Origin of the sequence: Streptomyces sp. OZ13, assembly GCF_052068155.1 — a bacterium.
GTDB lineage: Bacteria > Actinomycetota > Actinomycetes > Streptomycetales > Streptomycetaceae > Streptomyces.
In genome coordinates this window covers 1-57,671 of the sequence record NZ_JBQHCZ010000005.1, presented here as the reverse complement: position 1 = coordinate 57,671, position 57,671 = coordinate 1, and the positions used below count along the sequence as shown (strand labels likewise).

The following is a 57,671-nucleotide window of genomic DNA, read 5'->3' as shown; positions in this document are numbered from 1 at the left end:
CGGGGCGCCCTCGTCGGAGAGCGCCAGCAGAGTGACGAACTGCACTCCGGACGCCTTCATCGCCGCGACCCGCTTCAGCATCTCGTCGCGGATGCCGCCCTCGTAGAGGTCGCTGATCAGGACGACGACGGTGTCGGCGGGGCGGGTGATCTGCGACTGGCAGTACGCCAGCGCCCTGTTGATGTCCGTGCCGCCGCCGAGCTGCGTGCCGAAGAGGACGTCCACGGGGTCGTCGAGCTGGTCGGTCAGATCGACGACGGCGGTGTCGAAGACGACGAGCCGGGTGGCGATGGAGCGCATCGAGGCCAGCACCGCGCCGAAGACCGACGCGTAGACCACGGACGCGGCCATCGAGCCCGACTGGTCGATGCAGAGCACGACCTCCTTCTTCACCGCCTGGGACGCCCGGCCGTAGCCGATGAGCCGCTCGGGGACCACCGTGTTGAACTCGGGCAGATAGTTCTTGAGGTTCGCCCGGATGGTGCGGTCCCAGTCGATGTCCCGGTGGCGCGGCCGGTTGATCCGCGCCGAGCGGTCGAGCGCACCGGTCAGGGTGGACCGGGTGCGGGTGGCGAGCTTCTTCTCCAGTTCCTCGACGACCTTGCGCACGACCGCCCTGGCCGTCTCCTTCGTCGTCTCGGGCATCGCCTTGTTGAGCGAGAGCAGGGTGCCGACGAGGTGTACGTCGGCCTCGACCGCCTCCAGCATCTCGGGCTCCAGCAGCAGCGCCGACAGTCCGAGCCGGTCTATCGCGTCACGCTGCATGACCTGCACGACGGAGCTCGGGAAGTACGTACGGATGTCGCCCAGCCAGCGGGCTACGGACGGGGCGGAAGACCCCAGGCCCGCCGAACGGCTCTGGCTGCGGCCTCCATTGGCACTTCCGGCGGACCTGCCGTAGAGAGAGGTGAGCGCGCCGTCCATCGCCGCGTCGGTGCCCGTGAGGGTGCGGCCCGTGCCGTCGGCACCCGGCTCTCCGCCGAGCACCAGCCGCCAGCGCCGCAGCCGCTCGTCGTTCACGCTCGCAGTCATCCGGCCACTCCCGCCAGGTCGTTCAGCTCGTTGTCGTCGATGCCGAGGAGGAGCCCCAGCACGGGAAGCACCGCGTCCGCGCGGGCGGTGTCGAGGCCGGGTCCGAAGCCGGGGATCCCGGCGTCCGTCCGTGCCTGTGCGGCCGCCGTCCCCTGCCCGCGCCGGACGAGTTCGCCCAGCGTGCGGCGGACGCCCGGCTCGTAGGCCGAGAAGGTGCGGCGCAGCAGCGGCAGCACATCGGTGAACGCTTCCGCGGACACGCCGGTCAGCCACGAGTCGACCAGCACCAGCAGGCGTTCGTCGTGGACGAGCAGCAGCCCTCCGCCGGACGCGCCGCCGACGAAGCCCTCGATCCAGGCGGCCGCCGCGGCCGGCTCCGTGCCCGGGGAGAGCGCGAGTGCCATCAGGCGTGCGGCCTCCTCCTCTGCGAGATGCCCCTCGTCCAGCAGCAGTCGGGCCGCCCGGCCGCGTACGACCCCGGGGACGGAGTCCCGGCCGGACAGCTTGCGCAGCACGGACCGCCAGCGCTCTCCGATGCCTTCGGCGTCCGGCAGCAGGCCGACGGCCGCGTGCACACCGTCGAGATGGCCCCGCATCTCCTCCGCACCGTCGGCGTCGAGCCCGGTGCAGGCGGGCGGCAGGCCGACGCAGATCCGCTCGGCGAGTCCGGCGGCGACCTCGCCGAGGGCCGCCGTGTCCGTGGCGCGCACGTCGCCGTACCGCAGGGAACGGGCCAGCGCGGGCAGCGCCTGCGCGAGATGGCTCACGTCGGCGTCGAGGGCGGCCCGGTCGGCCAGGGCCTTCATCACCACGGGGAGCGCGTCGGGCAGTTCGGCCAGGAGGCACTGCTCGGCGAGCGCGGTCACCTCTGCGAGTGCCGTCGCGGCGACGGCCTGCGCCTCGGCCTTGGCCGTGGCGGCGGAGAGCACCGTGGTGCCCCAGACGCCGGCCTCGGCGACCTTCACGGACAGCTCGGGCTCCCAGCGCAGCCGCCAGCTCTCCCGGAACGTGCCGGTGCTTCCCCGGCCTGCGGCCGGCTCGCCCCAGCCGACCGCGAGCAGCCGCAACCGGTGCAGCAGCCGGCTCTTGGCGGCGTCGGTGTCCTTGCGCAGGTCCAGGTCCAGTTCGCGCTCGAGTGCCTCCGGCTTGAGCCGCAGACTGCGCTGCTGCCGGGTCAGGTCGCGCTGGAGCGGTACGGCGGGCGCCGTGTCGGGCACCTCGCCGAGGACGTCCCCCACGATGAGCCGGTCCCTGACGAGGTCGAGCGGCACGTCGGAGCCGTCGCACATCACGGCCCGGACGGCGTCGACGGTCTCGGTCAGTCCGGCGAGCGGGCGGCCCCGCATCACGGCCAGCGTCTCGGCGAGCCGCACGGCCTCGATGACATGGGCGGACGACACCGCCCTGTCCTCGTCCCGGAACAGCCGGGCCACCTTCGTCATCCACCGCTCCACGGGCCGGTCGGGAGCGCCGAAGAGGTGGCCGTACCAGCCGGGCGAGTCGATGCCCGCACCGTAGCCGGAGCGGCGGGCCAGCCGGCGGTGGGTCCAGGGCACCCACGTCATGTCCGTCCTGACCTTGGGCAGCCCCTTGAGGAGAGCCTTGTCCGCGGCGACCGTCGTCGCGGTCATGAGCGCCGGCACGTGCCAGGCGCCGCAGACGACGGCGACGCCGTCGTCCCCGAACTCCTTCTTCGCGGCGCGGAGCTGGAGCCTCATGAAGGCCTCACGGACGAGGTCACGGTCGTGACCACCGTGGCCGTACGTCTCCCGCAGGGCCGCCATGGCCTCCGCCAGGGCGGCGAACGGCGCGAACGGGTCGGTCCCGCCGGCGGCGCCGTCCGCCGAGCCGCGCTCCGGTGCCGGACGGGCACCCCTGAGCTCGACGACGTCCTCCCACCAGCGCTCCGGGTCGTCGTACCCGGCGGCTCCGGCGAGGACGGCGATCGGGTCGACCCGCACGTCCGGCGTGTCCCGCGAGACGTCCTCGGGCCCTGGCCCGGCTTCCCCGGTCATCGCGAGCGAATGCGCCGCGGGCAGGTCGATGAAGCGCACCGCAGCGCCGTTGTCCAGCGCCCACCGGATGGCCACCCACTCGGGGGAGAACTCGGCCAGCGGCCAGAACGCCGCCCTGCCCGGATCCTCCGCGGCGTGCGCGAGCAGGGCGACGGGCGGACGCATCTGCTCGTCGGCGGCCAACGGGAGCAGTGCGTCGCCCTCCGGCGGCCCTTCGATCAGCACGGCCGCGGGGGCGGCCGCCTCCAGCGCGGCCCGCACCGCCCGGGCCGAGCCCGGCCCGTGGTGGCGGACCCCAAGCAGGAGCGGGGTCATGCGCTCACCTCGCGGCAGGCGCGGTAGAAGTCCTTCCAGCCGTCCCGCTCGCGCACCACCGTCTCCAGATACTCCTGCCAGACGACCCGGTCGGCTGCCGGGTCCCGCACGACCGCGCCGAGGATGCCCGCCGCCACGTCCCCCGGCCGCAGCACGCCGTCACCGAAGTGCGCCGCCAGGGCGAGACCGCCGGTGACCACGGAGATCGCCTCGGCCGTAGACAGCGTCCCCGACGGGGACTTGATCTTCGTGCGGCCGTCGGTGGAGACCCCGTCGCGCAGCTCACGGAAGACCGTGACCACCCGGCGGATCTCCTCCAGCCCCTCGGGAGCGGCCGGCAGGTCGAGCGAACGGCCGATCTGGTCGACGCGCCGCGACACGATGTCGACCTCCGCCTCCGGCGTCAGGGGCAGCGGCAGGACGACGGTGTTGAAGCGCCGGCGCAGAGCGCTGGACAGGTCGTTGACCCCGCGGTCGCGGTCGTTGGCGGTGGCGATGAGGTTGAAGCCGCGGACGGCCTGCACCTCCTGGCCCAGCTCCGGGACGGGCAGCGTCTTCTCGGAAAGAATCGTGATCAGCGTGTCCTGCACATCGGCCGGGATGCGGGTGAGCTCCTCGACGCGAGCGGTCATGCCCTCGGACATGGCGCGCATGACGGGGCTGGGGACCAGCGCGTCCCGGCTGGGGCCGTGTGCCAGCAGCTGGGCGTAGTTCCAGCCGTAGCGGATGGCTTCCTCCGGCGTGCCGGCGGTGCCCTGGACAAGAAGGGTGGAGTCGCCGCTGACGGCCGCGGCGAGATGCTCCGACACCCAGGTCTTCGCGGTGCCCGGCACGCCGAGGAGCAGCAGGGCGCGGTCGGTCGCGAGCGTGGTGACGGCCACCTCGACGATCCGGCGGGGTCCCACGTACTTCGGTGTGATCACCGTGCCGTCGGGAAGGGTGCCGCCGAGCAGGTAGGTGGCGACGGCCCAGGGCGACAGCCGCCAGTTCACCGGCCGCGGCCGGTCGTCGGCCGCGGCCAGCGCCTTCAGCTCGTCGGCGAAAGCGTCCTCCGCGTGCGGCCGCAGGGCTTCGTTCCCCGCCTTGGCAACGGTTTCTGACACGGTCATGGATCCCCCTCCAGATCGTTCGACCCGATGTGGGACCCACCGTGCACCATGCCACTGACAATCGGCCCGGCCTCGGCGTGACCGCAGGTCAGAGGCCGAAAGCCGGTGTGGACAGAGGGAGTCAGCCGCCGACCGGGGACTCCGCGATGCAGCCTCCCGCGGTGGCCAGGCCCTCGCCCGTCTCCTCCTTCAGCACCTTGCCCTTGTGCGTGATTCTGCACGTGACCTCGGTGCCGGTGAGGTCGGCGGCGACCGGCATCACCGCGGCGGGCATGATGCCGCGCAGCGTGACCGTCTTCGTCCACGGCAGGGTGGGCTTGTCCACCGTCTCGATCTTCGGGTTCATCGCCTCGCCGCCACCGCCGTGGTACTGGATCGAGTCGACGTTCTTGCCGGTGACCTCGTACGTCACCTCGTACTTCTCGTCGACCGCCTTGTCCACCTGTTCGACCGCTTCGGAGCAGGCGGTGAGACCGAAGGCCAGACCGGCCGCGATGCCGGTGGCTGTGACGGCGCGGACCGCCGTACGGATGGAGCGCTTCATGCTGGATCCCCCCGGATCTTCCGAATTCGACACTGCGTCAAAAGTAGCAAAGCCGGCGCGGGCCAACACCCCCTCGACAGGGGCGGATTCGCAGGTCAGAGCGATTGTCAGTGGTCCCCCGTAGCGTCGTTCCCATGCTGCTTTCAAACGGGGGAACGGCCCCTGCCTCCATGGATCAAGGGGTGGCACGCTGGGCCGCGGAGCAGGTGCTGTCGCTGGCTCCTGATGACGCATCACGCAAGGCGGGAAGCAAGCTCGGGGCGGCCGGTCCCTGGTCGGGCGCGGGCTGCGACCCGTCCGGTGCCGTGTGGGGCCTGTGCAAGGGCAGCGGCAGCAAGCCGTACCAGACGGTCGTGGACACCACCGGCCCGGCATACAAGTGCAGTTGCCCGAGCCGGAAGTTCCCGTGCAAGCACGCGCTGGGGCTGCTGCTGCTCTGGGCGTGCGACGAGCAGACCGTCGCGCACTCCGAGGTGCCGGAGTGGGCGGACGAATGGCTGTCGGGACGCAGGAACCGCGCGGCGGCCAAGGAACAGCCGGGCACCGGCTCCGGCGCGAAGAGCGCCGACCCGGAGGCGGCCAGGCGGCGGGCGGAGCGCAGGGCGGAGCGGATCACCGCGGGCGCCACGGAACTGGAACAGCGGCTCGCCGACCTGCTGCGCGGCGGTCTCGCGGCCACGGAGCGGTCCGGATACGGGCTCTGGGAGGAGACCGCCGCACGCATGGTCGACGCCCAGGCCCCGGGCCTCGCAGCGCGTGTCAGGGAGCTCGGCGCGATCCCGGGCTCCGGGCCCGGCTGGCCGGTGCGGCTGCTGGAGGAATGCTCCCTGATCCATCTGCTGGACTCCGCCTGGCTGGGTCGCGAGCGGCTGCCCGAGGCGCTGGCCGCCACCGTCCGTGGCAGGGTCGGCCTGCCGTCGGCCGCGGAAGGCCCCGCGGTCCGGGACCAGTGGCTGGTCCTCGCCCAGTACGACTCGGCCGACGGCAAGCTCACCACCCGGCGCGTCTGGCTGCACGGGCGGGAGTCGGAGCGCACGGCGCTGCTACTGTCCTTCGGCGCGGCGGGCAGACCTCCGCAACTCGCCCTGCCGGTAGGGCTGATGATCGACGCCGAGGTCACTCCGCACGGCGCCGGCCGGCCGAGGGCGGAACTGGGCACGCAGTTCGGCCCACCCGTCGCCATCGACACACCGCCGCCGGGCGGGCCGTGCGCCTCGGCGGCCGACGCGTACGGGCAGGCCCTGCGCGACGACCCGTGGCTGGATTCCTGGCCGGTCACGCTCACCGGCGTCATCCCCGTGCCCGACGGGACGGGATGGCAGCTCGTCGACGCCGACGGCGGCGCGGCGCTGCCCGTCGCCGCCGCGGCGCTCACCCGCCCGGGCCTGTGGAAGCTCGTGGCCCTCGCCGGCGGCCGGCCGGTCACCGTGTTCGGCGAGTTCGGCCACCGCGGCTTCATGCCGTTGACGGCTTGGCCGGAGGACATGTCCGAGACGGTCCCGCTGATCTGAACGTAGGGAGACCTCATGACCACCACCGCCAGTGCGTCGCCGTGGGAAGAGCTCGTCACCTCGGCACTGCTCGGCACCGACCGCCGGACACCGCCGACCGGTACGACACCCGCCGGCAAGGACGCGCCCGCCGCCCTGCTCGACGCGGCCGCCCTGCACACCGTGCGGCGCCGCGCAGGGCTGAGTCCCGCGCCGCCGAAGGCGGGCGGCACGTTGCCGGAGCCGGCGCCGCACGACGGGCGCCGTGCCCTGCCGCCGGCCGCGCGGCGACGGCTCGTCCAGCTGCTGGCCGACCGTTCCGGTTCCTCGGGCTCAGGGGGCAGGCGCGGCACCGCCCCGGACCTGACCGAGCTGCTCCCCCAATGGCTCGCCGCCGCCAACGAGCACGGCTACCAGGCACCGGCGTCCGTGCTGCCCGCGCTGCTCGACGCGGCCCGTGCCCGCACGGACCTGCGCCCCCATGCGCTGACGTTCGCCGGGCCGCGCGGACTGTGGCTCGCCCGGCTGAACCCGGAGTGGAAGTTCGCGCTGCGAGGCGGGTCCGCGGGCTCCACGCTGCCGGACATGGACGACGGGGAGGCCGTGCGGAAGCTGTGGGAGGAAGGCCTGTTCGCCGAACGCGTCGCGCTGCTCGCGGGTCTGCGCGTCCACGACGCCGGCTCCGCACTGGAGTTGCTCGCCTCGACATGGGCCACCGAGCGGGCGGAGGACCGGCTCATGTTCCTCGACTCCCTGCGGTCGGGACTGTCCGACGCGGACGAGCCTTTCCTGGAACAGGCGTTGTCCGACCGCAGCCGCAACGTCCGCTCCACGGCCGCCGAACTCCTCTCCGCCCTGCCGCATTCCGCGCTCGCCGGCCGCATGGCGGCGCGTGCCGCGTCGTGCGTCTCCATGGACCGCAGCGGCGGCGCCGAAGCGATGATCGTCGTGGAGGCGCCCCATGAATGCGACGCGGACATGCAGCGTGACGGCATCGTCCCGGCCCCGCCGTCAGGCCGCGGCGAACGGTCCTGGTGGCTCGGCCAGCTGGTGGAGGCCGCCCCTCTCTCTGTCTGGCCGGACCGGCTGGGCGGGCGCTCGGTGCGCGAGATCGTCGCACTGCCGGTGTCCGACGGCTGGGCGGACGAACTGCACGCGGCCTGGTGCCGGGCAGCGGTACGGCAGCACGACGCCGACTGGTCGCGCGCCCTGCTCGGCACGCCCGCCGCACCACCGTCGACCGGCCCGGGGACGACCTCGCCGGCCGAGCGGTCGAAGCTCCTCGCCGCCCTGTCCGACGACGAACGGGCCGCATGGGTGGCCGAGTTCATAGCGGCGCACGGCCTGTCGGAAGCGTTCCAGCTGCTCGGTGTGTGCACGGTGCCATGGGCGGCACCGCTCGGCCGGGCGGTCGTCGACGCGCTCGACATCGCGCGGGACGCGGGCAGCTACCCGTGGAGCTTCAGCGGTGTGATGGGCCTGGCGGAACGCTGCCTGTCGCCGGAAGAGGCGGACCGGCTGGAGGTTCTCACGGCCGTACCGGACGAAAAGGAGGACGCGTCACCGGGCGCGGGCGGCTACTGGTCGGAAGCGTTCCAGCGCCTGGTCTCGACGCTGCGCCTGCGGGCGGCGATGCACGAGGAACTCGCCGGAGCCTGACCGCCCGGGCCGCCCCGGCGCGCAGGCCTGTGCGGCAGGCGTCCGGCCGGCCCGGGTGTCCGGCCCCCGCCGGAACGCGGGGCCGGCGCGGGCTCGGGCGGTGCGGGCGCGGTGCGGGTTCGGGGTGCAGGCGTGGGTGCGCGGCGCGGGCGTACCGGCGCGCCCCGGCAGGTGCGCACCCCCGGCCCGGCCGCGCCGACCACGTCACGCCGCTCAGTGGCCCGGCGGCGCAGCGCGCAAACCCGACCGCGCCGCCGACTACGCCTCCGCGGTCGCCCGGACGTTCGCGTTGACCCAGTCCACGATCGACGCCGTCGTCGCGCCGGGCGTGAAGATCTCCGCGACGCCCTGCTCCTTCAGCGGTGCGATGTCCGCCTCCGGGATGATCCCGCCGCCGAAGACCTTGATGTCTTCCGCCTCGCGCTCCTTGAGAAGCTCGATGACCTTGGCGAAGAGCGTGTTGTGCGCTCCGGAGAGGATCGACAGACCGATCGCGTCGGCGTCCTCCTGGATAGCCGTGTCGACGATCTGCTCCGGTGTCTGGTGGAGCCCGGTGTAGATGACCTCCATACCGGCGTCGCGCAGCGCCCGCGCGATCACTTTGGCCCCGCGGTCGTGGCCGTCGAGACCCGGCTTGGCCACCACCACGCGGATCGGACCAGTCACACCCATCACTGCCTCCTGGGTCCCCGCGGCCCGTGAGGGCGCGCGAAGAGTGAACGAACGTTATCTCCAGCATCCCGCAACCGGCCGTTTCGCGGTGCGCGGGGAGGGGGAAATCACACGTAGGACATTTTTCGCCGAGCGTTCGTACCGGCTTCAGGCAGCGCGCCACCCACGCGCGGCCCCGCGGGCACGGTCGCACGGGGAGCCGCCGAAGGTCCACAACGGGTCGTCGCACCACCGTGCCGACAGCCGCACGGCACGGTGGTGCGACACCGGCGGCGCGGGCAGACGACCGCGCCGGTCCGAGCGCGCTTCCCATGAGGGCACGCGGGGCAGAGCCGCCCCCGTCGTGCCGTACGGGAGGAGGTCGTCATGAGGGTCCTGCCTCCCTTTCCCATGACGCTGCCGGTGAAGTGGTCCGCCGCGTTGTTGCGCGCGACCGTTCTGGAGCTGGCGATCCTGGCCGGGCACCTGCTGCTCTATCCGACCGGCCTCACCCCGGAGCGCCGCCCCCGCCCGCGTCCCCACGCGGGAACCGACGACGGCGCCCGTGCGGGCGCCGGGGCCGCGCGCCGCCTGCCCGGCACACCGGACGCCGTCCCCACCGTCCTGCTCCACGGCTTCGTCGACAACCGTTCGGTGTTCGTGCTGCTCCGCCGCGCCCTCGCCCGGCAGGGCTCGCGCCATGTCGAGTGCCTCAACTACTCGCCGCTCACCTGCGACATCCGTGCCGCCGCCGATCTGCTCGGCCGCCATGTCGAGGAGATCTGCGCCCGCACCGGCCACCCCGAGATCGACATCGTCGGGCACAGCCTGGGCGGTCTGATCGCCCGCTACTACGTCCAGCGCCTGGGCGGCGACAACCGCGTCCGCACGCTCGTCACGCTCGGCACCCCGCACTCGGGCACGGCCGTCGCCCCGCTCGCGAGCGCCCACCCGATCGTGCGGCAGATGCGGCCGGATTCGCCGGTGATCGAGGAGCTGCGCATGCCCGCGCCCGGCTGCCGCACCCGGTTCGTCAGCTTCTGGAGCGATCTGGACCGGATCATGTCGCCGGTGGAGACGGCCCGCCTCGACCATCCGGACCTTCTCGTGCAGAACGTGCGAGTGAGCGGAATCGGCCATCTCGCACTGCCTGTTCACCCCGCCGTCGCCGACGGCATCCGCGAGGCTCTCGAGTCGGGCGTGTCGGAAGCGGGCTCTTCTCCGGGCGCCGCGTCCGTCGCTTGAGGTGCCCTTCGAGACCGATTCATCGAACACTTCTCGAACGTAGGGCCAAAGCTCTGCCCTTGGGCCGCCGAAACGCGACTGAATGCCCGTTTCCTGATTGCGTAGATGCCTCCGAAGATTGTCGCCGTCGCGTACCGCCGGGTACAGTCGCGCCACTGCTTCCCCCTGGGACCCCCTGTGCAAACAGGTGGCTCCGGAAACAGGTCCTGCTGTCGAGGCGAGAGAGAAGTTGGTGAACGACCAGCACACCAACGCCGGGTACGGCGGGTACGCCACCGGCAGCTTCGACTCCGACCCGCTCTTCGGCGCCATGCCGGGAAGTTACGAGGCGGGCCACAGCGGCCAGTACGACTCGTCCCAGTGGAACGCCGGCGGCGACGGAAGCACCGGGCACGACGCCTACGCGACGGCCCAGCAGGCCCAACAGCCCTCGTACGACGCGCAGTACGAGCAGCAGCAGTACGCGCAGTACGACACCACCGGCCAGTGGGACGCGAGCGCCTGGAACGAGGCGGGCGGCGCCGGCCAGTACGAGACGGCCGCCGCGGCCTTCGCCGTGGACGCGACCGCCCAGTGGGCGCCCGGCACCTTCGACAGCGGCGCCTACGACGCCACGGCCTGGAACTCCGCAACGGCCACGCCCGAAGGACTCGTTCCGCAACAGTTCGCGCCGGAGCAGCAGTTCACCCCGCAGGCCGGCTACGAGACGTACGAGACCTACGGCGCGTACCCGACGGGCGACGCCTACGAGCCGCTCCCGGCGCACGAGACCGGCGAGGCGTACGAGACCGGCCCGGGGTACGAAGCACCTGGGTACGAAGCAGGCGAAACGTACGGCTACACCTTCGAGGCACCGCAGGACGCCGATCCCGAGGCCGCGGCGGCGGACGCCGAAACCGGATACGAGGCCGAGTACGGCACTGAGGCCGACGCCGACCCGGACGCTCCGCAGAGCGACGACGTTCCGGATCACGACGCGATGACCCGGACCATGACCGCCGTGCCCGCCACACCCGTCTCGCCCCGCCCGGTCCGTCGCTCCGGCGGCAGCCGCGGCCGCCGCCGCACCCCCGCCAAGCGCTCGGCGCTCCTCACCGTCGCCGTTCCCTCCGCCTGTGTCATGGGCGTCGCCGGCATCGCCGCCGCGTCCGTCAGCGGCCTCGGCGGCGAGAGCGGGACGACGGACGACAAGACCAACGTGGCAGCCGCCGACCCCGCCTCCGTGCAGCCGGTCGCCGCCAACAACGCCATGGACACGCAGCTCGCCGCGCTCAGCGCCGACGCCCGTGACTTCGGGGACCGGGCCTCCCGCACCCAGGAACGCATCGACCTCAAGGCGCGCCAGGCGGCGGAGAAGAAGAAGCGCGAGGAAGAGGCAGCCCGCCGCGAGGCGCTCCGCCCCAAGTTCGTGCTGCCGGTGAAGCAGGACGGACTCAGCGCGTACTACGGCCAGTCCGGCGTCAACTGGATGTCTCTGCACAGCGGCATCGACTTCCCCGTCCAGTACGGCACCGAGGTCATGGCCGCGACGGACGGCACCGTCCGCACCCAGTGGAACAGCGCCTACGGCAACATGGCCATCGTGACCGCGGCCGACGGCACGGAGACCTGGTACTGCCACCTGAGCAGCACCAAGATCCGCAGCGGCTACGTCAAGGCCGGTGACGTCATCGCCTACTCGGGCAATTCGGGCAACTCCACCGGACCGCACCTCCACTTCGAGGTCCGGCCCGGCGGCGGCGCGGCCATAGACCCGCTGCCCTGGCTGCGCAGCCACGGCCTCGATCCCGCATAGACCCGGCCTGCCCGTCGAAGCCGCGTCAAGCCTGCCCGCACGGACGGGCGTCGGCGTGCCCCTGTGCGCACGGTCGTGGAGACAGATGTCCGCACACGCCTGACGTCCGCGTCTTGGCATGTCCGGCGTGCCGGCCCCAGCAGGGGCCGAACACCGTCGTCAGAGCTTCTCGACCGGGGCGTACCTGAGCAGCAGCCTCTTCGGCTTCTCGTCCCCGAAGTCGATCGTCGCCTGCGCCTCGGACCCCGAACCCTTGACCTCGACCACGGTCCCCAGGCCGAACTGGTCGTGCGTGACCCGGTCGCCCACGGCCAGCGAGATCACCGGCTTGTCGCTCGTCCGCCGCGTGGCGAAGCCGGAGGCGCCGCCGCGCGAACGGGAGGACGACAGCGAAGAGGCGATGCCGGACGTCGGTCCGGCGGGGGCCGCCATCGGACCCGTCCGCTTCCAGGTCAGGTGCTGACCGGGGATCTCCTCGAGGAACCGCGACGGCGGGTTGTACGACGGCTGTCCCCAGGCGCTGCGCATCGAGGACCGGGTCAGATAGAGCCGCTCACGGGCGCGAGTGATGCCCACATAGGCCAGGCGCCGCTCCTCCTCGAGCTCCTTCGTCTGCCCGAGGGCCCGCATGTGCGGGAAGACGCCGTCCTCCATGCCGGTGAGGAACACGACAGGGAACTCGAGGCCCTTGGCGGTGTGCAGGGTCATCAGCGTGATGACCCCGGTGCCCTCTTCGTCCTCGTCGGGGATCTGGTCGGAGTCGGCGACGAGCGCCACCTGCTCGAGGAATTCGGCGAGTGTGCCGGTGCCCTCCTCGTCGCCCCGGGCCTGCTCGAACTCGAGCGCCACGGCGGCGAGTTCCTGGAGGTTCTCGATACGCGTCTCGTCCTGGGGGTCCGTGGACGCCTGGAGCTCCGCGAGATAACCGGTCCGCTCCAGCACGGCCTCCAGCACGACGGCCGGGCCCGCGCCCGAGTCGACGATCGTGCGCAGCTCCTCCATCAGCACGTTGAACCGCTTGACCGCGTTGGCCGAGCGGGCCGCCATGCCGTACGCCTCGTCGACACGGCGCAGCGCCTGCGGGAAGGTGATCTTCTCGCGCAGCGCGAGGGCGTCGATCATCGCCTCCGCGCGCTCGCCGATGCCGCGCTTGGGCACGTTCAGGATGCGGCGCAGCGGGACGTTGTCCTCGGGGTTGGCGAGGACCCGCAGGTAGGCCAGCACATCGCGGACCTCCTTGCGTTCGTAGAAGCGCACACCGCCGACGACCTTGTAGGGCAGGCCGACGCGGATGAAGATCTCCTCGAAGACACGCGACTGGGCGTTCGTGCGGTAGAAGACGGCGACGTCGCCGGCCTTCGCCTCGCCCGTGTCCGTGAGCCGGTCGATCTCGTCGGCGACGAACTGTGCCTCGTCGTGCTCGGTGTCCGCGACGTAACCGGTGATCTGGGCGCCGGCGCCGGCGTTCGTCCACAGGTTCTTGGGGCGGCGGGACTCGTTGCGCTCGATGACGGCGTTGGCGGCGGAGAGGATCGTCTGGGTGGAGCGGTAGTTCTGCTCCAGCAGGATCGTCGTCGCGTCCGGGTAGTCCTCCTCGAACTGGAGGATGTTGCGGATGGTCGCGCCGCGGAAGGCGTAGATCGACTGGTCGGCGTCACCGACCACGCACAGCTCCGCCGGCTCCAGGTCCTCGTACCCCTTGCCCACCAGCTCGCGCACGAGCGTGTACTGAGCGTGGTTGGTGTCCTGGTACTCGTCGACGAGGACGTGCCGGAACCGCCGCTGGTAGTGCTCCGCGACGTCCGGGAACGCCTGGAGCAGATGGACGGTGGTCATGATGATGTCGTCGAAGTCCAGGGCATTGGCCTCGCGCAGCCGGGCCTGGTACATCCGGTACGCCTCGGCGAGCGTCTTCTCGAATCCGTCGACGGCCTGGTCGGCGAAGGTCTCCTCGTCGATCAGCTCGTTCTTCAGGTTCGAGATCTTGGCGCTGAAGGACTTCGGCGGGAACTTCTTCGGGTCGAGGTCGAGATCACGGCAGACCAGCGACATCAGGCGCTTCGAGTCCGCCGCGTCGTAGATCGAGAACGACGAGGTGAAGCCCAGCTTCTTGGACTCGCGGCGCAGGATGCGGACGCAGGCGCTGTGGAAGGTCATGACCCACATCGCGTTGGCGCGCGGGCCCACCAGCTGCTCGACGCGTTCCTTCATCTCGCCGGCGGCCTTGTTGGTGAAGGTGATCGCCAGTATCTGGCCGGGGTGGACCCGGCGCGTGCCCAGCAGGTGGGCGATGCGATGGGTGAGCACCCTGGTCTTGCCGGAGCCGGCGCCGGCGACGATGAGCAGCGGTGACCCTGTGTGCACGACGGCGGCGCGCTGCTGCTCGTTCAGCCCGTCGAGCAGGGCGGCGGGGTCCACGACAGGGCGCGGCGCGCCGTCGCGGTAGTACCCGTCGCGGGCCGGAGGCACGTCGAAGGCGCCCTGGAAGAGGTCGTCCGGAAGCTGCTCCGGAGCCGGGTCCTCGGGCGGCGGCGGGGGCCCGTCCGCGTCGGGCCGGAGGTCCGCCAGGAAGCTGTCGTCAAAGAGGCTGCTCATCGCTTAACGAGTCTAGGCGGCCGGACCGACAACCGTGGCCGCACCGGGACACCGGGGGCGCCACGGTATGTGACAGGTCGGATCCGCGGGGCGACCGTCGGCCGGGCCGGCGACCCGCCCCCGAAAAAGGTCACGAAAATGTATCGGACATATCGAACATCAACCTTCACAGCAGACGCACGAGTTGGCTAGCGTGCTCGACCAGGCGGCCCGCATCCCTCCCGGCGAACCACGCCGAACGGGCGGCCTGCGCCGAATCCGGGCTTCTCCCGAGGGAGTTCGGAACCGGGGACCCACCAAGCACCACCGGGGTGAATCGGACCGTGCCCCGCTCGGTCCGTAGGGCGTCTTCCGTTCGCCCGAACCCGACAGCTAACCCGGTAGGCGGTCCACGGAAGAAGGAGATGCCGGCCTTGGCGTCGCATCGCAAGCCCCGCAGCCGTACCGCAAAACCGTCCACCGCCGTCGGATTCACCACGGCCGCCCTCGCCGGTGTGACGCTGCTCTCCACACAGAGCGCCACCGCCGCGCCGTCCGACCCGAAGCCCAGCATCGAAGAGGTGCAGAAGAAGGTCGACGACCTGTACCGGCAGGCCGGCAGCGCGACGCAGGAGTTCAACAAGGCGAAGGAAGCCACGGCGGAGAAGCGCCAGGAGGTCGACCGGCTGCTCGACGAGGCGGCCGATCGCACGGAGAAGCTGAACGAGTCCCGCCGCGCCCTCGGCAACTACGCGGCAGCGCAGTACCGCACCGGTTCCGTCACCCCCACCGCCGCGCTGATGTTCGCGGACAGCCCCCAGGCGTACTTCGACCAGACCCAGCTGATGGACCGGATGACGGACCAGCAGCGCAGGGCCGTCAGCGAGTACGAGACCGAACGGGCCGCGGCCGCGAAGCAGCGCGCGGAGGCCACCAAGCGCCTCGAGTCCCTCACGGACTCCCAGGAGGCCCTGCGCACCAGCAAGCAGACGGTGCAGACGAAGCTCGCGGAGGCACGCGCCCTGCTCTCCGAACTGACGGCGGAGGAGAAGGCACGCCTCGCCGCGATCGAGCGGGAGAAGGAGGAGGAGGCGCGTCGCAAGGCCGAGGCCAAGGCGAAGGCGGAGGCGGCGGCCCGGGCGGAGGCCGAGCGGCAGCAGCAGGAGCGCGAGACCACCCCGGAAACAGGCACCACCGACCCGGGGACCGGCACCGGCACCGACGACGGCACGTACGCGGCCAAGGCCGACAAGGTCCTCGCGTTCGCCCGTGCCCAGATCGGCAAGCCCTACGTCTGGGGCGCGACGGGCCCGAGCTCGTACGACTGCTCCGGCCTCACCGCGGCCGCGTGGAAGGCGGCGGAGGTGGACCTGCCGCGCACCACCTGGGACCAGGTGAAGGTCGGCACCCGTGTCGAGACGGCCGACCTGCTCCCCGGCGACCTGGTCTTCTTCTACGACGACATCAGCCACGTCGGCATCTACATCGGCGACGGCAAGATGATCCACGCGCCCAAGCCGGGCACGAACGTCCGCGAGGAGTCCATCTACTACATGCCGATCTACGGCAGCGTCCGCCCCGCCTGAGGCCCGGCGGGACCGGCACGAGGCCGGACGCACCAGTGCCCGGGCGGCCGAGCCGTCCGGGCACCGTCATGTCCGCGCGCGGGTCAGGTCCAGAGCGTGGCGATGAAGATGTTGGCGACGGTCAAGCCGCCCACCGCGCCGAAGAGCGCCTTGTCGACCTGCTCCTCGTCCCTCTTGACGTACACGAGGCCGAGGATCACGACCAGCACCGCCAGCTTGATGCCGATCTTGAGGTTGTTGACCGTCTGGTCGTCCGCCTGGTTCAGACCCACCAGGGCCACACCGGTGACCAGCATGGTCAGCGCACCGTGCAGCATCGCGGGACCGAAGCGGGCGGTGCCCTCGCCCATCGCCTTCATCTGGGTCAGGAACCCGCCCAGCAGCGAGGCGATGCCGATGATGTGCAGTGCGACGAAGACATTGATGAGTACGTCCATGGCCCGGAGCCTAGCCCGGCCCATACCACCGTCGGCCGGGCAGGTGGCCCTGTCCGCGGCATCGGTCGGGGGACCGACCGATGCGCGTCCGCGACGACGTCCGGACGTTCATCAATGGCTGCCGGACGCCCATTTTCGGAGATTTACGGTCGTTGTGTCCCGCCCCCGTCGACACGGGGCCTAGCGTCCTCCCTCAGGTGGCCGACTCCCCGCGAGCCGTCGTACAGCCGGACGGCACTCGGCCGCCACCGCCGGAAGGTCCTGCGGCGGACCGCTTCCCCGTGCGGCCGCCGCAGGACGCAGGTGCGGCGGCAGGGACGACGGAAGGACGTGGAAGCCCTCGTGGCAGCACACCGGGAACACCGAAAGCCCCGTGGACGCCGGCTCGACGGACCCGCCGCCCGTACCGCGGTCACGCTCGCTCTGGCGGGCGCGGCGGCCACGACCGCGTTCGACGGCACGGGACACGCGGAACCGGTCCTCACCCCCGCGCAGATCCAGGCCGAGGTGGACAAGCTGTACCAGGAGGCGGAGGTCGCCACCGAGAAGCACAACGGCGCCAGGGAACGGGTGGAGAGCGCCCGCAGATCGCTGGACTCGCTGCGCGACGAGGCCGCACGCCGGACCGAGAGTCTCAACACCTCCCGCAACGCCCTCGGTTCCCTCGCCACCGCCCAGTACCGCGACGGCGGCATGGACCCCGGTCTGCGGCTCGCGCTGACCTCCGACCCGGAGGAGTACCTCCGGCGCGCCGCCGTCGCGGAACGGACCGGAGCGCTCCAGGCCGCCGCGGTCTCCGACGTGCGGCGGCAGTTGCGGGATCTCGCACAGCTCAAGGCCCAGGCCGGTGACCGTATCGCCCAACTCGAGGCGCATCGCAAGGAACTGGCCGGCCACAAGGCCGCCGTGCGAAGCAGACTCGCCGCCGCGGAACGCCTGCTGGCCCGGCTGACCGCCGAGCAGCGGGCCCGCTACAACGGCGGCACCGAGTCGGACGGACCGGCGCGGGCGGACCGCGCCGGCACTCCGCGCGGCACCCTGAAGGCCCCGAACAGCCGCGCGGCGCAGGCCGTCGCCTACGCGTACGGAGCGATCGGCAAGCCCTACGTGTGGGGGGCGACGGGCCCCGGGTCCTACGACTGCTCCGGGCTGACCCAGGCCGCCTGGCGTTCCGCCGGGGTCTCACTGCCGCGCACCACGTACACCCAGATCAACGCCGGGGCGCGGGTGCCCCGTTCCCAACTGGCACCGGGTGACCTGGTCTTCTTCTACTCCGGCGTCTCGCACGTCGGCCTCTACATCGGCGGCGGGCAGATGATCCACGCCCCGCGCCCCGGAGCTCCGGTGCGGGTGGCGCCGATCGACCAGATGCCGTTCGCGGGAGCGACCCGCCCCGCGTGACCCGGCGAGCACGGCGGCCCGCCCCTTGAAACCGGCTGTCGCCCCTTAATCCGGTTGCCCGTTCCCCGGGCCGGTGCCACCATCCCGGGGTCCGTTCCAGCCTCGACCAGCAGGAGCCGTACGTGGACCTCGACGTCCAGAACTATGTGCGCACGCTCGCACTCCGCTCACCCGGCCACTTACGTGTGGGCCCCTTCACGGTGCGCTACAACGCCGACTGGCCCATCCCGCCCGTCAATTACGCCGTGCCCGATCATGCCGCCAGTCCGACGGCGGACGACATCCGGGCCCTGATCGAGGTGTTCCGCGAGAAGGAGCGGCTGCCGCGTCTGGAGTTCCTGCCGTCCTGCGCGCCGGACGTCGAACCGGCCCTGCTGGCGGCCGGTTTCACGGTCGAGCGCCGCGCACCGCTGCTCGCCTGTTCTCCCGACGCGCTCGTGACACCGCCGGTGCCGGGGATCACCTTCACCGTCGTGTCGGACGAGGCCGGTTACCGGGCCGCGGCCGGGGTGCAGCATGCCGGATACGGCTTCGAGGGCGAGGCGACGGAGGGCGAGATCGGCGCACTGCGGAACGTGGTGGAGGGCGGCGGCGTCGCGGCTCTGGCCACGGACGACACCGACGGCACCCCGGTCGCGGCCGGCAGCTGCTCGGTCCCGGTCGACGGTCTCTGCGAGCTGACCGGACTCGCGGTCGCCGCGACCCACCGCCGGAGGGGCATCGGCGCGGCGTTCTCCGCGTTCCTGACCGCGAAGGCCTTCGACGCCGGCTGCCGGACCGTGTGGCTGGAGCCCGGCGACGCGGACGTCGAACGGGTCTACGCCGCCGTCGGCTACGTCAGGGTCGGCAACAAGACCGACATGTCCCTGACCTGACGCGGCGGCCGGCGCGTCACACCAGGCGCCGCGCCGTCGCCCACCGGGTGAGCTCGTGCCGGTTGGACAGCTGAAGCTTGCGCAGCACCGCGGACACGTGCGACTCGACCGTCTTCACCGAGATGAAGAGCTGCTTGGCGATCTCCTTGTACGCGTATCCGCGCGCGATGAGCCGAAGCACCTCCCGCTCCCGCTGGGTCAGCCGGTCCAGGTCCTCGTCGACCGGCGGCGCGTCCGTCGAGGCGAAGGCGTCCAGCACGAAGCCGGCCAGCCGCGGCGAGAACACCGCGTCGCCGTCCTGCACCCGGAAGATCGAGTCGACCAGGTCGCTGCCGGTGATCGTCTTGGTGACGTAGCCACGGGCGCCGCCGCGGATGACGCCGATCACGTCCTCCGCCGCGTCGGACACCGAAAGCGCAAGGAACCGCACCGGGTTCTCCGCCGCCGCCATCAGCGAGGCGCAACGCCGCAGCACCTCCACCCCGCCGCCGCCGGGCAGGTGCACGTCGAGAAGGACGACCTCGGGGCGGGTCGCCGTGATCACGGTGACCGCCTGGTCGACGTCGGCGGCCTCCCCCACGACCTCGACGCCCGTGCGCTCGGTCTGCCCGATCTCGGCCTGCACTCCCGTGCGGAACATCCGGTGGTCGTCGACGAGTACGACCCGCACCCGACGTTCTGTGGTCTCTCCGGCCGCCTCGGTCATCCGTCCGCCCTCTCCATCTCGAGCTCCACTTCCGTGCCCCCTCCGGGCACGGAGCGCAGTCGTGCCGTCCCGCCGTTGCGCTGCATGCGCCCGATGATCGACTCCCTGACACCCATCCGGTCCTCCGGTACGGCGTCCAGGTCGAATCCCGGCCCCCGGTCCCGTACGGACACGAAGACCGTACGGCCCTCGACCTCCGCGTACACCTGCACCGCCCCTCCCGCGCCACCGTACTTGGCGGCGTTGACCATCGCTTCGCGGGCGGCCTGCATCTGTGCGCCCAGTTTGTCGTCGAGCGGGCAGTCGCCGACGACGACGACCTCGAGCGGGACCCCGTGCTTGTCCTCGACCTCGGCGGCCGCCTTCTTGACCGCCTCCGCGAGGGTGTCGGGCTCCTCGTCCTCGTCCTTACCGGTGCCCTCCGGCTTGTAGAGCCAGTTTCGCAGCTCGCGTTCCTGGGCGCGGGCGAGCCGGCGCACCTCGCCGGCGTCGTCGGCGTTCCGCTGGATCAGGGTCAGGGTGTGCAGGACGGAGTCGTGGACGTGGGCGGCCACCTCCGCCCGTTCCTGGGCCCGGATGCGCATGGTCCGCTCCTCGGAGAGGTCTTGCGTCATCCGCACCAGCCACGGGCCGGCGAGCAGGGCGACCCCGGCGATGACGGCGACCGCGGCGGTCAGCACATTGCCGAGCTGGGCGGCAGAGCCGCGGACCACCATGAAGACGGTCAGGCCCATGCCGACGAGGGCGACGCCGGCCAGCGCCCTGGCCAGTTGGAGCAGCCGCCGCCGACGGCCCACGTCGGTCCAGCGGGCGCGGCGGGCGTTGTCCGCCTGCCGCCAGACCAGGACCACGCCCGCGCCGATGAGCAGCGTCGGCCAGACGTAGCGGTTGCTGCCGCGCATGTCGACGTTGCCGACGAAGACCGCGGCCCCGAAGAGCAGGGCGACCATCGCGAACAGCTGGCCCTTGTCCGGCTTGCGCAGCCGGCGGCGTCCGTCCGGCGTGGTCTCGAACACCGAGCGCGGTTCCGCCGCCCGGCCGCCGACCCCGAGGGGGACGACGATCCAGAAAACCGCGTAGAGCACGGCGCCCAGGCCGTCGGCCAGGAACAGCCCGAGGAAGACCAGGCGCACCCAGATGACGGGCAGCCCCAGGTGACCGGCCAGACCGCGGGCCACACCGCCGAGCATCCGCCCGTCGGCACTGCGGTACAGCTTGCGCAGAGCCGGCTCCTCGGGCAGCGGGGCGCGCGAGGGGCCGGTGGTTCCGGGCGTGGCGACTGGCATGCACCGATCGTCACACGGCGGAAGGGGACGCGGTATCAGGGTCGTCCCCCAACCGTCCCTGATCCCCAGGATCCCCGGGTGCGCCCCTCGGCCCGAAGGAGGCTCGGAGTGCTGACGGGGACGCCCGGACGCCGTCCCGAGGGGGCTCAGGGACGGAAATCAGGGAACGGCCAGGGTCGGCGCGGCTCCCGCCCCACCCCTCGGCCCGTCACCATGGACCCATGACAGAGCAGCCGACCGTCCCGCCCCCCGAGGCACCCCAGCTGCGCCGCTCCCCGCACCACAAGGTGGTTGCCGGTGTGTGCGGCGGACTGGGCCGCTACTGCGACGTGGACCCGGTGATCTTCCGGATCGCGGTCGGCGTGCTCTCGGTGACCGGCGGAATCGGGCTGATCTTCTACGGCTTCGCCTGGCTGCTGCTCCCCTCGGAGGACGACGAGGAGAACGAGTTCCGCCGGCTGCTGTCGGGCCGGGTCGACGGCGCGTCGCTGACGGCCGTGCTCCTCGCCCTGATCGGCTGCGGGATCTTCCTCTCCATGCTGGGCAACGACAGCGCCCTCTCCTTCGCCGCGCTGCTGTCGCTGGCGGTCACCGGGGCGGCCGTGTGGTCCCAGCGCCGCCGGCTCGCCACGACCGAAGGCGCGCCGATGGACACGGCGACGGCGCACACGGTCGCGGAGGCCCCGCCGGAGACCAAGGCCCCGCCGGTGCCGGAGAGCCCTTCGTGGTGGCGCGACCCGATCGTGAAGGACGGCACGACCGGCCCGGTACCGACCGGCTATCTGTGGGGCCCCGACGCGGCGGTGGCGGACGCCTCGGTGCCGCACGGCCGGGGCGGAAGCGGGTGGGTGCCGCCGCAGAACCGCGGTCCGCGGGGAATCGGCGGCGCGGTTTTCCTCCTGGCACTCGTCGCGGGCGGGCTGGGGACGGGACTGAGCTGGGAGGGGCAGCCCTTGGGCACCGCCCTGCAGATCGGTCTGGTGGCCGCGCTGTCGGTGTTCGGGCTCGGCCTGCTGGTCAGCGCCCTGATTGGCCGCACAGGCTTCGGCACGATCCTGTTGACGCTGGTCACGGCCGGGATGCTCGCCGGCGCCTCGGCGCTGCCGAAGGACATCGGCACGAGCTGGGGCGAGCAGCACTGGCGGCCGGCGACGGTCACCGCCGTCGAGCCGCTCTACGAGCTGGGCACCGGGGTCGGCACCCTCGACCTGTCCGCGCTTTCCGTCCCCGCGGGCGAGGCGGTGTCGACACGGGCCGAGATCGGGGCGGGGCAGCTCAAGGTCGTGCTGCCGAGGGACGCGACGGTGAAGCTGGACGCCGAGGTGGGCGTCGGCGACCTCCGGCTCCCCGGGGACACCCCGAACGACATCGACGTCGGCCCGAGCCAGGACCGCCGGCACACGCTGCCACCGCCCGCCGGGGTCGAGCCGGCGGGCACGCTGGAGCTGAAGCTGGAAGTGGGCATCGGACAGGTGGAGGTGACCCGTGCAGCGTCATGAGTCCGGTGAGGGGGCCGTGCGCCACGGGGCGGACGGGTCCGGTCGCGCGTTCCGGCACGGCTTCCGCCCAGCGAGGTTCGTCGCGGGGCTGTGCGTCCTGACAGTGGCGCTGCTCTACGGCGGGGACGCGGGCGGCGCCTGGCACACGCCCTGGTGGGTGGCGTTCCCCGTGGTCTTCGGCGGCTTCTTCGTGGCGGGCGTGGTGGCCGCCGTGCACTACGGGGTGCGGCGCCGGGCCGCGATCAGCGCGTCGAGGGAGAACAGGGAGGCGCCCGCGAGCACCAACGGCAGCCAGGCCATCAGGTAGGCGAGGTCGTTGCCGTAGTAGTACGGGTCCGTCTGCCAGCTCACCGTCAGCCACAGGCTCAGCGAGATCAGCGCCCCGCCGAGGGCGGCGAGCCGGGCCAGCAGCCCGATCAGGGTGCCGATGCCGACGGCCAGTTCACCGAGGGCCATGGCGTAGCCGAAGCCCTCCGGGTTCTTCAGCGCCAGATCGACGAGCGCCGGCACGGCGGACGAGTCGCGCACGGCGTTCATCATCTCGCCGATGGAACCGGTGCCGGTCGCCGACATGAACGCGCTGTCGGTGAGCTTGTCGAGGCCCGCGTAGATGAACGTGACGCCGAGGAAGACACGCAGCGGCAGCAGGGCGTACCGGCCGGCCCGCTCCCTGAAGCCGCGTGGTCGGTCGTCGTCGGGCGCCCCATGGTCCGCCGTCGCCCGATGAGTGTGTGTCATCGCTGGTCCCCGCCTTCAGTCGACCCGTCGCCCGTCCATACGTACGGCGCGGTCGCGCCGCTCACCAGACTAGTCACAGACCTTGTGACGCACGGGTCCCGAGACACACGGGTGAGGGGCAAGGGGCGACGTCAGTACGTCACTTCGATGAGGCAGCGGTTGCTCTCCACGCCGGCGGCCGTCACCACCTGCACATCGACCTGCCCGGGCTCGACCTCCGCCGGCACCGGCACGGTGAGCACCGTGTCCGTCGGGTTGGCGAACCCGCCGGGCACCGGGATCAGCGGGACGTGCACGTGCACGGCCCCGATGCGGACGACCATGCGCGCCAGCCGGTCGGGGGCGCCCGCGCCCGGCGGGACGAAGCCCGAGCCGCGGAGCTCGATGTCGTCTCCGGTGCGGATCGGTCCGTCCAGGTCACCGGCCTCCCGTGCCCGCACCACCGACATCACCACGGGCCTGCCGCCCTCCGCGTACTTGGCCGCCAGGTACGTCACCGCGGAGACGGCCATCAACAGGACGGCGCCCCACGGCAGCTCGGGCAGCCGCCCGGGGCCGCGCCCGAGCTGCACCAGCGTGTACGTCATGGCGGCGGCGCTCAGCAGCACGTACTGCACATCGGCGAAGGCGGCCCGGCCGTCGTCGTCGCAGACGAGGTCGCGGGGGTGGGGCCGGTCGGCCGGCACCTTCTGCAGCCGCTGGCCCTGGACGCGCACGGCGACGACCCGGCGCACCAGGACGGCGACCGCGCAGACCAGGGCGAGGACGGTCAGCAGGCCGGCGCCCCGGCCGAGGGCCAGGCCGCCGGCGAGGCGGTCGTGGTCCGCGGGTGCGGAGGACCACGCCTGTTGCAGCGCGAGGACCAGCAGCGCGTAGCAGACCACCAGCACCCAGGCGATGGCGACGGAACGTGAGGTGGAGAGCCGGTTGTCCTCACCGGCCAGCGGCGCGAGGAGCCCGCCGCGTGCCCGGTGGGCGTGGGCGCCGGCAGTGAGAGCACCGGCGACGGCCAGCGCGGCGAGCAGTCCCGCCGTACGCGCGCCGGTCCAGCCCGCGCCCATGGCGGTCACCAGTTGGACGGTGGCGAGGACACCGAAGCAGGCCCACACGGCGACGAGTGAACGCAGCCTGAGCCGGCGCAGCCGTGCGCCGTCCGCCTCCCGGCCGCGGTCGGAGACCGTACGGGCGGCCTGGGTCAGCTCGTCCGACACCCACTGGCGCGAGGCGCCGGGCGAGTGGGCCACGCCCGCGGGCAGTCCCTGGCCGGCCGCGAACCCCTCGCGCAGGCCGACGAATTCGGCCACCGCACGCCGGTGGCTCTCGCGCGCGCCGTGCACGCACTCGTCGCACCGTCCCGCTTCCTGCACCGCCACGACCGAACGCCACCTCTCCCGCATCAGGAAGAACAACCGCCTTGTGATGCATGGGAATTGTGCCGCACGCAAGCCGCCGCCACCCCGATGGCCGAGGCCACGCCGGGTGAATCACGACCTCACCGTGTTGACGCCCACTCGTCGGTAGGCGCCCACTCCTCGGCCGACGGCCGGAACGACGACGCCGCCGCTCGGACGAACGAGCGACGGCGTCGGCGTTGAAGTCGGGGAGAGGTCACTCCCACTCGATGGTGCCCGGCGGCTTGCTCGTCACGTCGAGGACCACGCGGTTCACGTCCGCGACCTCGTTGGTGATCCGCGTCGAGATCTTCGCCAGCACCTCGTACGGCATCCGCGTCCAGTCCGCCGTCATGGCGTCCTCGGACGAGACCGGGCGCAGCACGATCGGGTGGCCGTAGGTGCGGCCGTCGCCCTGGACGCCGACGCTGCGGACGTCGGCGAGCAGCACCACGGGGCACTGCCAGATGTCGCGGTCGAGACCGGCCGCCGTGAGCTCCTCGCGGGCGATGGCGTCGGCCTCGCGGAGCAGGTCGAGCCGCTCACGCGTGACCTCACCGACGATGCGGATGCCCAGGCCCGGTCCCGGGAACGGCTGACGCTGGACGATCTCGTCCGGCAGGCCGAGCTCCTGGCCGACCATGCGGACCTCGTCCTTGAACAGCTTGCGCAGCGGCTCGACGAGTTCGAACTCGAGGTCCTCCGGCAGACCGCCGACATTGTGGTGCGACTTGATGTTGGCGGTGCCGGTGCCGCCGCCGGACTCGACGACGTCCGGGTAGAGCGTGCCCTGGACGAGGAACGCGACGTCCTCGCCGCCCGCTGCCTCGGCCACGATCTCGGCCTGCGCCTGCTCGAAGACCCGGATGAACTCGCGCCCGATGATCTTGCGCTTCTCCTCGGGGTCGGAGACCCCGGCCAGCGCCTTGAGGAAACGGTCCGCCGCGTCGACGACCTTCAGCTGCACGCCGGTGGCGGCGACGAAGTCCTTCTCGACCTGCTCCGTCTCGCCCTTGCGCATCAGTCCGTGGTCGACGTACACGCAGGTGAGCTGCGAGCCGATGGCCTTCTGCACGAGCGCCGCGGCGACCGCGGAGTCCACACCGCCGGACAGACCGCAGATCGCGCGCTTGGTGCCCACCTGCGCGCGGATCGCCTCGACCTGCTCCTCGATGACGTTGCCCGTGGTCCAGTTCGGCTCGATGCCGGCGCCGCGGTAGAGGAAGTGCTCGAGGACCTGCTGGCCGTAGGTGGAGTGCATCACCTCGGGGTGGTGCTGCACGCCGTACAGCTTCTTCTCGTCGTTCTCGAAGGCGGCGACCGGCACCACGTCGGTGGACGCGGTGACCGTGAAGCCCTCGGGTGCGGCGGAGCAGGCGTCACCGTGCGACATCCACACCGACTGCTCGTCCGGCGTGCCCTCGAAGAGCGTCGAGCCGCTCTTGGAGACGTGCAGGGGCGTGCGGCCGTACTCCCGCGCGCCGGTGTTGTCGACGGTGCCGCCGAGCGTCGTCGCCATCAGCTGGAAGCCGTAGCACATGCCGAAGACGGGGACCCCGGCCTCGAAGATCGCGCGGTCCAGGCGCGGGGCGCCCTCCGCGTAGACCGAGGAGGGGCCGCCGGAGAGGATGATCGCCCTCGGGTTCTTGGCCAGCATCTCCGCCACCGGCATGGTGGACGGGACGATCTCGCTGTAGACCCGGGCCTCACGGACGCGGCGGGCGATGAGCTGGGCGTACTGGGCACCGAAGTCGACAACGAGGACTACGTCCGGGTTGGAGTGGTCGGCGGCGGCGGAGGGTGCTGCTGGCACTGGTGGCGGCCTTCCGGCGGGGAGAGAGGGTCTGCTTTGTCGATTCTACCGGCGCGCCGGAGATCCCATTTCGTCTCACCATCCGAACCCGGTTTGCCCGGCGCGGCCGGGCCGGGTCCATACTGGCCGCATGCAGAAGCAGCTGACCTTCGTCTTTACCTATGGCACCGGCCCGTCCGGCTGCCATGGTCGTGCTGCCTAGCTTCAGACAGCGACTTTCCAGGCGCCCCGGGCCGACAAGGCCCGGGGCGCTTGTGCATTTCCGGGCCGTGCCGATCCGGGGCCCCACCGATACCCGAGGAGCCCATGAGATGTCCGTCACCGAGACCGAGAAGACCGGCGCCCGCACCGAGACGGCCGCCACGGTGATCACCGGAGCGCGTGAGCGCATCGACGCGCTCGACGACCGGATCATCGGCCTGATCCAGGAACGGATGGCCGTCTCGGCCGTCATCCAGGACGCCCGGATCGCCTCCGGCGGCCGCCGGGTGAACCTGGCGCGCGAGATGGAGGTACTGGGGCACTACAGGGACGCGCTGGGCAAGCCGGGCACGTCGATCGCGATGACGATGCTGGAGCTGTGCCGGGGCCGGATCTGACCGGCCCGGGGTACTCCTGCGTATCTGCGTTCGGGCGCATCCTCACCCGTACGGCGCGTGACGCGCCCCGCCGGTCTTCGTTGGTCCCGTTGTCCGTGCCAGCCAGGGGCGGCCTCGAAGAAAACCACGCGTGGCTCCGCTGGTGCGTGTGACGTACTGCAGGTACGTCGTGGGACCTCGCACCAGCGCGCGTGACCGGTCGGCAGGGGACAGCAGCCCGGTCACCCCAAGCGGTCGGCCCCGGGGACGCCCGGTGCCGGCCGCATCCGGTTCCGACGGTCGCGCACGCCCGTCACCCCGTCCCGTACGACCCGGCACGAGCACGTCCCCTCTCCCCGCGACCCCGTCGCCGACCACGGGACCCACTCTCCGCGTCCCGTCACCGAAGCTCGGACCCGCCCTGCGCTTCCCGTCGCGGCCGGCCGGCGCCCCCTCCCCACGACGCGGTGCGGCCCCCGGCCCCGCGGCCCGCCACCGTTGCGAACTGTCGCCGGTGCGTCCGGAACGATCCGGCCATGGTCACGTCTGTGGCGCACGTCACATAAAGATCCTGTGAGTCGGCGTGCAACCAATCACCCTGGTCACCGGTCATGCATGCGTAACAAGGACCTCAGCTGTTCGCACCCACCGTGGTGCCGGGGGGTCACAACCAGCCTTCGTACCGCGTCCGGCGGTACCCGGACTTCACTGAGGTCTCAATGAAGCTTCGCCGTGCCATGGCCGTCGCCGCCGCGACCGCTGTCATCGCCCCTGCCACGTTCCTGGCGGCGCCGGCCGCGTTCGCGACGGACCCGAGCCCTTCGGCAACGGAGACCACGTCCCCGGCTCCCACCGGGTCCGAGACCGCGTCTCCGTCCCCGACCGGGTCCGAGACCACCTCCCCCGCCCCGACCGGGTCGGAAACCACCTCCCCCGCGCCCACCGGGTCCGAGACCACGTCTCCGTCCCCGACCGGGTCCGAGACCACCTCCCCCTCGCCTTCGCCCTCGACCTCCGCTCCCACCCAGGACCCTGAGGACCCCGAGGAGCCGCCGTACTGCTGGGAGCTGGACGAGAACTGGGAGGAGAAGGCCCTCGACCTCGAGATCAGCGGCCTGCCCGGCAAGATCGTGGCCGGCAGCGGCTGGGAGGAGTTCAACCTCACGATCACCAACAACTCCAAGGCCGACCTCAAGGAGGTCGCCTTCTACGCCGAGGTCGAGAACGACCAGTTCGAAGAGGACAAGTGGCTCAGCAAGCACGTCGAGCTGCAGTTCCGCCTCCCGGGCACCGACCAGTGGGAGCGGATCGGCGACTCGGAGATGGCCGGTGACTACTTCTGGGGCGTCGAGACCATGAAGCCCAAGGACTTCGTGAAGATCGACCTCCGCCTCAACGTGGCCAAGACCGCTCCGGCCGCCGAAAGCTACTCCTTCGGCTCCGGCGGCTACCTGGGCGACGTCGACGGCCAGGAGTGCATCGCGGAGAACGCCGGCGTGTACGCCGACTTCACCGTCCTGAAGCCGGGCTCCCCGAACCCGAACCCGGGCGAGGCCGAGCCGGGTGACGGCGAGGGCAAGGACAAGGGCCCCGACACCAAGCCCCAGGGTGACGTGAAGGAGCTCCCGGTCACCGGCAACCTCGCCGAGACCGGCTCCGACTCGACCCTGCCGGTCATCGGCGCGGTCGGCGGTGTCGCGATCCTCGCCGGCGCCGGTGTCGTCTTCGCGATGAAGCGCCGCCGTGGTGACGCCACCGCGTAACGCCTGAAGCTCAGGCACACAGAGCCACCAAGGCCGCTGCACTCGGAGGGGGGTGCAGCGGCCTTCGTGCGTGCGGAGCGCCCGCGGGGCGCTCAGGCCTCCTGAGGCTTGGGCAGAGCCGCCTGCTCGGAGCCGGCCGTCTTGTCGGCCACCACAGCGGCCGTCTCGTTCGGTTCCGCCGTCTTCTTCGGTCGAACGCTCTTCTGCGGCTCGGCCCTCTTCTCCTGCTCGGCCGTCCTCTTCGGCGGGAGTGTCGGCATGCCGAGGAACGGCAGCTTCAGCGCGCCGAACGCGTCCGCCGGTACGGCCGGGGCCTTGGGCGCGACCGGGGTCAGGCGCTCGTACGCGCGGCCCTGGGCCGGGCGCGGGTCGTCCTCGCCCTTGTTCGGCCAGAACGACATCGCCCGCTCCGCCTGGGCCGTGATGGTCAGCGACGGGTTGACACCGAGGTTCGCCGACACCGCGGAGCCGTCCACGACGGAGATCCCCGGGTGGCCGTACAGCCGGTGGTACGGGTCGATGACGCCGTCCGCCGCCGTGGCGCCGATCGGGCAACCGCCGAGGAAGTGCGCGGTGAGCGGGGTGCCCATCACTTCGCCGATGTTGGAGCCCGCGAAGCCGTTGATCTCCTCGGCGAGCAGGGACGCCGCGCGGGTCGCCTCGGGGATCTGGTTCGGATTGGGGGCGCCGTGGCCCTGGCGGGCGGTGAGCAGTCCCTTGCCGATCCCCTTCGGCTTGCGGTACGTCGTCAGCGAGTTGTCGAGCGACTGCATGACCAGGCCGATGATGGTCCGCTCCGACCAGCGCCGGTTGGACAGGGCGCGGACCGCGAGCAACGGGTGCCTGGCCATGTTGCCGAGCCAGCCGACGACGCGGCCCTTCGCCCGGTAGGGCACCTGAAGGACGGTCATGCCGCCCATCGCGTTCGAGCCCCTCCCGTAGCGCACGGGCTCGATGTGGGTGTTCTCGTCCGGGTGGATCGAGGACGTGATGGCGACGCCACGGGTGAAGTCGACCCGTTCCGCGCCGTGCCGCTTGCGGTAGCGCCGGTTGTCGGTCTGGGCGCCGACCAGCGCCTCCGAGTTGGTGCGGGTCAGCTCGCCGAGCCGTGCGGACAGCCGCGGCAGCAGTCCGCCGTCCTTCATCCGGTGCAGCAGGGTCTGTGTGCCGTACGTGCCGGCGGCGATGACGACGCGGCGGGCCGTGAACGTACGGCCCTTCCCCTTGCGCCTGTTGTCGCTTGGCAGCGTCTTGATCGCGAAACCGCCCCGCGAGTCCTCCGTGACGGCGACCACGGACGTCATCGGGTGCACGGTGGCGCCCGCCTTCTCCGCCAGGTACAGGTAGTTCTCGTTGAGCGTGTTCTTCGCGCCGTGCCGGCAGCCCGTCATGCACTCGCCGCACTCGCTGCACGCCCTGCGGGAGGGACCGGCGCCCCCGAAGTACGGGTCGGCCACCTCTTGGCCGGGCTTGGCCCGCACCGTCCCGTCGGCGTCGTCGCCGTCCCCGAAGAACACCCCGACGGGCGCCATGTGGAAGCTGTCCCCGACGCCCATGGCCTCCGCGGTCGCCTTCAGATGGACGTCGGAGGGGGTCATCGTCGGGTTGAGCCGCACGCCGAGCATGCGCCGGGCCTGGTCGTAATAGGGCTTCAGCTCCTCCTGCCAGTCCGTGATGTCCTTCCACTGCGGGTCGTTGAAGAACGGCGCGGGCGGCACGTAGAGCGTGTTCGCGTAGTTGAGGGAGCCGCCGCCCACGCCCGCTCCCGCCAGCACCATCACGTTCCCGAGCAGGTGGATGCGCTGGATGCCGAAGAGGCCGAGGGCCGGTGCCCAGAGGTAGTTGCGCAGGTCCCAGGAGTTCTTGGGCAGGGACTCGCGGGTGAAGCGGCGGCCCGCCTCCAGGACGCCGACCCGGTAGCCCTTCTCGGTCAGTCGGAGGGCGGACACGGAGCCGCCGAAGCCGGAGCCGACGACGATCACGTCGTAGTCGTACCGCGTGTCGTCGTCCGCGGCCCGGTTTCGGGCAGGGGATACCTCGGACATGGCTCTCCTCATGAAGGTGCGGGGGTGCGGGTGCGGGTCGCGGGGGCCCTCGGACCGGACGGGTCAGCGCAGACGGAAGGCCTTCATCGCCTTGAGGCTGACGCTCATGAAAGCCGCGTACTTCTCGTCGTCCATGCCGAACGACGGCGCGAGCGGCAGCAGACGCTGCTGGGACACGGTCTGCGCCTCCGTGTACTTGAGGATGCCCTCGGAGCCGTGACGCCGGCTGAGCCCGGAGTCCTTCATGCCGCCCATCGGGGACTGGACGCTGCCGTACGCCGGCGCGTAGCCCTCATTGATGTTGACGGTGCCGGTGCGCAGCTTGGCGGCGACGGCGTGTCCACGGCGGGCGTCCTTGGTCCAGACGCTCGAGTTGAGGCCGTACGGGGTGGCGTTGGCCTGGGCGATGACGTCGTCCTCGTCGGTGAAGCGGTACACGGAGACCACCGGGCCGAAGGTCTCCTCCGTGCACACGGCCATCGGGGCCTCGACTCCGTCGAGGATGGTGGGCTCGTAGAAGAGAGGTCCGATGTCGGGCCGTGCGACACCGCCGGCGAGGAGCCTGGCGCCCTTGGCGACGGCCTCCTCGACATGGCGGGTGACGGTCTCGAGCTGGCGCTCGCCGACGAGGGAGCCCATGTCGGCCCCGTAGGCGAGGGAGTTGCCGAGCCGCATGGCCTTGGTCCGGGCGGCGAACCGCTCGAGGAAGTCGTCGGCGACGGACTCGTGCACGTACAGCCGCTCGATCGATATGCACAGCTGGCCGGCGGAGGAGAAGCAGGCGCGCACCGCTCCGGCCGCGGCCTTCTCGACGTCCGCGTCGTGCAGGACCAGCATGGCGTTCTTGCCGCCGAGTTCGAGGGAGACGCCGATGAGGCGGGCGGCGGCTCCCTGTGCCACCTCGCGGCCGGTACGGGTGGAGCCGGTGAACGACACGTAGTCGGCGTGCTTGACGACCTCGGGGCCGACGACGGGACCGTCCCCGATGACGACCTGGAAGACCTCGGCCGGCAGCCCCGCCTCGACGAGCAGGTCGCGCGCCCACAGGGCGGTCAGCGCCGTCTCGGTGTCGGGCTTCATCACGACGGCGTTGCCGGTGACGAAGGCGGGCAGCGCGTCGCCGACGGACAGCTCCAGCGGGTAGTTCCACGGCGCGATCTGTCCCACCACACCGCGCGGATGGCGCAGTTCGGTCGTCTTCGTGAGGACGGGGACGACACCGGTGTGCCGCTTGGCCTTCAGGTACGAGGGCGCCTTGCGTCCGTAGTGGCGGGCGGCGACGGCGACGGCCTGCACCTCCTCGTGGGCGTGCAGGCGGGCCTTGCCGGTCTCCAGCTGGATCAGGTCCAGGACCTCCGCCTGGCGCTGGAGGATCAGGTCGTGGAAGCGCAGCAGGACGGCCGCGCGGGCACGGACCGGGGTGGCGGCCCATGCGGGCTGGGCGGCGCGGGCCCGCTCGAAGGCCGTGGCCACGTCCTCGGGGGTGGACTCGGGGAGTTCGGCCAGCTGCTCGCCCGTGAACGGCGCGTGGTTGGCCGTGCGGCCGGAGCCGGCCACCGACTTGGTCAGCCGGGCGACCAGTTCGGGGGTCACCACGTCGGCGGCGGTGCGCGCGCCGGCCGGAGCGGCGGCTGTCGGGTTGGTGCCGAGGGCGGCCGCGGTGGCCTGCGAGTCCGTCATGGGGGCGAGAGTAGGCGCAGAGCAGCACTTTGGGTACCCGTCGGTAACACCTTTTCACCATGCTCACACGACCGTGCCAGCGATCACTGGCACATAACCCCTGATCAGGCCCTATTCATCGGCCCGCAGGCACGCCCGGCAATTTTCCCGGCCGCCTCGGGGAGTCGCGTGGCCCGGTTCACGGCGCCGGGGGCCGCCATCCCCGCAGCATGGTGTCGAACTGCTCGCGGGTCGTCACCCAGTCGTGTGCGGGGCCGGACATGTAGAGGGCGTATTCCGTGCCGTCGTCCTCGTAGTACATCTGGTCGATCGCCCGCCGGGGTCCGGGATGTTCCTTGCTCTCCGTCCAGGTGAACTCCCAGATCGCGGACTGCGTCCGGTCCCGGAACGTGTTCGGGTGGAGCTGCACCCGGCGGTACTCCGGCAGGCGCTTCTTGAGGCTCTTCTGCATGTCGAGCATGTGCATGTACGGGTTCTCGTGGTCGGGCGCCGGGTCGATGCTGATGCGGATGCGGTGGCGGCCGTTGTCGGGGGTGTAGTCGATCTGGTTGCCGTCCGCCTGACGCCGCCAGCCGTCGGGCACCCAGAGGCTGAAGCCCGCCACGTCCTTGACGCGTCGCCAGCCCTCGGGAATCCCGGCATCCTCCGGCGCGGTGCTCTCTGCGCCGCCCGTCCCGGCGCCTCCGGCGGCCGCGGCCTCTCCCTTACGGCCGTTCCCGCCGTCGCCCGCGTACTGCATCGCCAGGCCCGCGGCGCCGCCCAGCACGGCCGCCAGCACGACGGCGATCACCGCCGTGCGGACGCGCCCGCCGCGACGGCCGGTGGCCTGCGAGGGCCCGGGCGCCGGTACGGTGCGGGAACGGTCCACCGCGGCGCCCGGCTGCGGCAGCCGCTGCGTCGGCACCCGCGCACGCCCCGTCTCCACCGGCCCACGGCCCTCCATGGCATCCGTCAGCATCCGCTCCGCCTCGGCCGCGGAGGGCCGGTGCGACGGCTCCTTGCGCAGCAGCGCCAGGATCACCGGAGCGAGCCTCCCCGCCCGCACCGGAGCAGGCGGTTCCTCGTCGACCACGGCCTGCATGGTCGACAGCGGCGAGGACCGCCGGAACGGCGACCGTCCCTCCACCGCCGTGTACAGCGTCGCGCCCAGCGACCACAGGTCCGAGGCGGGGCCGGGGTCGTGGCCGCGGACCCGTTCCGGCGCGAGGTAGTCGATCGAACCGACGATCTCGCCCGTCCTGGTGATCGTCGAATCGCCCTCTATGGCCGCGATCCCGAAGTCCGTTATGAGCGCCCGGCCGTCCTTGGCCAACAGGACGTTGGCCGGCTTGATGTCCCGGTGGAGCACCCCGGCGGCGTGCGCGGCGCCCAGCGCCCCCAGGATGTGCAGCCCGATCCGGGCCGCCTCCGTCTCGTCGATCCGCCCGGGCTCCTTGACCGCGTCCGCGAGTGAGGGGCCGTCGACGTACTGCATGACGATCCAGGGCCGCGCGTCGTGCTCGAGCACGTCGTGCACGGTGACTACACCGGGATGGCTGATGCGCGCGGCCGCGCGGGCCTCCTTCTGGGTGCGGGCGTGCAGGACGGCCCGGTCGGCCTCCGACACGTAGAGCCCCGCGGTCAACTCCTTGACCGCCACCACCCGGTGGAGCACCTCGTCATGGGCGCGCCATACCTTGCCCATACCGCCACGGCCGATGGTCTCGCCCAGCCGGTAACGCCCGGCGAGCAGCAGACCGGTGCCTGTGCTGTGAGTGTGTTCCACGTACCCCGCCCCGTTCCTTGGAATGACAGGTTACGGAGGGGATGTACGGCCACGGAACATCGGACGCCTCAAGTGACCGCACTGTGATGCGCGTTCCGTGCGCGCACGCGCACTCAGCGGGCGGAACGGTAACTCGCCGTGGCCTGCTCGAAGACCTCGGTCACTTTGTCACGCTGTGCTTCCGGTCCGATCACCTGGACGACGTGATAGGTGCCGTCGACGGCGAGCGCGAGGTTACGCACGTACACCTCACGGCCGTTGCTGTCCTGCCAGGTGAACTGGCCCTCGGCCATGGCCTGTCGGCCGACGTCGATTCGACGCAGCCCGGTGGCGCTCGCCCACGAGGAGTCGCGGAAGGGCTGGAGTTCGGGCTCCTTGTCCCGCTGATAGACCAGCGGGTCGTCGCCGTTCGCCTGGACGGTGTCCCGGCCCGGCACGACGATGAGTGTGAAATCGCCGCTGGTGTAGCGGACTTGTCCGGCATCGTTGATCGGCCGGCGCTGCCACGTCCGGTCGACGGCGATCCGGAAGCCCTCCGGGTCGTCCCGGAGCTCATAGCCGGCGGGAAGTTCACCGGCCGGGGCGGAGGTCTGCGGCTGCTGGGACCCGGGCGAACCGGTGGGTGTCGGTTCCGGGTCGGCGCCCGCGCCCGTACGGCCGGGGCTCGGATCCTGCTGCGACGGCCCGGTGCCCGCCTCCCTGCCCTGCGGCGACCGCTGCCCGTCGTCCGCCTTCGGCATGAACAGCACGGCGTAGGTGATCGCGGCCACCAGGGCGAGCAGGATCACCAGCAGAAGCGTGCGGCCGAGTGCGCGCGGCTTCCGCCCCGTGGCCTGGTAGGACCGCCGGTTCGACGTGTCGTAGGAGCTCTCGTACGTCTCCTCGTAGGCGCGCCGCGGCGGCGGGACCTGGGCGACGGGCCTGTCCCTGCGCCCTTCCCCGCCCCTGCCTCCTGCTCTGTCCCGACTCCTGGTCTTCTTGTGGCGGTGGCGGCCGTGCGCGTCGGGACCGCCTCCGCGGCGCCTGCGGACGAGCTCGCCCCGGCGCCGGACGATCGGCAGCCGCGACCCGTCGACCGCCCCGGGCGGCAGGGGAACGACGTCCGTCCCGGCCTCGGGCTCCGGCGCCGAACGGACGAGGGAACGCAGCCAGCCGCGCAGCTCCTCGAAGTCGGGCCGCTCCGTGGGGTCCTGACGCAGCAGCGACTCGACGACCGGCCGCAGCGCGCCGCACTCCTCCGCGAACGCCGGCGGCTCCGCGCACACGAGCTGGACGAGCTCGGCGGCGCTCTCCTCCGGGTAGGGGGCGTGCCCCTGGACGGCCCGGTACAGCAGCGCCCCCAGCGCCCACAGGTCGGTCGCCGGGCCCACGGGCGCGGCGAGCTGCCAGTTCTCATGGACCGGGCCGGCCTGCTCGGGCGCCCACCGTTCCGTCACGGCACCGACCACGGTGATCCGCGCCTGGCGTGCCCGTTCCGCGGCCAGGGGTGTCGCGGGACCGCGGTACGGGGCGGAGCCGCCGGCGGCGACGACCTCGTCCCAGCGGCCGGGGGCCGCCGTGCCGTCCGTGGCGGCGGGTCGGCGCTGCGCGTCGGCACGCAACGCCTCACCGCCGCGGTGCCAACTGCCCCCGGCCGCGCTGTCCGTACGCGCCGCGGGGAGGGCGGGGCGCTGTCCACCGGCCGGCCGGCCGCCGCTTCCCGGGCCGCCGTCCGCCCGTGCGACGGGCAGCGCGGGCCGGACGTCACGGAGGGGTTCCCCGCCCGCCCTGCGCACGCCGTAGGGGTCGTCGCGGTACGGGTCGTGCGGACGCGCACCCGGCAGCGCGGGACGCGCGATGCCCCGAGGGCCGCCGCCTCCGGCGGGCAGCGAACCGGTGCCCTCCCGGCCGGCGAACGGCGCGTCGTGCCAGGTGCCGGTCAGCCGGACGCGACCGGGGCCGTCCTGCGACGGCCCCTCGCCGTCCCGGTCCCGGTCGTACGGGCCTTCGCCGCGACGCTCCTCGTCCCGGCCACTGCCGAACCGGCCCCGGTCCCCGCCGTCCCGGTACGGGCCCTCGTCACGTTCCGCGCCGTACGGGCTCCCGTACCGGTCCGCGTCGTAGCCGTCCTCATGACGGTCGTCGTAGCGGTCCTCGTCGTAGCGGTCCTGATGACGGTCCGCGTCGTACGGGTCTCCGTACCGACCTGCGTCGTAACGGTCCTCGTGCCGCTGTTCACGGCCGTGGTTTTCCGCGTCGCGCGGCGGCATGCCGAGCAGGCCGAGACCCAGGTCCTCGAAGTCCGCGTCGTCGTCCTCGTCCCGGACGCCGCCGAGCCCGAGCAGACCTCGGCGCCCCTCGTCGGGCCGGCGGGCCCACCAGTCGGGGTCGAGACCGTCCTGCTCCAGGCGGTCACGGGCGTCGGCGTTCTCGTCCTGGCGACGGCTCTCGCCCGACCGTGCCCCGGCACGGGCACCGGCGCGGTAGGCCGCGATCGCCCCGGCACGGGCGGCACGCACGTCGGGCACACCGGTGGAGGGGCCGCTCTGCTGCGGCAGGACGGGACGGCCGGACGCGGCCTCCACCTCGTGTCCGCGTGCGGGCGCGTCACCGGCGTCGAGCCCCGGCGCCGGCCCTGGACCCGGCCCATGGTCCCGTTCCGGCCCGTCGTCGGTGTCCGGGTCCGCGTCCGGCTCCGGTACCGGCGCGTAGCCGCACAGCGCCTCCTCCGCGGCACCGGACGCCAGACCGGTGAGGACCACACGTCCGTCCTCGCAGACGAGGACCGTGCGCACCGTGATGTTCCTGTGCGTCCAGCCGTGGGCGTGCAGGACGCGCAGGGCGGTCAGAACGTCGGAGGCGATCTCCGCCGCCCGGTACGGGGTGAGCGGCTTCTCCGCGAGCAGCGCCGCCAGGGGCCTGGCCGCGACCCGTTCGCTCACTATCCACAGCGAGCCGTCCTCGGCGAAGACGTCGAAAACCTGGTCCAGTCGCGGGTGGTCGGGGATCTGCGCGGCCGCCTGTGCCGCCTCGACCGCCCGCCGGACCGCAGGGTCCGTGGGGCGGCGCGTCGTGCCGCCGCCTCGGCCGCCATGGGTCCGCCGCGGCACCGACGCGCCGGCGAGGCCGTCCTCGTCGAGCACCTCCGCGTCGACGATCTCCGGCAACGGCACCTGCCGCACCAGGACTTCATGTCCGCTGTAGGTGTCGAACGCGCGGGTCTCCGCGAATTCGTACTCGTCGGACGGCGGCAACGGCAGGCGGTAGCGGTCGGCGAGCACCCTTCCCGCATAGTCGTCCACGACGCCTCCCCGAGCGCGCTGTCCCCGGCCGGCACGAAAACAACGCAAGAAGCCGTCAAATCCGGTCGCTCACCGGCCTCTTGTCGCTGCGTACCGTCCGCGGGTTCTCACGATACGTGTCCTGGGTCAGTCCTTGGGGCTGAACGTGGCGAACGCCGTCTTGCGCAGCGTCTCGCACTCCTTGCTGCGCCACTCGCTCGCCTTGCAGGTGATCATGATCGAGTAGCCGCGCCTGGCGTCGACCTTGAAGCCCCTGTTCAGGATACGTACCCGCTGGCCCTTCTCGTTGCGCTCGAACTGCCAGTCCGCGACGGTCGGATAGCCGTTGTACTCGACCTTCCCTATCCCCAGGTGCTTGTAGCCGTTGCTCGTGGCGCTGACACCGGCGACCGCCGCGGCCCATGCGGCCGCCGCGTCGTCCTTGGGGCTGTTGTTGAAGTCGACCTGGACACGCGGGACTCCGCCGTCGACGCTGAACTTGCCGCCCGAGTTCTGACCGGCCACCCCGGTGAGCCTGAAGTTCGAGGGCATGGCCATGGTGAAGTGCCAGCGGTCGTTGGAGACCATCACGTACCCGGCCGGCAGCGTGTCGCCGCCCGCCGAGTCGTCGCCCTTGGGGTCACCCGACGGCGGGGCGTCCGGGCTGCCGGTGCTGCCGCCCTGCCCGCCGTCCTCCTCCTTGCCGTCGTCCTTGCCGGTGTCGTCACCGCTGTCGGGACTCGCGTCGCTGCCCGCACCACCGGTCGCCTTGTCCTCTCCGCCACCGGCGGTGGAGCCGGCCGAAGCGGCGGTCTCGTCCTTGCCCTTGCCCTGGTTCCCGGTGTCGTCGTCACCGAAGGCGAAGACCAGCACGGTGGACAGCACGGCGAGCAGTGCGACGGCCGCGATGATCACCAGCGTGCGGCGGGGCACCACGTCGGTGAGCGGTGCGCGCACCGGCGCGGCCGGCCGTGCGGATCCGCCCGGCGCGGGCTGCGGCTTCGACTCCGTCTTCACGGCGGCGGCCGCGTTGCGCACGGAACGCAGCGCGCCACGGACCCGGTCGGCGGCGGGGTCCTTCGGCGCGGCCGGGGGGACGGGAGGCACGGACGGCAGCCTGATGGCGCGGGTCGCCTCGGGCGACGGCTCGGGCTCAGGGGGCAGCACCGGCGCCTCCGGCGCGTTCACCACCTGGGTGAGCAGGGCGCGGGCGCCGGCGTCGTCCAGCCGCTGGGCGGGGTCCTTGGCGAGCAGGCCGTAGATGACCTCCTCCAGCGGGCCCGCGTTCTTCGGCGGGTCGAGCGGCTCGGTCATCACGGCGGTCAGCGTCGCGATCGCCGAGCCCTTGTCGTACGGCGGGCAGCCCTCGACGCTCGCGTAGAGCAGGCCGCCGAGCGACCAGAGGTCGGCCGCCGGTCCCGGCTTGTGGCCGCGGGCGCGCTCGGGCGAGATGTACGACGGGGCGCCGACGAGCATGCCGGTCGAGGTGATCGACGGGTCGCCCTCGACCTGCGCGATACCGAAGTCGGTGAGCACGACGCGGCCGTCACGGCCGATCAGCACGTTGGACGGCTTCACGTCACGGTGCAGGATGCCCTCGCGGTGCGCGGAGCGCAGCACGTCGAGGATCGCCAGACCCACCTCGGCCGCCCGGCGGGGCGTGAGGACGCCGTCCTCCCGCACGACCTCGGCCAGGGACTTGCCCTCGACGAGCTCCATGACGATCCACGGGCGGTCGTCCTCGTCGACGACGTCGTAGACGGTCACGGCGCTGTTGTTGCGGATGCGGGCGATGGCCTTGGCCTCGCGCAGGGTGCGCGTGATGAGCCGGCGCTTCTCGTCGTCGTCGATGCTGTTGGGGAAGCGCAGTTCCTTGACGGCGACGGTACGGCCGAGGGTCTCGTCGACCGCGCGCCACACCGTGCCCATGCCGCCGCGCCCGAGGACGCCGCCGAGACGGTAACGCCCGGCGAGCAGGCGGCCCTCGGAACCGGTGGCGCCGCGTCCCTTGGAAAGCGGCGCACCCGCGCCCCCGGCACGGCCGGTCCGGTCCGCGGGGGCGGACTTCGCCGCGGCGGCCTGCGAGCCCCCGCCCCGGCCGCCGTCGGCGGGCGCCCCGGAGCTCGCACCGGTGGCCGCCCCCTGCGCGGCCGGCGCGTCCGCGGGCTCCGCCGGGTGCCTACCGGCCTTCATGACGGGCAGCGGCTTCGCGTCCTCGGCGGCAGGCTTCGCGTCCTCGGCGGCGACAGCAGGCTTCGTGTCCGCCGAGGCAACGCCGCGGGCATCGCCCTGCGCATCCTTCCGCGGGTCGTCCTGAGCCGTCGTCACGCCCGCGCTCCGGGAGTCGAGACCGGGCTTCTGGGCGTCCTCCGTCCCGGCAGGGGCACCGCCAGCGGCCACGTCCTCGTCATCGGCCCCGACCGCGCCGGGGGCGTCCTGGCCCGCGGCGCCGGCTGTGACGTCGCCGTCCTCGCTCTTGTCCTCGGGGACCGCGTCCTTGACCTCCGGGGCGGCGTCCTTCACTTCGGGGGACGCGTCCGCTTCGGCCGTCTTCGGGTCCGCCGCGCCGGCGGCGGAACCTTCGCCCCCACCGGCGGAACCGGCCCCCGCGCCCGCGGCAGAGTCCGCATCCTCGCCGGCGAAGCCGGCCCCCCGCTGGGGCTTCCGCGACTGCTCAGCCTCCGACATGCGTCCCCTCTGCGATCCCTGATCTTCGCCCGCGCCTGCCGCTTTCCGCGCGATGCGGTAACCCGCCCTGGCAGAGCGCCCATTGTCCCTCACCCCGGGACCGGTACGTCGTCCGGGTCCACCCAGCGGCGTGCCGGGCGCACCCGAATACGCCACCCACCATGCCACCACGCGGTGTGAAGCCCACCCCCGCACTGGTCGGAGGCGTGCCCGGACTCCGCAACCGCCCTCGCAGCGGGCCGGTTCCCCCCGGGCGACGGGCCATCACAGACCGACCTGACCGGATCAAGGCCGTCCGAACCAAGGCAGTCCAGGTCAGGGCAGGCCGGATCGGGGCAGTCCGGATCTAGGCAGGCCGGATCAGAGCGGCACGATGTCCGGCGCGCCCAGCCGCGCCGCGTCCGCCGTCTGGTCGTCCGGCTGCCGCTGCGACTCCCGTTCCGCTTCCACCCTCTTCTCGTAGTGCTCGACCTCCTTCTCGATCTGCGCCTTCTCCCAGCCCAGTACCGGGGCCATCAGCTCGGCGCACTCGCGTGCGCTGCGCGTCCCCCGGTCGAAGGTCTCGATCGAGATTCGGGTACGCCGGGTCATCACGTCATCGAGATGGCGGGCGCCCTCATGCGACGCGGCATAGACGATCTCGGCCCGCAGGTAGTCGTCCGCGCCGCTCAGGGGATCGCCGAGCGTCTGGTCCTCCGCGATGAGGGCGAGCAGTTCCTCCGTCATGGCGCCGTAGCGGTTCAACAGATGCTCGATGCGCACCACATGAAGACCCGTCCGCTCGGCGATCCGCGCCCTGGCGTTCCAGAGGGCGCGGTACCCTTCGGCGCCGAGCAGCGGCGTGTCCTCCGTGACACAGGCCGCCACCCGCTGGTCGAGGCCGTGCACCGCCGCGTCCACGGCGTCCTTGGCCATCACCCGGTACGTCGTGTACTTGCCGCCGGCGACGACGACGAGCCCCGGCACGGGGTGCGCCACCGTGTGCTCGCGCGACAGCTTGCTGGTGGCGTCCGACTCGCCGGCGAGCAGGGGCCGCAGCCCGGCGTAGACCCCCTCCACGTCGTCCCGGGTGAGCGGCACGGCGAGCACCGAATTGACGTGCTCCAACAGGTAGTCGATGTCGGCGCTGGAGGCGGCGGGGTGCGCCTTGTCGAGGTCCCAGCCGGTGTCGGTGGTGCCGACGATCCAGTGCCGTCCCCAGGGGATGACGAACAGCACCGACTTCTCCGTGCGCAGGATCAGCCCGGTCGTGGAGTGGATACGGTCCTTCGGCACCACGAGGTGGATGCCCTTGGAGGCGCGCACATGGAACTGCCCGCGCTCCCCGATCAGCGCCTGCGTGTCGTCCGTCCACACCCCGGTGGCATTGACGACCTGCCGGGCCCGGATCTCGTACTCACCGCCCGCCTCCACGTCGAGCACCCGGGCTCCGACCACGCGCTCGCCCTCCCGCAGGAAGCCGACCACCCGGGCGCGGCTGGCGACTTGGGCGCCGTAGCTCGCGGCGGTGCGCACCAGGGTCGTCACGAAGCGGGCGTCGTCCATCTGGGCGTCGTAGTACTGAAGGGCGCCGACGAGGGCGTTCTTCTTCAGCGCGGGGGCGACCCGCAGGGCGTGCCGGCGGGAGAGGTGCCGGTGGACGGGCAGCCCCCGCCCGTGTCCCGAGGACACCGACATCGCGTCGTACAGCGCGACACCGGAGCCGGCGTACAACCGCTCCCATCCCTTGTGCTGGAGCGGATAGAGGAACGGCACCGGCTTGACCAGGTGCGGGGCGAGCCGCTCGAGCAGCAGCCCGCGCTCCTTGAGTGCCTCCCTCACCAGGGCGAAGTCGAGCATTTCCAGATAGCGCAGTCCGCCGTGGATCAGCTTGCTCGACCTGCTCGAGGTGCCGGAAGCCCAGTCGCGCGCCTCCACCAGCCCGGTCGTCAGCCCTCGTGTCGCGGCGTCGAGCGCGGTTCCCGCTCCGACCACGCCGGCGCCCACCACCAGCACGTCCAGTTCACGCTCGGCCATCCCGGCGAGCGCTTCGGCGCGCTCCGCGGGTCCCAGTGTCGCTGTCCTCACTGTTGCCTCCCGTCGCCCCCGTGCATTTCCTGCGGTCGGTCTCACAACGTCGAACCCGCCATGCCGGACTCACAAAGTCGGACTCACACCGTCGATTCTGTCCGTACTTGCCGACTTCAGCCACCGCCTGTGGATAACACTCGCTCGACCAGGAGCCCACAATCCGGCAGAACGGTCATATTTACGCCTAGTCTGACATTGCGCCTGCCCGTTCCGCCCCCAGGGCTTGCGCTCACTGTCCCCTTCGGCTACGGGAAGGACGGCCACAGCCATGCCCGCAGATCTCGCCGTCATCGGACTCGGACACCTCGGTCTGCCGCTCGCCCAGGCCGCCGTGGCGTCAGGCATCGAAACCATCGGCTACGACCCCGACCCCCGCCAGCTCGCGGAGCCCGCCGCCGGAGTGACACCCGCCGACATCCGGCGCATGCTCTCCGGCGGCTTCCGCACCGTCACGGACGCGGCCGAGCTCGGCCGCGTGCGCACCGCCGTCATCTGTGCGCCCACGCCCATGGGCGCGGACGGCACACTGGACCTGACCCCGCTCGCCGACGCCGCCCGGGCGCTCGCGTCCCGGCTGCGGCCGCACACCACCGTCCTGCTGGAATCGGCGGTCGAGCCCGGCACCACGGAGGACTTCCTCCGTCCGCTCCTCGAAGAGGGCTCCGGCCTGCGGGCCGGCCGGGACTTCCACCTGGCCTACTCCCCCAGCCGCACCGACCCCGGCCGCCGCACGCACGGCTACGCCAACACGCCGAAGGTCATCGGCGGGCTCACCCCCGCCTGCACGGAGTCCGCGGCCGCCTTCTACGCCCGGCTGACCGACAAGGTGGTCCGCGCCCGCGGTCTGCGCGAGGCCGAGACGGTCAAGGTCCTCGAGACGAACTTCCGGCACGTCAACATCGCCCTCGTCAACGAGATGGCCGTGCTCTGCCACGATCTCGGCATCGACCTCTGGGACGTCATCCGCTGCGCGGAGACCAAGCCCTTCGGCTTCCAGGCCTTCCGCCCGGGCCCCGGCGTCGGAGGCCACGGCGTCCCCCTCGACCCCGGCCCCACCCCGTGTCGCCCGCTGCGCATGGTGGGCCTCGCGCAGGAGATCAACTCGCGGATGCCGCAGTACGTGGTCCGCCGCTGCGCCACCCTCCTCAACGAACACGGCAAGTCCGCCCGCGGGGCCCGTGTCCTGCTCCTCGGCGTCACCTACAAGCCGGACCTCGCCGACCTGCAGGGCTCGCCGGCCACCGAGATCGCCCGCCGGCTGACGGACCTGGGCGCGTCCGTGAGCTACCACGACCCCTACGTCCCCGACTGGCGCATGGACCAGGTCCCCGTCCCCCGCGCCGACTCCCTCTACGAGGCGGCCGCCGCGGCGGACCTGACGGTCCTGGTCCAGCACCACCGCACGTACGACCTCCAAGGCCTGGCGGTCAAGGCCCAACTCCTGCTGGACACAAGGGGGGCGACTCCGGCCGGGGCGGCACACCGGCTCTGACGCCTTCTCAGGCTCCGCGCCACGGCCGTGCAACGGTCCCATAACCGAGTGCCGTTCCGTCGTACCGGACTGCTAGTCTCCGGGACCGCGCTCGCACGCTGGTGCGACGCCGTCGATCCCAGGGGGAATCCGCCATGAGTCAGCCCGTCCCGCCGCCGTCCGGCAACCCGTTCGCCGGTGGCGACCAGTTCGCACCCGCGCCGCCGCCGGCCCCGGTCCGCAACAACATCGGCCTCGGCATCGTCGCCGCCGTCGTCACCGCCGTCGTCACCGCGGGCATCTACGGTGCCGTCGCGGGTGCCATCGAGGCGGAGATCGGCTACGCGGCCGTCGCCGTCGGCTTCCTCATCGGCTTCGCCGCGGCCAAGGCGGGCGGCCCGAACCCGGTGCTGGCCGTCGTGAGCGCCGTGCTCGGTGTCGGCGCCGTGTACCTGGGCCAGCTGGTCGGCATGGCGATGATCGTCGCCGAGGAGCTCAACGGCTCCTTCACGGACGTGTTCTTCGACCAGTTCAGCCTGCTGACCGACGCGTGGACCGAGGTGGCCGACGGCATGACGTACGTCTTCCTCGCCATCGCCGCCGTCACCGCGTTCGCCGGCGCCAAGAAGGCCAACGCCTGACGCGCACCCGGCACATGGGAAGGGCCCGGCACCGAGGTGCCGGGCCCTTCCCATGTGCGGAGCAGCTGGTCAGCGGCGGTGCTGCGAGTCCGCCACCGTCACCTCGACACGCTGGAACTCCTTGAGCTCGCTGTAGCCCGTCGTGGCCATCGCCCTGCGCAGCGCGCCGAAGAAGTTCATCGAACCGTCGGGGGTGTGCGAGGGACCGGTGAGGATCTCCTCGGTGGTGCCCACGATGCCGAGGTCCACCAGCTTGCCGCGCGGCACGTCCTCGTGGACGGCCTCCATGCCCCAGTGACGGCCCTTGCCCGGCGCGTCGGTCGCGCGGGCCAGCGGGGAGCCGATCATCACGGCGTCGGCACCACAGGCGATCGCCTTCGGCAGGTCGCCGGACCAGCCGACGCCGCCGTCCGCGATGACGTGGACGTACCGGCCGCCCGACTCGTCCATGTAGTCCCGGCGGGCCGCGGCGACGTCCGCGACGGCGGTCGCCATCGGCACCTGGATGCCCAGCACGTTACGGGTGGTGTGCGCCGCGCCGCCGCCGAAGCCGACGAGGACGCCCGCCGCACCGGTACGCATGAGGTGCAGCGCGGCCGTGTACGTGGCGCAGCCGCCGACGATGACCGGCACGTCGAGCTCGTAGATGAACTGCTTGAGGTTCAGCGGCTCAGCGGCGCCGGAGACGTGCTCGGCGGAGACCGTCGTCCCACGGATGACGAAGATGTCGACGCCCGCGTCCACCACGGCCTTCGAGAACTGCGCGGTCCGCTGGGGGGAGAGCGCGGCGGCGGTCACGACCCCGGAGTCGCGTACCTCCTTGATGCGCTGGCCGATCAGCTCCTCCCTGATGGGGGCGGAGTAGATCTCCTGGAGCCGGCGAGTGGCGCCGGCCTCGTCCATCTCGGCGATCTCGTCGAGCAGCGGCTGCGGGTCGTCGTAGCGGGTCCACAGGCCCTCGAGGTTCAGGACGCCCAGGCCGCCCATCTCGCCGATGCGGATGGCGGTCTGCGGGGAGACCACGGAGTCCATCGGAGCGGCAAGGAAGGGCAGGTCGAAGCGGTAGGCGTCGATCTGCCAGGCGATCGAGACCTCCTTCGGGTCCCGCGTGCGCCGGCTCGGAACGACGGCGATGTCATCGAACGCGTACGCCCGGCGGCCGCGCTTGCCGCGCCCGATCTCGATCTCAGTCACGTGTGTGGCCTTTCCTTCTGCAATCTGCGCCTGGGCCCTACCAGTATCCCCGACGCACACATGAAGGGCGGCCCCGGCAACCCCCGGGACCGCCCTCTGTCATGTGCGGGACTACTTCCTGCTGTAGTTCGGCGCCTCGACCGTCATCTGGATGTCGTGCGGGTGGCTCTCCTTGAGCCCCGCCGAGGTGATCCGCACGAACCGGCCCTTGGTCTCCATCTCGTCGACGGAGGCCGCTCCGACGTAGCCCATGGTCTGACGCAGACCACCGACCAGCTGGTGCAGCACGGCCGCGAGCGGACCGCGGTAGGGCACCTGGCCCTCGATGCCCTCGGGGACGAGCTTGTCGTCGGAGGCCACCTCTGCCTGGAAGTAGCGGTCCTTGGAGTACGACCGGCCCTGGCCGCGGGACTGCATCGCCCCGAGCGATCCCATGCCCCGGTACGACTTGAACTGCTTGCCGTTGATGAAGAGCAGCTCACCGGGAGACTCCTCGCAGCCCGCGAGAAGGCTGCCCAGCATCACCGTGTCGGCACCTGCGGCGAGCGCCTTGCCGATGTCTCCCGAGTACTGCAGGCCGCCGTCGCCGATCACCGGGACGCCCGCGGCGCGGCAGGCCAGCGCCGCCTCGTAGATCGCGGTGACCTGCGGGACGCCGATGCCGGCGACCACGCGGGTGGTGCAGATGGAACCGGGTCCGACGCCGACCTTGACGCCGTCCACACCCGCGTCGATCAGGGCCTGGGCGCCGTCGCGCGTCGCCACGTTGCCGCCGATGACGTCGACGCCGACGCTCGACTTGATCTTCGCCATCCAGTTGAGGGCGTTGCTGTTGTGTCCGTGCGAGGTGTCGACGATCAGGAAGTCGACGCCCGCACCGGCCAGCGCCTGCGCCCGCTCCAGCGCCTCCGGGCTCGCACCGACGGCCGCGCCGACGAGCAGACGGCCCTCGGCGTCCTTCGCGGCGTTCGGGTACTGCTCGGCCTTGACGAAGTCCTTGACCGTGATGAGGCCCTTGAGGATGCCGGCGTCGTCGACCAGCGGAAGCTTCTCGATCTTGTGGCGGCGCAGCAGCTCCATGGCGTCGACGCCCGAGATGCCGACCTTGCCCGTGACCAGCGGCATCGGGGTCATGACCTCGCGCACCTGGCGCGTGCGGACCGTCTCGAAAGCCATGTCACGGTTGGTGACGATGCCGAGCAGCTTGCCCGCGGCGTCGGTCACCGGCACACCGCTGATCCGGAACTTGGCGCACAGGGCATCGGCCTCGGCGAGCGTGGCGTCCGGGTGCACCGTGATCGGGTCGGTCACCATCCCGGACTCGGAACGCTTCACCAGGTCGACCTGGTTCACCTGGTCCTCGATGGACAGATTGCGGTGCAGCACGCCCACACCGCCCTGGCGCGCCATCGCGATCGCCATGCGGGACTCGGTGACCTTGTCCATCGCCGCCGAGAGCAGCGGGATGTTCACCCGGACGTTCCTGGAGACACGGGACGAGGTGTCGACTGCGTTAGGAAGCACTTCCGACGCACCAGGCAGCAGAAGCACATCGTCGTAGGTCAGCCCGAGTGTCGCGAATTTCTCGGGCACTCCGTCGACGTTGGTCATGACACCTTCCCCAAATGGCCTTGATCGGTGCGGATGTCCATGCTAACGGCCCGAGCAGCCGTCTCATTCCACGATCAAGATCGTCCAGCAGCTTTGTACGTTCACACCACAGCCATACGCACACATACGCAGACGACAGGCGGACGGTTCACGCGCAGCCGCGCGCGATCTCCGACGGACGGCTCACTGCTCCGCCAGCGCGCGCAGCCTGCTGAGCGCGCGGTGCTGGGCGACCCGGACCGCGCCGGGGGACATCCCCAGCATCTGTCCGGTCTCCTCCGCGGTCAGCCCGACGGCGACCCGCAGCACCAGCAGCTCCCGCTGGTTCTCCGGGAGATTGGCGAGCAGCCTCTTGGCCCACTCGGCGTCGTCGCTGAGCAGCGCCCGCTCCTCGGGGCCGAGCGAGTCGTCGGGCCGCTCCGGCATCTCGTCGGACGGCACGGCTGTCGAGCCCGGGTGGCGCATCGCGGCCCGCTGAAGATCGGCGACCTTGTGGGAGGCGATGGCGAAGACGAAGGCCTCGAAGGGCCGTCCGGTGTCCTTGTAGCGCGGCAGCGCCATCAGCACCGCGACGCACACTTCCTGCGCCAGGTCCTCCACGAAGTGACGAGCGTCACCCGGCAGCCTGCTGAGGCGCGAGCGGCAGAACCGCAGCGCGAGGGGGTGGACGTGCGCCAGCAGGTCGTGCGTCGCCTGCTCGTCGCCGTCGACGGCACGGTGCACGAGCGCACCGATGGCTCCTTGGCCGGTCGCCGCCTCGTCGTCACGCATCGGTCCATGGTGCCCTGGCCCGCGGCCGTCCGTGGCACTGCGTCCTGTGTTGTGCACCGAAGCGTTATGAGCAGGTGCGCCGGAACTCATCCCTCGCGCCCTCCCCTCCCGCTCGACCGACTCGTCCCCGAGGAACTCCACACCTCAAGGATGCGGCATCGCGCGGGAAACGGATGCCCTCGGGCATCCGTAACCCCCGCACCGTCCCATTCGTACGGTCCTCAGCGGACCAGGCCCCAGCGGAATCCGAGGGCGACCGCATGTGCCCGGTCGGAGGCGCCGAGCTTCTTGAACAGCCTCCTGGCGTGCGTCTTCACCGTGTCCTCCGAGAGGAAGAGCTCACGCCCGATCTCCGCGTTGGACCGACCGTGGCTCATTCCTTCGAGGACCTGGATCTCACGCGCGGTGAGCGTGGGAGCGGCCCCCATCTCGGCCGAACGGAGCCGGCGCGGGGCGAGCCGCCACGTCGGGTCGGCGAGCGCCTGGGTGACGGTCGCACGCAGTTCGGCGCGCGAGGCGTCCTTGTGGAGATAGCCGCGGGCGCCGGCGGCGACCGCGAGCGCGACGCCGTCGAGATCCTCGGCCACGGTCAGCATGATGATCCGGGCGCCGGGGTCTGCCGAGAGCAGCCGGCGCACGGTCTCCACGCCGCCCAGACCGGGCATGCGTACGTCCATAAGAATCAGGTCCGAACGATCGGCACCCCAGCGGCGGAGGACTTCCTCGCCGTTGGCCGCGGTCGTCACGCGCTCGACGCCGGGCACGGTCGCGACCGCGCGGCGAAGCGCCTCTCGGGCAAGCGGGGAGTCGTCGCAGACGAGGACGGATGTCATGGCCGCCCTCCGCAGCTGATGCGCGTCACCTTGAGCCTCCAGGCTGGATACGTTTCTTCACCTGTGCGGTTGAACGCACTCGGACATGTGCCCGAGAGCTTGTTCTTTCAACCGCCTCCGCCCTCTCAACGACGGTCACTCGAAAGAGTTACGGGTCGTACGCAGCACTTCGGCACGCTCCGTGAGCGGGTGATCCGGTAGGCGTGAGCACCGGTTCCGCGGGCGGACGGCGGGGCCGGCGGGCCCGGCACGGGGCGACACGGAGGTTTCACGGATCGCGGGCGGAGCACTCGTCCTCATCGGATGAGGACCCTGCCCCATTCAGCGGCTTTTCTTCCCTTTTTCCGGTGTCTATGGCTAGATTCGCAATGAGTCATATTTACATCTACTTACACAGCAGATGTACGGTCGTTGGCACGGTGCTGGTGCCGGATCCGGCGCACGTCCGGTCGGCGTCCCGCCCGTTTCCGACCTGGTCCTGTATCCACCCAGCACGGTTTCAAGGGGACATGCGCCATGGCAGATTTCTCTCGCCTTCCCGGACCCAACGCCGATCTGTGGGACTGGCAGCTCCTCGCGGCATGCCGTGGGGTCGACAGCTCGCTCTTCTTCCATCCGGAAGGTGAGCGCGGCGCGGCGCGAAGCGCGCGCGAGAACTCGGCGAAGGAGGTCTGCATGCGGTGCCCCGTACGCGCCGAGTGCGCGGCGCACGCACTGGCCGTGCGCGAGCCCTACGGTGTCTGGGGCGGGCTGACCGAGGACGAGCGCGAGGAGCTCATGGGACGGGCACGCCACCGGCTGATCCCCGCCACGAGCGCGGGGGGTGCGGTGCACGGCTGACGAGAGCGCCACGCACACGAACCGAAGAAACGTTCCTGCACTTTGCCTGCCCCCTGCCGGCAATCCGGCCCCGTGCACAGGCAGTTGTTCCGGCGTCCCGGCCCCCGATCTCCCGAGCGGGGGCCGACGGCCGCCCCGCAGGACGCACACCCTGAATCCGACGATGGCCGCCGACGCCGTGGAGCCGCTGACGCGTCAGCGGGACGCCGCGAGGGTGAGCTGGGACAACGTCGCCGAGACGGCCGGGACATGGGCCAGGTCGGGCAAAGTCAGGGCGACGATCTCACGGTGGACCGACGGCTCGACCGTCACCAGTCTGGCCCCCTTGGGCCGCACCGACTCCAGCGCCAGTTCGGGAAGTACGGCCACACCGAGCCCCGCACCCACCAGCCCGATCACCGCCGGGTAGTCGTCGGTGGCGAAGTCGATGCGCGGCGTGAAGCCCGCACTCTCGCAGACCTCCACCAGTTGCCGCCGGCAGCGCGGGCAGCCCGCGATCCACGACTCCTCCGCGAGGTCGCCGATGGCCACCTTGCCCGCTTCGGCGAGGCGGTGCCCGTCGGGCACCAGACCCACGAGCCGGTCGACGAGCAGCGGCCGGACGACGAGGTCGGCCCACTCCGACTCGGCCCCCGCAGTGTCGTAACGGAAGGCGAGCGCCACGTCGCAGTCACCGTCGCGGAGCATCTCCACCGAGCGCGGCGGCTCCGCGTCGACGAGCGAGACCCGGGTGCCGGGGTGGGCCGCACGCAGGGCGGCGAGGGCCGTGGGCACGAGCGTGGAACTACCGCTCGGGAACGAGACGAGACGGACCCGGCCGGCCCGGAGCCCGGCGATCGCCGCCACTTCCTCCTCCGCCGCGGTGAGCCCGGCGAGAATGCCGGAGGCATGGCGTACGAGCGCCTCTCCGGCCTGGGTCAGGCGCATCTCGCGGCCGGTACGGATCAGCAGCGGCGTCCCGGCCGAGCTTTCGAGCGCCTTCATCTGCTGACTGACCGCGGGCTGGGTGCATCCCAGTTCGCGAGCGGCCGCGGAGAACGAGCCGGTGGTGGCGACGGCACGCAGGACACGGAGGTGGCGGGCTTCGATCACCCATCAAGCATAAGGGACGCTTGGAGGAACGGACGATTAACCGTTGGTTACTTTGAGGCGGTGTCGGTTAGCGTGCGGGACATGAAGCTTCTGACCGTGAACGTGGGCCGCCCCAAGACGGCCGATTACACCGATGCACCCGGCGGCATGACCGGAATCGACAAGCGCCCGGTGGAGGGGCCCGTCCGGGTGACGGATCCGGGCCCCAAGGGGCAGGGCGGCAGCGGTCTCTCGGGGGACGCGGTCTGCGACCTGCGCCACCACGGCGGGAGCGACCAGGCCGTGTACGCCTTCGCCCGTGAGGACCTCGACGCCTGGGAAGGCGAGTTGGGGCGTCCGCTTTCCAACGGCACGTTCGGCGAGAACCTCACCACCATCGGCGTCGATGTCACCGGGGCCAGGATCGGTGAGCGATGGCGCATCGGCGATGCGGTGGTACTCGAGGTCACCTCGGGCCGCGTCCCGTGCCGCACCTTCGCCGGCCGGCTCGGCGAGAAGGGCTGGGTCAGGCGTTTCACACAGAGCGGGGTGTCCGGCGCGTACCTGCGGGTCATCGAGCCCGGCGAGATCCGCGCCGGCGACCCGGTGGAGGTGGTGCACCGGCCGGAGCACGAGGTGACCGTGGAGATGGCGTTCCGGGCGGAGACCACCGAGCGCCACCTGCTGCCCCTGGTCCTCGAGGCAGGTGACGCCCTGCACAGTGAACTGCTGAGGAACGCCCGCGCGTACGTCGCGAAATACGGCACGGCGGCCGGCCCTGGACCGGTCCCCGGCCCCGGCGCCGCATAGGCGAGGGGCCCGGCGGGACTCGCGGCGCGGGCGCCGGAAGGCGGAACGGGCCAGGGACTTCGGGGCAGTTCGCGCCCCCGGACGGGCCGCGGACGGGCACCGGTCAGGGAAGGCGCCCGCGCCGCACCACCACGTCGGGCATTAACGTGCCGCCTATGACGACTGCACTGATCACGGGAGCGACCGCGGGCATCGGCGCCGCCTTCGCACGGCGGCTCGCGGCCGATGGGCACAACCTGGTGCTCGTGGCCCGGGACACAGAACGGCTGCAGGAACAGGCCACCGAACTGCACGACCGGCACGGCATCGAGGCGGAGGTACTGACGGCCGACCTGTCGCGGGAGGACGGGATCGGCGCGGTCGAGGAGCGCCTTGCGGACCACAAACACCCCGTCGATCTGCTGGTCAACAACGCGGGTTTCGGGAACAAGGGCCGGTTCCTCGATGTCTCCATGGCCGACGAGCTGACCATGCTGAAGGTGCACTGCGAGGCGGTGCTGCGGCTGACCGCGGCCGCGGCGGGACCGATGCGCGAACGCGGCCGGGGCGGCGTGGTGAACGTGGCGTCGGTCGCCGCCTTCGTGCCCCGTGGCACCTACGGCGCGTCCAAGGCATGGGTCGTGCAGTTCACACAGGGCGCCGCCAGGGACCTCGCCGGATCGGGGGTGCGGCTGATGGCGCTGTGCCCGGGATTCGTACGGACCGAGTTCCACCAGCGGGCCGGCATGGGCACGAACAACATCCCCGGCTGGATGTGGCTGGACGCCGACAAGCTGGTGGCGTCGGCGCTCTCGGACCTGGCCAAGGGGAAGTCCCTCTCCATCCCCGACCCCCGCTACAAGGCGCTGATGGGCGTCGTGAAGCTGACGCCGCGCGGCCTGCTGGGCGGGCTCACGTCGAAGACGGGCCGTAAGTACGGGCCGCAGTAGCCGCTCACGACACGACTGTGATCCGCGTCACTAAGATGGACGTATCCCATCAGGGGCCGCATCGGCTCGGGAGGCGCCATGAAATTCGTGCAGATCATCGACTACAAGACCGCCAGGTTCGACGACGTGAACGCGCTCATGGACAGGTGGGTCGAGCAGACACAGGGCAAGCGGACCACCGGCCACGCCGTCACGGGGAAGGACCGCAGCGACAGCAGCCACTACGTCGACATCGTCGAGTTCCCCTCGTACGAGGAGGCGATGAAGAACTCGCACCTTCCGGAGACGGACAAGATGTTCCAGGAGATGGTGGCCCTCTGCGACGGCATGCCCTCGTTCACCGACCTGGACGTGGTCCGTGAGGAACAGCTGAACGCGGCGACGGCCCGCCGCTTCTTCCACGAGATCGCGGCCGGCGGCAATCTGGACGCCATCGGCGAGGTCTTCGCCGACGACTACATCGACCACGACGTCGCCAACGAGGAGGACACCGAGGTCGGCAAGCAGGTCATACGCCGGGACCTCAGCATGTGGCGCGACGCCTTCGACTTCACCTTCGAGCTCGACCGGCAGGTCACCCAAGGGGACGACGTCGTGACGCTGTGGACCTGGAGCGGCAGGCACAAGGCGGAGTTCCGGGGCATCCCGGCGACGGGAGAGCAGTGCACCATCACCGGCACGACGATCTTCCGGTTCGAGGACGGGAAGATCAAGGAAGGCTGGTGGCACATGGACCTGATGCGGCTGATGCGCCAGCTCGGCGCCCTGTAGGCCGCGCCTGCCAGGAGACGTTCCGACGGGGAAGGCCCCCGCCCTCGCGCGATGCGGGGACGGGGGCCTTCTCGGCGCTTGTCGCGTCAGTGGCTGTGGCCGTGGCCGTGGCCGTGACCCGCGTCGCCCTCGTCCTCGGCCGGCTTCTCGACGACCAGGGTCTCGGTCGTGAGCAGCAGGGAGGCGATGGACGCGGCGTTCTCCAGAGCGGAGCGCGTGACCTTGACCGGGTCGATGACGCCGGCCTTGACCAGGTCGCCGTACTCGCCGGTCGCGGCGTTGAAGCCCTGACCCGCCTCGAGCTCGGCCACCTTGGCGGTGATGACGTAGCCCTCGAGGCCGGCGTTCTCGGCGATCCAGCGCAGCGGCTCGACGGCGGCGCGGCGGACGACGGCGACACCGGTGGCCTCGTCGCCCTCCTTGCCCAGGTTGCCCTCGAGCACCTTCACGGCGTGGACGAGCGCGGAGCCACCACCGGAGACGATGCCCTCCTCGACCGCGGCGCGGGTCGCGGAGATGGCGTCCTCGAGACGGTGCTTCTTCTCCTTGAGCTCCACCTCGGTGGCGGCGCCGACCTTGATAACGCACACGCCGCCGGCCAGCTTCGCGAGGCGCTCCTGGAGCTTCTCGCGGTCCCAGTCGGAGTCGGTGGACTCGATCTCGGCCTTGATCTGGTTGACGCGGCCCGCGACGTCCTCGCTCTTGCCGCCACCGTCGACGATCGTGGTGTCGTCCTTGGTGATCGTCACGCGGCGGGCGGTGCCCAGCACGTCCAGACCGGCCTGGTCCAGCTTGAGGCCGACCTCTTCGGCGATGACGGTGGCACCGGTGAGGGTGGCCATGTCGCCGAGCATCGCCTTGCGGCGGTCGCCGAAGCCGGGAGCCTTGACGGCCACCGCGTTGAAGGTGCCGCGGATCTTGTTCACGACGAGGGTGGAGAGCGCCTCGCCCTCGACATCCTCGGCGATGATCAGCAGCGGCTTGGAGCCACCGGCCTGGATGACCTTCTCCAGCAGCGGCAGCATGTCCTGGATGGAGGTGATCTTGCCCTGGTGGATCAGGATGTACGGGTCGTCGAGGACGGCCTCCATACGCTCCTGGTCGGTCACCATGTACGGGGACAGGTAGCCCTTGTCGAAGGCCATGCCCTCGGTGAAGTCGAGCTCCAGACCGAAGGTGTTGGACTCCTCGACGGTGATGACACCGTCCTTGCCGACCTTGTCCATCGCCTCGGCGATGAGCTCGCCGACCTGCTGGTCCTGCGCGGACAGCGCGGCCACGGCGGCGATGTCGGCCTTGTCCTCGATCGGGCGGGCGGTCGCGAGGAGCTCCTCGGACACGGCCTTGACCGCGGCGTCGATGCCCTTCTTCAGGGCGGCCGGGGAGGCACCGGCGGCGACGTTGCGCAGACCCTCGCGGACCAGCGCCTGGGCCAGCACGGTGGCGGTGGTCGTACCGTCACCCGCGATGTCGTTGGTCTTGGTCGCCACCTCCTTCACCAGCTGGGCGCCCAGGTTCTCGTACGGGTCCTCGATCTCGACCTCGCGGGCGATGGTGACGCCGTCGTTGGTGATGGTGGGAGCGCCGAACTTCTTGTCGATGACGACGTTGCGGCCACGGGGGCCGATCGTCACCTTGACCGTGTCGGCAAGCTTGTTGACGCCGCGCTCGAGGGCGCGACGGGCGTCCTCGTCGAACTTCAGGATCTTCGCCATGGGAGCGGTTCAGCCCTCTCGGATTTCGTGTTCAAAGAACTGCGCCCCTCGCCGCCCGGCATCAGCGGGGTGGCCAGGGGCGCAGCTCGAGGCAGAACTGGCGCGGAGTCCCAGGGGCCGATGACCCCTGAGCGCGCCCCTGCTTTCTACTTCTCGACGATCGCGAGCACGTCGCGGGCCGAGAGGACGAGGTACTCCTCGCCGCTGTACTTCACTTCGGTGCCGCCGTACTTGCTGTACAGCACGATGTCGCCGGTCTTCACGTCGAGCGGCAGGCGCTCGCCGTTCTCGAAGCGGCCCGGGCCCACGGCCAGGACGACGCCCTCCTGGGGCTTCTCCTTGGCGGTGTCCGGAATAACCAGGCCAGAGGCCGTGGTCTGCTCGGCGTCGAGCGGCTGGACCACAATGCGGTCCTCGAGCGGCTTGATGGCAACCTTGGAGCTGGCGGTCGTCACGATCCGACCTCCCCCTTCGGAGATCACGGGGTTAACTGATCTGAGGTGGCGACCAGGTGGATCCGTCGTCGCGGGTGCCGGACCTGCCCGTCGCTGTGTTGGCACTCTCACTTGGTGAGTGCCAGGGCCGAGACTATGACTGCGATTAGCACTCGGTCAAGCGGAGTGCCAATGCGAGACCGCGTGGCGTTCCGATTCGGACTCCGGCCCGGCCACGGTCCCGCCGTCCGGTCACGGCCTCCGGCCCCGCCCGACGGTCCCCGGTCTCAGACGTAGTCCTCCAGCCTGGCCACGGCGTACCCCTTCGCCGTCACCGTCCGCATGACCCGCCGGATCATGTCCGGCATGCTGCCCTCCCAGTCCTCCTCGCCACGGAAGTGCGTGAGGATGATGTCGCCCGGATGCAGGTCCCGGTCCCACTCCCGCCACTCCATGTGGTCGGGAAACGCCTCCGCGGCCCACAGCGGCACGGCCTCGACGCCGCACTTCTTGGCGACGCGCAGGGTGTCCTTGTTGTAGTTCCCGTACGGGGGGCGCATGAGCCGGGGCCGGCTCCCGTAGCGCTTCTCCAGCTTGTCCTGCTGGCCGCAGATCTCACGCTTCTGCTCGGCGTACGAAAGGCCGGGCAGATACGGGTGGTTGAGCGTGTGGTTGTGCAGCGCCACGCCGCTGTCCCGCATCTTCTCGAAGTAGCCGTAGTCGTCGTTGATGACGTAGTCGCTGAGGAAGGCGCTGTACGGGATCCGCAGGTCGGACATCATCCGCAGCAGTTCGGGGTCCTTCTCCGCGCCGTCGTCGATCGTCAGGAAGACGATCTTCTCCTTCGTCGGGACGGTGGTGAACACGGGCGGCAGCCCCTCTCCGTCCTCCACCTCGAATCCCTTGCGGGTGGTGATCCGAGGCTTGACGGCGGGTGGCGGTGGCGCCGCGAGCGGCGTCTGCTTCAGCCCCCACTTCTTCGCGGCGGCGGCGCGGGCCTTCTGGCTGAGCGCGGCCTTCTCCCGCTGCGCCGGACCGCCGCCGGCGGCTTCGCGGGCCTTGCGGGCGTCCGGCTCCTGCGCCTGCGGCCCCTGCCGTGCTTCCTTCTCTGCGGCGGGCCGGGAGGGGCGGGGTGCCTCCGGCGGCCCCTCGGCCGCACAGCCGGAGCCGAGCGCGGCGACGACGAGCGAGACAAGGGCCGCACGGGCCCGGTACGCTCCTAGTTTTCCCTTTTGTCGTACTAGCTGCATGGCGACGCATCCTGTCAGCGCGCCGCCCGCTCACCGGTCCGACACCGCCGCCACGAGCGCACCATCCCCCACCTGGACCACAATGGCCCGGTGAACGACCTCGATCCGCTCGCCGCCTTCACCGCACTGCGCACCGAGGAGGGCGAAGCGCTGCTGGCCTCGCTGGCCTCCTACGACCCCGCCCGTGAACTGGCCGTCGCGACCCGCCTGCGACGCGAGCACCCGGCGGCCCTGGTCTCCGCGGCGCTGGGACAGGCGCGGCTGCGGCAGCGGGCGGCGTCGAAGTTCGGCGATGAGGACGCCCGCCGGATGTTCTTCACCCCGAACGGCGTCGAGCAGTCCACCCGCCGCTCGGTCGCGGACCACCGGGCCGCGCGGTTCGCCGCGCTCGGCGTACGAAGCGTCGCCGACCTGTGCAGCGGCATCGGCGGCGACGCGATCGCCCTGGCCCGGGCGGGCATCCAGGTCCTGGCCGTCGACCGCGACCCGCTCACGGCGGAAGTCGCACGTGCGAACGCCGAAGCGCTGGGCCTGTCCGCTCTGATCGAGGTCCGCTGCGCGGACGTCACGGACATCGACACCTCCCCGTACGACGCGGTCTTCGCCGACCCGGCCCGCCGGGGCGGCCGTGGCCGCATCTTCGACCCGGAGGCGTACTCCCCGCCCCTGTCCTGGGCGATCGGCGCCGCCCGCACCCGCCCCCACGCGGCCCTGAAGGTCGCCCCGGGCATCCCCCACGAGGCGGTCCCCGAGGACGCCGAGGCGGAGTGGATCTCGGACGGCGGCGACGTCAAGGAGGCGGTGCTCTGGTTCGGCACGGCCCCGTCCACGGTCCGTGCCACCCTCCTCCCGGGCCCGCACACCCTCTCCGGCCGCGGTCTGCCGAACCCGCCGGTGCGCCCGGTCGGCCGCTACCTGTACGAACCCGACGGGGCCGTGATCCGCGCCCACCTGGTCGCGGAGGTCGCGGAGGACGTGTCGGGCGGCCTTCTGGACGAGACGATCGCGTACATCACCTCGGACGAACCGCGCCCGGTCCCGTTTGCGACGGCGTACGAGATCACCGACCAACTGCCCTTCAACCTGAAGAAGTTGAAGGCGCTGCTCCGGGAGCGGGGGGTCGGCAACCTCACCGTGAAGAAGCGCGGCTCGGCGGTCGAACCGGAAGAGGTCCGCCGTAAGGTGAAGCCGCACGGGCCGAACGCGGCGACGGTCTTCCTGACGCGGGTGGCGGGGGCGCCGACGATGCTGATCGGCCGGCCGGTGTAGCGGACATCACATTCGCCTCTGCCTTTGCAAAGTCCTTGCTGTCAGCGGGCG

General features: G+C 71.7%; 44 protein-coding genes and 1 riboswitch (1 of these 45 running past the window's edge). Of the genes, 18 read left to right on the top strand and 26 right to left on the bottom strand.

Annotated elements, in window-relative coordinates; all coding sequences use genetic code 11:
- The 4 genes from ACTMTU_RS13705 to ACTMTU_RS13690 all read right to left on the bottom strand — a co-directional run.
- Nucleotides 1-1,032, bottom strand: the 5' portion of a protein-coding gene (locus tag ACTMTU_RS13705; RefSeq protein WP_441263756.1) for a VWA domain-containing protein. 144 nt of this gene lie to the left of the window's left edge; only the first 1,032 of its 1,176 coding nucleotides appear in the window; it begins with the start codon at nt 1,030-1,032; the stop codon falls past the left edge of the window.
- Complete coding sequence (locus tag ACTMTU_RS13700) at nt 1,029-3,362, bottom strand: DUF5682 family protein (protein WP_441263755.1); 2,334 nt, start codon at nt 3,360-3,362, stop codon at nt 1,029-1,031. Before ACTMTU_RS13700 ends, ACTMTU_RS13705 begins: the two co-directional genes overlap by 4 nt.
- Nucleotides 3,359-4,471, bottom strand: a complete 1,113-nt coding sequence (locus ACTMTU_RS13695) for an ATP-binding protein (protein WP_159688380.1) — start codon at nt 4,469-4,471, stop codon at nt 3,359-3,361. The genes ACTMTU_RS13700 and ACTMTU_RS13695 overlap by 4 nt, the downstream gene beginning before the upstream one ends.
- 121 nt (nt 4,472-4,592) lie before the next feature.
- Entirely contained in the window at nt 4,593-5,015 is a 423-nt protein-coding gene (locus tag ACTMTU_RS13690; protein WP_441263754.1) for an MmpS family transport accessory protein, read from the bottom strand.
- Between the two features lie 134 nt (nt 5,016-5,149).
- On the opposite strand from ACTMTU_RS13690, the gene ACTMTU_RS13685 reads away from it, so the two are divergent.
- Nucleotides 5,150-6,526, top strand: coding sequence for an SWIM zinc finger family protein (locus tag ACTMTU_RS13685; RefSeq protein WP_441263753.1), 1,377 nt, complete (start codon nt 5,150-5,152; stop codon nt 6,524-6,526).
- Between the two features lie 15 nt (nt 6,527-6,541).
- Nucleotides 6,542-8,164, top strand: a complete 1,623-nt coding sequence (locus ACTMTU_RS13680; RefSeq protein WP_441263752.1) for a DUF5691 domain-containing protein — start codon at nt 6,542-6,544, stop codon at nt 8,162-8,164.
- A gap of 258 nt (nt 8,165-8,422) precedes the next feature.
- Here ACTMTU_RS13680 and ACTMTU_RS13675 read toward each other — a convergent pair whose 3' ends face one another.
- Complete coding sequence (locus tag ACTMTU_RS13675; protein ID WP_005313282.1) at nt 8,423-8,836, bottom strand: cobalamin B12-binding domain-containing protein; 414 nt, start codon at nt 8,834-8,836, stop codon at nt 8,423-8,425.
- Between the two features lie 366 nt (nt 8,837-9,202).
- Here ACTMTU_RS13675 and ACTMTU_RS13670 point away from each other — a divergent pair, with 366 nt between their 5' ends.
- Both ACTMTU_RS13670 and ACTMTU_RS13665 read left to right on the top strand, forming a co-directional pair.
- Entirely contained in the window at nt 9,203-10,060 is an 858-nt protein-coding gene (locus tag ACTMTU_RS13670; RefSeq protein ID WP_441263751.1) for an esterase/lipase family protein, read from the top strand.
- Between the two features lie 232 nt (nt 10,061-10,292).
- The gene (locus ACTMTU_RS13665; RefSeq protein ID WP_441263750.1) at nt 10,293-11,855 is read left to right on the top strand and encodes a M23 family metallopeptidase; all 1,563 of its coding nucleotides are present in this window, start codon (nt 10,293-10,295) and stop codon (nt 11,853-11,855) included.
- A 159-nt stretch (nt 11,856-12,014) separates the two neighbouring features.
- On the opposite strand, the gene pcrA is transcribed toward ACTMTU_RS13665, so the two are convergent.
- Nucleotides 12,015-14,450 carry a DNA helicase PcrA gene (gene pcrA, locus ACTMTU_RS13660; protein WP_441263749.1) on the bottom strand — a complete coding sequence of 812 codons (2,436 nt, stop codon included), beginning with the start codon at nt 14,448-14,450 and terminating at the stop codon, nt 12,015-12,017.
- 240 nt (nt 14,451-14,690) lie between these two features.
- Nucleotides 14,691-14,852, top strand: a riboswitch (cyclic di-AMP (ydaO/yuaA leader).
- Nucleotides 14,853-14,854: 2 nt separating this feature from the next.
- Here pcrA and ACTMTU_RS13655 point away from each other — a divergent pair.
- Nucleotides 14,855-16,015, top strand: coding sequence for an NlpC/P60 family protein (locus ACTMTU_RS13655; protein ID WP_441263748.1), 1,161 nt, complete (start codon nt 14,855-14,857; stop codon nt 16,013-16,015).
- Between the two features lie 83 nt (nt 16,016-16,098).
- On the opposite strand, the gene ACTMTU_RS13650 is transcribed toward ACTMTU_RS13655, so the two are convergent.
- Complete coding sequence (locus tag ACTMTU_RS13650; protein ID WP_441263747.1) at nt 16,099-16,452, bottom strand: hypothetical protein; 354 nt, start codon at nt 16,450-16,452, stop codon at nt 16,099-16,101.
- Nucleotides 16,453-16,794: 342 nt separating this feature from the next.
- Between ACTMTU_RS13650 and ACTMTU_RS13645 the strand changes: the two genes are divergently transcribed.
- Nucleotides 16,795-17,853, top strand: a complete 1,059-nt coding sequence (locus ACTMTU_RS13645; RefSeq protein ID WP_441263746.1) for an NlpC/P60 family protein — start codon at nt 16,795-16,797, stop codon at nt 17,851-17,853.
- Nucleotides 17,854-17,975: 122 nt separating this feature from the next.
- Nucleotides 17,976-18,728, top strand: a complete 753-nt coding sequence (locus ACTMTU_RS13640) for a GNAT family N-acetyltransferase (protein ID WP_441263745.1) — start codon at nt 17,976-17,978, stop codon at nt 18,726-18,728.
- A 16-nt stretch (nt 18,729-18,744) separates the two neighbouring features.
- On the opposite strand, the gene ACTMTU_RS13635 is transcribed toward ACTMTU_RS13640, so the two are convergent.
- Both ACTMTU_RS13635 and ACTMTU_RS13630 read right to left on the bottom strand, forming a co-directional pair.
- A complete protein-coding gene (locus ACTMTU_RS13635) occupies nt 18,745-19,434 on the bottom strand; it encodes a LuxR C-terminal-related transcriptional regulator (protein ID WP_307707843.1) in 690 nt (229 codons plus the stop codon).
- Nucleotides 19,431-20,720, bottom strand: a complete 1,290-nt coding sequence (locus tag ACTMTU_RS13630) for an ATP-binding protein (RefSeq protein WP_159688413.1) — start codon at nt 20,718-20,720, stop codon at nt 19,431-19,433. The genes ACTMTU_RS13635 and ACTMTU_RS13630 overlap by 4 nt, the downstream gene beginning before the upstream one ends.
- 221 nt (nt 20,721-20,941) lie before the next feature.
- Here ACTMTU_RS13630 and ACTMTU_RS13625 point away from each other — a divergent pair, with 221 nt between their 5' ends.
- On the top strand, nt 20,942-22,219 hold the full coding sequence (locus ACTMTU_RS13625) for a PspC domain-containing protein (RefSeq protein WP_441263744.1): 1,278 nt from the start codon (nt 20,942-20,944) through the stop codon (nt 22,217-22,219).
- A complete protein-coding gene (locus ACTMTU_RS13620) occupies nt 22,206-22,526 on the top strand; it encodes a hypothetical protein (RefSeq protein WP_441263743.1) in 321 nt (106 codons plus the stop codon). The genes ACTMTU_RS13625 and ACTMTU_RS13620 overlap by 14 nt, the downstream gene beginning before the upstream one ends.
- On the opposite strand, the gene ACTMTU_RS13615 is transcribed toward ACTMTU_RS13620, so the two are convergent.
- From ACTMTU_RS13615 to guaA, 3 genes are all read right to left on the bottom strand, one after another.
- Nucleotides 22,436-22,957 carry a DoxX family protein gene (locus tag ACTMTU_RS13615; RefSeq protein ID WP_441263742.1) on the bottom strand — a complete coding sequence of 174 codons (522 nt, stop codon included), beginning with the start codon at nt 22,955-22,957 and terminating at the stop codon, nt 22,436-22,438. The two genes, ACTMTU_RS13620 and ACTMTU_RS13615, sit on opposite strands and share 91 nt — an antisense overlap.
- 131 nt (nt 22,958-23,088) lie before the next feature.
- Entirely contained in the window at nt 23,089-24,354 is a 1,266-nt protein-coding gene (locus tag ACTMTU_RS13610) for a hypothetical protein (RefSeq protein WP_441263741.1), read from the bottom strand.
- A 211-nt stretch (nt 24,355-24,565) separates the two neighbouring features.
- Nucleotides 24,566-26,161, bottom strand: a complete 1,596-nt coding sequence (gene guaA, locus ACTMTU_RS13605) for a glutamine-hydrolyzing GMP synthase (protein ID WP_307707838.1) — start codon at nt 26,159-26,161, stop codon at nt 24,566-24,568.
- Between the two features lie 311 nt (nt 26,162-26,472).
- Here guaA and ACTMTU_RS13600 point away from each other — a divergent pair, with 311 nt between their 5' ends.
- Together ACTMTU_RS13600 and ACTMTU_RS13595 are read left to right on the top strand one after the other, a co-directional pair.
- A complete protein-coding gene (locus ACTMTU_RS13600) occupies nt 26,473-26,760 on the top strand; it encodes a chorismate mutase (protein WP_208545425.1) in 288 nt (95 codons plus the stop codon).
- Between the two features lie 698 nt (nt 26,761-27,458).
- Nucleotides 27,459-28,502 carry an LAETG motif-containing sortase-dependent surface protein gene (locus tag ACTMTU_RS13595; protein ID WP_441263740.1) on the top strand — a complete coding sequence of 348 codons (1,044 nt, stop codon included), beginning with the start codon at nt 27,459-27,461 and terminating at the stop codon, nt 28,500-28,502.
- Between the two features lie 92 nt (nt 28,503-28,594).
- Here the strand turns inward: ACTMTU_RS13595 and ACTMTU_RS13590 are convergent, their stop codons facing one another.
- The 6 genes from ACTMTU_RS13590 to ACTMTU_RS13565 form a co-directional block, all read right to left on the bottom strand.
- The gene (locus ACTMTU_RS13590; RefSeq protein ID WP_441263739.1) at nt 28,595-30,547 is read right to left on the bottom strand and encodes a GMC oxidoreductase; all 1,953 of its coding nucleotides are present in this window, start codon (nt 30,545-30,547) and stop codon (nt 28,595-28,597) included.
- Nucleotides 30,548-30,610: 63 nt separating this feature from the next.
- Nucleotides 30,611-32,227, bottom strand: coding sequence for a succinic semialdehyde dehydrogenase (locus ACTMTU_RS13585; protein WP_441263738.1), 1,617 nt, complete (start codon nt 32,225-32,227; stop codon nt 30,611-30,613).
- 178 nt (nt 32,228-32,405) lie between these two features.
- The gene (locus ACTMTU_RS13580) at nt 32,406-33,992 is read right to left on the bottom strand and encodes a serine/threonine-protein kinase (protein ID WP_441263737.1); all 1,587 of its coding nucleotides are present in this window, start codon (nt 33,990-33,992) and stop codon (nt 32,406-32,408) included.
- 113 nt (nt 33,993-34,105) lie between these two features.
- Nucleotides 34,106-37,273, bottom strand: a complete 3,168-nt coding sequence (locus ACTMTU_RS13575) for a protein kinase (protein WP_441263736.1) — start codon at nt 37,271-37,273, stop codon at nt 34,106-34,108.
- A 126-nt stretch (nt 37,274-37,399) separates the two neighbouring features.
- Entirely contained in the window at nt 37,400-39,940 is a 2,541-nt protein-coding gene (locus tag ACTMTU_RS13570; protein ID WP_441263735.1) for a serine/threonine-protein kinase, read from the bottom strand.
- Nucleotides 39,941-40,300: 360 nt separating this feature from the next.
- The gene (locus ACTMTU_RS13565) at nt 40,301-42,007 is read right to left on the bottom strand and encodes a glycerol-3-phosphate dehydrogenase/oxidase (RefSeq protein ID WP_441263734.1); all 1,707 of its coding nucleotides are present in this window, start codon (nt 42,005-42,007) and stop codon (nt 40,301-40,303) included.
- Nucleotides 42,008-42,278: 271 nt separating this feature from the next.
- On the opposite strand from ACTMTU_RS13565, the gene ACTMTU_RS13560 reads away from it, so the two are divergent.
- Both ACTMTU_RS13560 and ACTMTU_RS13555 read left to right on the top strand, forming a co-directional pair.
- Entirely contained in the window at nt 42,279-43,502 is a 1,224-nt protein-coding gene (locus ACTMTU_RS13560; protein ID WP_441263733.1) for a nucleotide sugar dehydrogenase, read from the top strand.
- 134 nt (nt 43,503-43,636) lie between these two features.
- Nucleotides 43,637-44,122: a hypothetical protein gene (locus ACTMTU_RS13555; RefSeq protein ID WP_441263732.1), complete on the top strand. Its 486-nt coding sequence runs from the start codon at nt 43,637-43,639 to the stop codon at nt 44,120-44,122.
- A 69-nt stretch (nt 44,123-44,191) separates the two neighbouring features.
- Here ACTMTU_RS13555 and ACTMTU_RS13550 read toward each other — a convergent pair whose 3' ends face one another.
- From ACTMTU_RS13550 to ACTMTU_RS13535, 4 genes are all read right to left on the bottom strand, one after another.
- Entirely contained in the window at nt 44,192-45,316 is a 1,125-nt protein-coding gene (locus ACTMTU_RS13550; protein ID WP_441263731.1) for a GuaB3 family IMP dehydrogenase-related protein, read from the bottom strand.
- A gap of 111 nt (nt 45,317-45,427) precedes the next feature.
- Nucleotides 45,428-46,927: an IMP dehydrogenase gene (gene guaB / locus ACTMTU_RS13545; RefSeq protein ID WP_441263730.1), complete on the bottom strand. Its 1,500-nt coding sequence runs from the start codon at nt 46,925-46,927 to the stop codon at nt 45,428-45,430.
- 183 nt (nt 46,928-47,110) lie between these two features.
- Nucleotides 47,111-47,698 (bottom strand): sigma-70 family RNA polymerase sigma factor, encoded by a 588-nt coding sequence (locus ACTMTU_RS13540; RefSeq protein WP_159688461.1) that lies wholly within the window; start codon nt 47,696-47,698, stop codon nt 47,111-47,113.
- A gap of 221 nt (nt 47,699-47,919) precedes the next feature.
- A complete protein-coding gene (locus ACTMTU_RS13535; protein ID WP_003948568.1) occupies nt 47,920-48,531 on the bottom strand; it encodes a response regulator transcription factor in 612 nt (203 codons plus the stop codon).
- Between the two features lie 516 nt (nt 48,532-49,047).
- Here ACTMTU_RS13535 and ACTMTU_RS13530 point away from each other — a divergent pair.
- Nucleotides 49,048-49,371, top strand: a complete 324-nt coding sequence (locus ACTMTU_RS13530) for a WhiB family transcriptional regulator (RefSeq protein ID WP_189466813.1) — start codon at nt 49,048-49,050, stop codon at nt 49,369-49,371.
- A gap of 195 nt (nt 49,372-49,566) precedes the next feature.
- On the opposite strand, the gene ACTMTU_RS13525 is transcribed toward ACTMTU_RS13530, so the two are convergent.
- The gene (locus tag ACTMTU_RS13525) at nt 49,567-50,463 is read right to left on the bottom strand and encodes a LysR family transcriptional regulator (protein ID WP_441263729.1); all 897 of its coding nucleotides are present in this window, start codon (nt 50,461-50,463) and stop codon (nt 49,567-49,569) included.
- Nucleotides 50,464-50,544: 81 nt separating this feature from the next.
- Between ACTMTU_RS13525 and ACTMTU_RS13520 the strand changes: the two genes are divergently transcribed.
- From ACTMTU_RS13520 to ACTMTU_RS13510, 3 genes are all read left to right on the top strand, one after another.
- Nucleotides 50,545-51,252 (top strand): MOSC domain-containing protein, encoded by a 708-nt coding sequence (locus tag ACTMTU_RS13520; protein ID WP_441263728.1) that lies wholly within the window; start codon nt 50,545-50,547, stop codon nt 51,250-51,252.
- 155 nt (nt 51,253-51,407) lie between these two features.
- Nucleotides 51,408-52,181: an SDR family NAD(P)-dependent oxidoreductase gene (locus ACTMTU_RS13515; RefSeq protein ID WP_441263727.1), complete on the top strand. Its 774-nt coding sequence runs from the start codon at nt 51,408-51,410 to the stop codon at nt 52,179-52,181.
- A 78-nt stretch (nt 52,182-52,259) separates the two neighbouring features.
- The gene (locus ACTMTU_RS13510) at nt 52,260-52,952 is read left to right on the top strand and encodes an ester cyclase (RefSeq protein ID WP_441263726.1); all 693 of its coding nucleotides are present in this window, start codon (nt 52,260-52,262) and stop codon (nt 52,950-52,952) included.
- 86 nt (nt 52,953-53,038) lie between these two features.
- Here ACTMTU_RS13510 and groL read toward each other — a convergent pair whose 3' ends face one another.
- From groL to ACTMTU_RS13495, 3 genes are all read right to left on the bottom strand, one after another.
- Complete coding sequence (gene groL, locus ACTMTU_RS13505) at nt 53,039-54,667, bottom strand: chaperonin GroEL (RefSeq protein WP_005313388.1); 1,629 nt, start codon at nt 54,665-54,667, stop codon at nt 53,039-53,041.
- 146 nt (nt 54,668-54,813) lie between these two features.
- Nucleotides 54,814-55,122: a co-chaperone GroES gene (gene groES / locus ACTMTU_RS13500; protein ID WP_005313390.1), complete on the bottom strand. Its 309-nt coding sequence runs from the start codon at nt 55,120-55,122 to the stop codon at nt 54,814-54,816.
- A gap of 266 nt (nt 55,123-55,388) precedes the next feature.
- Nucleotides 55,389-56,351 carry a polysaccharide deacetylase family protein gene (locus ACTMTU_RS13495; protein WP_441263725.1) on the bottom strand — a complete coding sequence of 321 codons (963 nt, stop codon included), beginning with the start codon at nt 56,349-56,351 and terminating at the stop codon, nt 55,389-55,391.
- Nucleotides 56,352-56,441: 90 nt separating this feature from the next.
- Here ACTMTU_RS13495 and ACTMTU_RS13490 point away from each other — a divergent pair, with 90 nt between their 5' ends.
- Complete coding sequence (locus ACTMTU_RS13490) at nt 56,442-57,620, top strand: class I SAM-dependent methyltransferase (protein WP_441263724.1); 1,179 nt, start codon at nt 56,442-56,444, stop codon at nt 57,618-57,620.
- The last annotated feature ends 51 nt before the right edge of the window (nt 57,621-57,671 follow it).

Coding starts and splice junctions, on each gene's coding strand:
- ACTMTU_RS13700 (WP_441263755.1), bottom strand. CDS start 3,362: ATGACCCCGCTCCTGCTTGGGGTCCGCCACCACGGGCCGGGCTCGGCC.
- ACTMTU_RS13695 (WP_159688380.1), bottom strand. CDS start 4,471: ATGACCGTGTCAGAAACCGTTGCCAAGGCGGGGAACGAAGCCCTGCGG.
- ACTMTU_RS13690 (WP_441263754.1), bottom strand. CDS start 5,015: ATGAAGCGCTCCATCCGTACGGCGGTCCGCGCCGTCACAGCCACCGGC.
- ACTMTU_RS13685 (WP_441263753.1), top strand. CDS start 5,150: ATGCTGCTTTCAAACGGGGGAACGGCCCCTGCCTCCATGGATCAAGGG.
- ACTMTU_RS13680 (WP_441263752.1), top strand. CDS start 6,542: ATGACCACCACCGCCAGTGCGTCGCCGTGGGAAGAGCTCGTCACCTCG.
- ACTMTU_RS13675 (WP_005313282.1), bottom strand. CDS start 8,836: ATGGGTGTGACTGGTCCGATCCGCGTGGTGGTGGCCAAGCCGGGTCTC.
- ACTMTU_RS13670 (WP_441263751.1), top strand. CDS start 9,203: ATGAGGGTCCTGCCTCCCTTTCCCATGACGCTGCCGGTGAAGTGGTCC.
- pcrA (WP_441263749.1), bottom strand. CDS start 14,450: ATGAGCAGCCTCTTTGACGACAGCTTCCTGGCGGACCTCCGGCCCGAC.
- ACTMTU_RS13655 (WP_441263748.1), top strand. CDS start 14,855: ATGCCGGCCTTGGCGTCGCATCGCAAGCCCCGCAGCCGTACCGCAAAA.
- ACTMTU_RS13650 (WP_441263747.1), bottom strand. CDS start 16,452: ATGGACGTACTCATCAATGTCTTCGTCGCACTGCACATCATCGGCATC.
- ACTMTU_RS13635 (WP_307707843.1), bottom strand. CDS start 19,434: ATGACCGAGGCGGCCGGAGAGACCACAGAACGTCGGGTGCGGGTCGTA.
- ACTMTU_RS13630 (WP_159688413.1), bottom strand. CDS start 20,720: ATGCCAGTCGCCACGCCCGGAACCACCGGCCCCTCGCGCGCCCCGCTG.
- ACTMTU_RS13625 (WP_441263744.1), top strand. CDS start 20,942: ATGACAGAGCAGCCGACCGTCCCGCCCCCCGAGGCACCCCAGCTGCGC.
- ACTMTU_RS13615 (WP_441263742.1), bottom strand. CDS start 22,957: ATGACACACACTCATCGGGCGACGGCGGACCATGGGGCGCCCGACGAC.
- ACTMTU_RS13610 (WP_441263741.1), bottom strand. CDS start 24,354: ATGCGGGAGAGGTGGCGTTCGGTCGTGGCGGTGCAGGAAGCGGGACGG.
- ACTMTU_RS13600 (WP_208545425.1), top strand. CDS start 26,473: ATGTCCGTCACCGAGACCGAGAAGACCGGCGCCCGCACCGAGACGGCC.
- ACTMTU_RS13595 (WP_441263740.1), top strand. CDS start 27,459: ATGAAGCTTCGCCGTGCCATGGCCGTCGCCGCCGCGACCGCTGTCATC.
- ACTMTU_RS13590 (WP_441263739.1), bottom strand. CDS start 30,547: ATGTCCGAGGTATCCCCTGCCCGAAACCGGGCCGCGGACGACGACACG.
- ACTMTU_RS13585 (WP_441263738.1), bottom strand. CDS start 32,227: ATGACGGACTCGCAGGCCACCGCGGCCGCCCTCGGCACCAACCCGACA.
- ACTMTU_RS13570 (WP_441263735.1), bottom strand. CDS start 39,940: ATGTCGGAGGCTGAGCAGTCGCGGAAGCCCCAGCGGGGGGCCGGCTTC.
- ACTMTU_RS13560 (WP_441263733.1), top strand. CDS start 42,279: ATGCCCGCAGATCTCGCCGTCATCGGACTCGGACACCTCGGTCTGCCG.
- ACTMTU_RS13555 (WP_441263732.1), top strand. CDS start 43,637: ATGAGTCAGCCCGTCCCGCCGCCGTCCGGCAACCCGTTCGCCGGTGGC.
- guaB (WP_441263730.1), bottom strand. CDS start 46,927: ATGACCAACGTCGACGGAGTGCCCGAGAAATTCGCGACACTCGGGCTG.
- ACTMTU_RS13540 (WP_159688461.1), bottom strand. CDS start 47,698: ATGCGTGACGACGAGGCGGCGACCGGCCAAGGAGCCATCGGTGCGCTC.
- ACTMTU_RS13535 (WP_003948568.1), bottom strand. CDS start 48,531: ATGACATCCGTCCTCGTCTGCGACGACTCCCCGCTTGCCCGAGAGGCG.
- ACTMTU_RS13530 (WP_189466813.1), top strand. CDS start 49,048: ATGGCAGATTTCTCTCGCCTTCCCGGACCCAACGCCGATCTGTGGGAC.
- ACTMTU_RS13520 (WP_441263728.1), top strand. CDS start 50,545: ATGAAGCTTCTGACCGTGAACGTGGGCCGCCCCAAGACGGCCGATTAC.
- ACTMTU_RS13515 (WP_441263727.1), top strand. CDS start 51,408: ATGACGACTGCACTGATCACGGGAGCGACCGCGGGCATCGGCGCCGCC.
- ACTMTU_RS13510 (WP_441263726.1), top strand. CDS start 52,260: ATGAAATTCGTGCAGATCATCGACTACAAGACCGCCAGGTTCGACGAC.
- groL (WP_005313388.1), bottom strand. CDS start 54,667: ATGGCGAAGATCCTGAAGTTCGACGAGGACGCCCGTCGCGCCCTCGAG.
- ACTMTU_RS13495 (WP_441263725.1), bottom strand. CDS start 56,351: ATGCAGCTAGTACGACAAAAGGGAAAACTAGGAGCGTACCGGGCCCGT.